The organism is Pseudomonas palmensis (genome assembly GCF_017848315.1).
GTDB classification, from domain to species: Bacteria; Pseudomonadota; Gammaproteobacteria; order Pseudomonadales; family Pseudomonadaceae; genus Aquipseudomonas; species Aquipseudomonas palmensis.
The window spans coordinates 1-57,671 of sequence record NZ_JAFKEC010000013.1; the positions used below are offsets into that span (position 1 = coordinate 1).

Annotated in this window: 39 protein-coding genes and 1 pseudogene (1 of these 40 running past the window's edge); 20 read left to right on the top strand and 20 right to left on the bottom strand. The window is 62.5% G+C overall.

Annotated elements, in window-relative coordinates; genetic code table 11:
* A partial coding sequence (locus tag JZZ72_RS09980) for a pyridoxal-phosphate dependent enzyme (protein WP_210014409.1) occupies window positions 1-412 on the top strand: 412 nt, incomplete at its 5' end.
* Between the two features lie 6 nt (window positions 413-418).
* Here JZZ72_RS09980 and JZZ72_RS09985 read toward each other — a convergent pair.
* Entirely contained in the window at window positions 419-1,126 is a 708-nt protein-coding gene (locus JZZ72_RS09985; RefSeq protein WP_043862787.1) for an MgtC/SapB family protein, read from the bottom strand.
* A gap of 558 nt (window positions 1,127-1,684) precedes the next feature.
* Here JZZ72_RS09985 and JZZ72_RS09990 point away from each other — a divergent pair.
* The 3 genes from JZZ72_RS09990 to JZZ72_RS10000 are packed head-to-tail and all read left to right on the top strand — an operon-like array spanning window position 1,685 to window position 9,325.
* A complete protein-coding gene (locus JZZ72_RS09990) occupies window positions 1,685-2,173 on the top strand; it encodes a hypothetical protein (RefSeq protein WP_210014410.1) in 489 nt (162 codons plus the stop codon).
* A 47-nt stretch (window positions 2,174-2,220) separates the two neighbouring features.
* Window positions 2,221-4,266 carry a hypothetical protein gene (locus JZZ72_RS09995; protein WP_123752682.1) on the top strand — a complete coding sequence of 682 codons (2,046 nt, stop codon included), beginning with the start codon at window positions 2,221-2,223 and terminating at the stop codon, window positions 4,264-4,266.
* Window positions 4,253-9,325, top strand: a complete 5,073-nt coding sequence (locus JZZ72_RS10000; RefSeq protein ID WP_210014411.1) for an RHS repeat-associated core domain-containing protein — start codon at window positions 4,253-4,255, stop codon at window positions 9,323-9,325. The genes JZZ72_RS09995 and JZZ72_RS10000 overlap by 14 nt, the downstream gene beginning before the upstream one ends.
* Window positions 9,326-9,343: 18 nt before the next feature.
* On the opposite strand, the gene JZZ72_RS10005 is transcribed toward JZZ72_RS10000, so the two are convergent.
* The 3 genes from JZZ72_RS10005 to JZZ72_RS10015 all read right to left on the bottom strand — a co-directional run bounded on the left by JZZ72_RS10005 (window position 9,344) and on the right by JZZ72_RS10015 (window position 19,792).
* Entirely contained in the window at window positions 9,344-10,066 is a 723-nt protein-coding gene (locus JZZ72_RS10005) for a Crp/Fnr family transcriptional regulator (RefSeq protein WP_043862791.1), read from the bottom strand.
* Between the two features lie 26 nt (window positions 10,067-10,092).
* Window positions 10,093-18,684: a glycoside hydrolase family 94 protein gene (locus JZZ72_RS10010; RefSeq protein WP_210014412.1), complete on the bottom strand. Its 8,592-nt coding sequence runs from the start codon at window positions 18,682-18,684 to the stop codon at window positions 10,093-10,095.
* Window positions 18,685-18,895: 211 nt separating this feature from the next.
* Window positions 18,896-19,792 carry a LysR substrate-binding domain-containing protein gene (locus JZZ72_RS10015; protein WP_078480977.1) on the bottom strand — a complete coding sequence of 299 codons (897 nt, stop codon included), beginning with the start codon at window positions 19,790-19,792 and terminating at the stop codon, window positions 18,896-18,898.
* A 159-nt stretch (window positions 19,793-19,951) separates the two neighbouring features.
* Between JZZ72_RS10015 and ydiJ the strand changes: the two genes are divergently transcribed.
* The 3 genes from ydiJ (at window position 19,952) to JZZ72_RS10030 (ending at window position 24,230) form a co-directional block, all read left to right on the top strand.
* Entirely contained in the window at window positions 19,952-22,990 is a 3,039-nt protein-coding gene (gene ydiJ / locus JZZ72_RS10020; RefSeq protein ID WP_210014413.1) for a D-2-hydroxyglutarate dehydrogenase YdiJ, read from the top strand.
* A gap of 37 nt (window positions 22,991-23,027) precedes the next feature.
* Window positions 23,028-23,747 (top strand): TraX family protein, encoded by a 720-nt coding sequence (locus JZZ72_RS10025; protein ID WP_043862795.1) that lies wholly within the window; start codon window positions 23,028-23,030, stop codon window positions 23,745-23,747.
* Between the two features lie 78 nt (window positions 23,748-23,825).
* A complete protein-coding gene (locus tag JZZ72_RS10030) occupies window positions 23,826-24,230 on the top strand; it encodes a DUF2251 domain-containing protein (RefSeq protein WP_043862796.1) in 405 nt (134 codons plus the stop codon).
* A gap of 174 nt (window positions 24,231-24,404) precedes the next feature.
* Here the strand turns inward: JZZ72_RS10030 and JZZ72_RS10035 are convergent, their stop codons facing one another.
* Window positions 24,405-24,905, bottom strand: a complete 501-nt coding sequence (locus JZZ72_RS10035; RefSeq protein WP_058540192.1) for a DUF4019 domain-containing protein — start codon at window positions 24,903-24,905, stop codon at window positions 24,405-24,407.
* Between the two features lie 53 nt (window positions 24,906-24,958).
* Entirely contained in the window at window positions 24,959-25,390 is a 432-nt protein-coding gene (locus JZZ72_RS10040; protein WP_210014428.1) for an N-acetyltransferase, read from the bottom strand.
* 564 nt (window positions 25,391-25,954) lie between these two features.
* Between JZZ72_RS10040 and JZZ72_RS27800 the strand changes: the two genes are divergently transcribed.
* The gene (locus JZZ72_RS27800) at window positions 25,955-26,413 is read left to right on the top strand and encodes a hypothetical protein (RefSeq protein WP_231390589.1); all 459 of its coding nucleotides are present in this window, start codon (window positions 25,955-25,957) and stop codon (window positions 26,411-26,413) included.
* A gap of 471 nt (window positions 26,414-26,884) precedes the next feature.
* Here the strand turns inward: JZZ72_RS27800 and JZZ72_RS10050 are convergent, their stop codons facing one another.
* Complete coding sequence (locus tag JZZ72_RS10050; protein WP_210014414.1) at window positions 26,885-30,832, bottom strand: YobI family P-loop NTPase; 3,948 nt, start codon at window positions 30,830-30,832, stop codon at window positions 26,885-26,887.
* Window positions 30,833-31,482: 650 nt separating this feature from the next.
* Between JZZ72_RS10050 and JZZ72_RS10055 the strand changes: the two genes are divergently transcribed.
* The 3 genes from JZZ72_RS10055 to JZZ72_RS10065 all read left to right on the top strand — a co-directional run bounded on the left by JZZ72_RS10055 (window position 31,483) and on the right by JZZ72_RS10065 (window position 36,215).
* A complete protein-coding gene (locus JZZ72_RS10055; protein ID WP_054914501.1) occupies window positions 31,483-31,800 on the top strand; it encodes a hypothetical protein in 318 nt (105 codons plus the stop codon).
* 78 nt (window positions 31,801-31,878) lie between these two features.
* Complete coding sequence (locus JZZ72_RS10060) at window positions 31,879-35,406, top strand: hypothetical protein (protein WP_210014415.1); 3,528 nt, start codon at window positions 31,879-31,881, stop codon at window positions 35,404-35,406.
* Window positions 35,407-35,489: 83 nt separating this feature from the next.
* Window positions 35,490-36,215 (top strand): hypothetical protein, encoded by a 726-nt coding sequence (locus JZZ72_RS10065; RefSeq protein WP_054914499.1) that lies wholly within the window; start codon window positions 35,490-35,492, stop codon window positions 36,213-36,215.
* 43 nt (window positions 36,216-36,258) lie between these two features.
* On the opposite strand, the gene JZZ72_RS10070 is transcribed toward JZZ72_RS10065, so the two are convergent.
* The 3 genes and pseudogenes from JZZ72_RS10070 to JZZ72_RS10080 form a co-directional block, all read right to left on the bottom strand.
* Window positions 36,259-37,701, bottom strand: coding sequence for a tetratricopeptide repeat protein (locus JZZ72_RS10070; protein ID WP_058540195.1), 1,443 nt, complete (start codon window positions 37,699-37,701; stop codon window positions 36,259-36,261).
* On the bottom strand, window positions 37,698-37,922 hold the full coding sequence (locus JZZ72_RS10075; protein WP_058540196.1) for a hypothetical protein: 225 nt from the start codon (window positions 37,920-37,922) through the stop codon (window positions 37,698-37,700). Before JZZ72_RS10075 ends, JZZ72_RS10070 begins: the two co-directional genes overlap by 4 nt.
* 97 nt (window positions 37,923-38,019) lie before the next feature.
* Window positions 38,020-38,983 (bottom strand): annotated as a pseudogene (locus JZZ72_RS10080) (GNAT family N-acetyltransferase).
* Window positions 38,984-39,244: 261 nt separating this feature from the next.
* On the opposite strand from JZZ72_RS10080, the gene JZZ72_RS10085 reads away from it, so the two are divergent.
* Together JZZ72_RS10085 and JZZ72_RS10090 are read left to right on the top strand one after the other, a co-directional pair.
* Window positions 39,245-40,555: an MFS transporter gene (locus tag JZZ72_RS10085; RefSeq protein WP_058540197.1), complete on the top strand. Its 1,311-nt coding sequence runs from the start codon at window positions 39,245-39,247 to the stop codon at window positions 40,553-40,555.
* A 133-nt stretch (window positions 40,556-40,688) separates the two neighbouring features.
* The gene (locus JZZ72_RS10090) at window positions 40,689-40,904 is read left to right on the top strand and encodes a TIGR02450 family Trp-rich protein (protein ID WP_054914496.1); all 216 of its coding nucleotides are present in this window, start codon (window positions 40,689-40,691) and stop codon (window positions 40,902-40,904) included.
* Window positions 40,905-40,929: 25 nt separating this feature from the next.
* Here JZZ72_RS10090 and JZZ72_RS10095 read toward each other — a convergent pair whose 3' ends face one another.
* The gene (locus tag JZZ72_RS10095; RefSeq protein WP_058540198.1) at window positions 40,930-41,562 is read right to left on the bottom strand and encodes a dTMP kinase; all 633 of its coding nucleotides are present in this window, start codon (window positions 41,560-41,562) and stop codon (window positions 40,930-40,932) included.
* Between the two features lie 88 nt (window positions 41,563-41,650).
* Between JZZ72_RS10095 and JZZ72_RS10100 the strand changes: the two genes are divergently transcribed.
* The 3 genes from JZZ72_RS10100 to JZZ72_RS10110 all read left to right on the top strand — a co-directional run bounded on the left by JZZ72_RS10100 (window position 41,651) and on the right by JZZ72_RS10110 (window position 43,438).
* Window positions 41,651-42,373 carry a hypothetical protein gene (locus JZZ72_RS10100; protein ID WP_210014417.1) on the top strand — a complete coding sequence of 241 codons (723 nt, stop codon included), beginning with the start codon at window positions 41,651-41,653 and terminating at the stop codon, window positions 42,371-42,373.
* 67 nt (window positions 42,374-42,440) lie between these two features.
* The gene (locus JZZ72_RS10105) at window positions 42,441-43,127 is read left to right on the top strand and encodes a hypothetical protein (RefSeq protein WP_058540200.1); all 687 of its coding nucleotides are present in this window, start codon (window positions 42,441-42,443) and stop codon (window positions 43,125-43,127) included.
* Window positions 43,128-43,267: 140 nt separating this feature from the next.
* Window positions 43,268-43,438: a hypothetical protein gene (locus JZZ72_RS10110; protein WP_167400189.1), complete on the top strand. Its 171-nt coding sequence runs from the start codon at window positions 43,268-43,270 to the stop codon at window positions 43,436-43,438.
* Between the two features lie 4 nt (window positions 43,439-43,442).
* Here JZZ72_RS10110 and betI read toward each other — a convergent pair whose 3' ends face one another.
* From betI to JZZ72_RS10150, 8 genes are all read right to left on the bottom strand, one after another.
* Entirely contained in the window at window positions 43,443-44,090 is a 648-nt protein-coding gene (betI, locus tag JZZ72_RS10115) for a transcriptional regulator BetI (RefSeq protein ID WP_058540201.1), read from the bottom strand.
* Between the two features lie 166 nt (window positions 44,091-44,256).
* A complete protein-coding gene (locus tag JZZ72_RS10120; RefSeq protein ID WP_043861246.1) occupies window positions 44,257-45,699 on the bottom strand; it encodes a purine-cytosine permease family protein in 1,443 nt (480 codons plus the stop codon).
* Window positions 45,700-45,759: 60 nt separating this feature from the next.
* The gene (locus JZZ72_RS10125) at window positions 45,760-46,944 is read right to left on the bottom strand and encodes an iron-containing alcohol dehydrogenase (protein ID WP_054914492.1); all 1,185 of its coding nucleotides are present in this window, start codon (window positions 46,942-46,944) and stop codon (window positions 45,760-45,762) included.
* A 10-nt stretch (window positions 46,945-46,954) separates the two neighbouring features.
* The gene (locus JZZ72_RS10130) at window positions 46,955-48,451 is read right to left on the bottom strand and encodes an aldehyde dehydrogenase family protein (RefSeq protein ID WP_058540202.1); all 1,497 of its coding nucleotides are present in this window, start codon (window positions 48,449-48,451) and stop codon (window positions 46,955-46,957) included.
* 158 nt (window positions 48,452-48,609) lie between these two features.
* A complete protein-coding gene (locus tag JZZ72_RS10135) occupies window positions 48,610-49,977 on the bottom strand; it encodes an APC family permease (RefSeq protein ID WP_058540203.1) in 1,368 nt (455 codons plus the stop codon).
* A gap of 269 nt (window positions 49,978-50,246) precedes the next feature.
* On the bottom strand, window positions 50,247-51,146 hold the full coding sequence (locus JZZ72_RS10140) for a proline iminopeptidase-family hydrolase (protein ID WP_054914489.1): 900 nt from the start codon (window positions 51,144-51,146) through the stop codon (window positions 50,247-50,249).
* 188 nt (window positions 51,147-51,334) lie between these two features.
* Window positions 51,335-52,411, bottom strand: coding sequence for a hypothetical protein (locus JZZ72_RS10145; protein WP_201023426.1), 1,077 nt, complete (start codon window positions 52,409-52,411; stop codon window positions 51,335-51,337).
* Between the two features lie 58 nt (window positions 52,412-52,469).
* Complete coding sequence (locus JZZ72_RS10150; protein ID WP_173925049.1) at window positions 52,470-53,810, bottom strand: diguanylate cyclase; 1,341 nt, start codon at window positions 53,808-53,810, stop codon at window positions 52,470-52,472.
* A gap of 259 nt (window positions 53,811-54,069) precedes the next feature.
* On the opposite strand from JZZ72_RS10150, the gene JZZ72_RS10155 reads away from it, so the two are divergent.
* Window positions 54,070-54,996 (top strand): class I SAM-dependent methyltransferase, encoded by a 927-nt coding sequence (locus JZZ72_RS10155; protein WP_229590118.1) that lies wholly within the window; start codon window positions 54,070-54,072, stop codon window positions 54,994-54,996.
* A gap of 30 nt (window positions 54,997-55,026) precedes the next feature.
* Here the strand turns inward: JZZ72_RS10155 and JZZ72_RS10160 are convergent, their stop codons facing one another.
* Window positions 55,027-55,800, bottom strand: coding sequence for an ABC transporter ATP-binding protein (locus tag JZZ72_RS10160; protein ID WP_043861240.1), 774 nt, complete (start codon window positions 55,798-55,800; stop codon window positions 55,027-55,029).
* 433 nt (window positions 55,801-56,233) lie between these two features.
* Between JZZ72_RS10160 and JZZ72_RS10165 the strand changes: the two genes are divergently transcribed.
* The 3 genes in view from JZZ72_RS10165 to JZZ72_RS10175 are tightly spaced (at most 35 nt apart) and all read left to right on the top strand, a layout consistent with a single transcriptional unit that may run on beyond the window.
* On the top strand, window positions 56,234-56,788 hold the full coding sequence (locus tag JZZ72_RS10165; RefSeq protein WP_054914486.1) for a phage tail protein: 555 nt from the start codon (window positions 56,234-56,236) through the stop codon (window positions 56,786-56,788).
* A 29-nt stretch (window positions 56,789-56,817) separates the two neighbouring features.
* On the top strand, window positions 56,818-57,375 hold the full coding sequence (locus JZZ72_RS10170; protein WP_058540206.1) for a phage tail protein: 558 nt from the start codon (window positions 56,818-56,820) through the stop codon (window positions 57,373-57,375).
* Window positions 57,376-57,410: 35 nt separating this feature from the next.
* Window positions 57,411-57,671, top strand: the 5' end (the start) of a protein-coding gene (locus JZZ72_RS10175) for a phage tail protein (RefSeq protein ID WP_043861237.1). The gene runs 279 nt beyond the window's last position; 261 of the gene's 540 nt are visible here — the first part of the coding sequence; its start codon is at window positions 57,411-57,413; its stop codon lies off the right edge, out of view.

A 57,671-nucleotide genomic window follows, 5' to 3' on the forward strand; every position in this document is an offset into this window, starting at 1 on the left:
GTGCGAGGGGTTGGCGCGTAACGACTGGGCTGACGTGCCGGTATTTGCCGTGGAGACCGACGGCGCCGCCTCGCTGGCTGCCGCGATGGCCAGCAAGGCCCCGACGGCCCTGCCCGCAGTGACCAGCGTGGCGACCTCGCTGGGGGCCAAGCAGGTATGCCAGCAGGCCTTCGAACTCAGCCAGCAACGGCCGATTCACAGCCATGTGGTGACTGACGCTCAGGCGCTGGATGCCTGCGAACGTTTTCTGCTCGACCACCGTATCCTGGTGGAGCCGGCCTGTGGTGCAGCGCTGGCGCTGGCCTATGCACCGAGTGAGGCACTCAAGGCATATCAGTCGGTGCTGGTGGTGGTGTGCGGCGGGGTGACGGCCACCCACGAACAGATCCGCGAGTGGCGCGCCAGTTGCTGAAGCGGGTCAGTCCGACGCCAGCTCGAATACCTGCCAGCGTACCGAACTGACGCCTTTCTCAAGGCTCACCCGGCTGGCCAGGTGCTCGAGCTGCGAGGGCGCCTGCGGGTCGCCCATCAACTCGGCCCGCACCTCCAGCTTGGCCGGGTTGGGCAGGTCTTCACTGTGCAGTGATTGCAGGCGCAGGCCGCTGCTACCAAAGCTGTGCAGCATCAGGCTGCGTACCTGGATCTCGTCTTCGGCGCGGCATACGATGCGCACCTCGTAACGCTGCTCGGCCTCGCTGGCCGGTAACACATCCTGCTGGTTCAGCCGCTGGGCGATGTCACGCAGCAGGATGTTGGCGCATAGAACCATCAGGCTGCCCAGGCTCGCCTCAAGCAGTAACCCCAGGCTGCACAGCACACCGACGGCGGCGGTACACCACAGCGTGGCAGCGGTGTTCAGGCCGCGCACGTTCATGCCGTCGCGCATGATTACGCCGCCGCCCAGAAAACCGATGCCCGACACCACATAGGCCGCCACCCGCGAAGCGTCGGCCGGGAGCATGCCCGGTACGGCCTGGGTCACCAGCACGAACAGGCAGGCGCCGGTGCTCACCAGCGCATTGGTGCGCAGCCCGGTGAGGCGCTGACGCAGTTGACGTTCAGCGCCGATCAGCGCCCCCAGTACCAGCGCGACAGCCACGCGCAGCAAGAATACTTTCCAATCCATGAACCACCTCAAGGCACCGGCAGACAGCCGGCGTCAGCGCACTTGTGCGCGTAAAGATTTCGGGGATGGCAACGGGTACGAGCAGCCGACACACCTCGTCACGATGAGGGGGCGTCAAGCGGGGAGGGGAAATGAAGATGCGTCATCCCGCCAGGGATGCGGATCGCCACTGACCACCGTGTTCGGCGAGCAGTGGCAGAAGGGTCTGCTGGACTAGCTCGCCGGCTGTACCTGTCGCAATCGACTAGGGCAACTGTCCAATGCAGGACTCCTGTGCAGGCTTGCAAAAATGCGGGCGAGAACGTAACGCCATGGTGCGGGCCGGTCAAGGCTTTTGTTGCAAGTGAATGAGTGTGCCAGCCTGGGCAGAGGGTTCAGCACGCGTAACTTTCAATCGATGTGCCCAGTGTTGCCATACACGTTTCATGCCTTGCAACTGGCAATATTACCAGTCTGAAAACACAGGTGCTCAGCATGAACTTGTTTAACTAGCAACTTGACCGGGAGGGCAGTGATCTTACACTCTGAATGCCACGCTGCCAGATAAAGGGCATCCTCATGAACCTCCATTTTTCGCGCACCCTTATTGCTTTCACGCTTTTCGTGATAATGATTGTGCTCTCGCTGGTCATCATCCTTTTCATGAATAAGTCCACAACGCCTCCTCCTGCACCACAGGGTATTTCAGTGTTGCATTTGTACAAGAAAAACAGCGGGGGATGCACTATCCAGATGACCGTCGGCATGCATCGCTTTGCCAACAATGATTGCGACAATGAAGAGATGTATAACTTCGCCGTTGAAAACCCTCGGGATGGCGTAAGGTTCGGCATTTACAATGCCGGGCACTGCAATTCGGATGAGTCCTATTCGCACTATAAAATCGTCAATCCGATCTATGGTCAGATGACTGCAAAAATAAGTGTTTCAAAGGCCCATTATGTCGCTATTGGCCAGGAGGTAACCCGGGGCATCATCTCCGAGGGCTTCAAGGATGGGAAGCTGGAGGGCAAGGTGTCCTGCGTCTATGTATCAGCCGATGGATAAAGCACACTCCCGGCAACCCGTTCCACTCAACCGCAGGAAGCGACATCATGGCCCACGTTACAGACACTGCAGTTGCAACCTTGAGTTATTTTCTGATCGAGGCAGATGCGTTCAGAGGACAACAGAATGCCAAAGCACATCTGTTCGCGAATGGTCGTCAAAAATCAAAAGTGATCATAACCTTACAAGCCCGTAACTCGTATGGCGAAGTGGTACTGTTACCAGTTGGCGGCCTCGAGATAATTCCGTACATCACCGCGCCCGGGGGGTGGGTTTCTGGGACGCAGCCGCCCGAAACCGGGATACTGCCTTATGATGAAGGCACCGTCAGAAGTGGCAAGACTTCAAAAAAAAAACATACTGACAGCAATGACTATCAGACCTTTGTACGCTACCTGCATTTGGACCCCAGTGTTGATGCGCGCACGGTGTTCAAGTTTGCAGCCAGGATCAGAGTGCAAAGCAGAGTCTGGACGACCAACAATCTTGATGTCCCGTATGGTGGCCAAGGCGAAGGAGGGCGTTTCAATAGCAGCGTTCAGATAGAGGCTGTAGAACCAACGCAATACAGGGTAGGGCACGGGTTGGTCGTATCCAGGCCTGTGGTGGTGTTCCAGGGCGCCTCCTCAGAGGCCGGAGGGCGTGCGGCACGTGTCGAAAATACCTACGTTACATTGCAGAACCCACGAACCGCCAATGTCGTGAAGATCCACAGCATGCAACAACCCGCCTATGGATCGTCGCTCCACTTGAACAAGGCAACCTGCATCGGAGCCCCCAACAGCACGGCATCGACCCCCACGATCGTGGGCTCAACCGAAATGATGATGGCCTACTACGACCTTCTCAGCCCCCTGAGATCACCGCGTGACGCAATCTGTATTGCGGTGGGCATGATCGCCTACTTCAACGTCGTTCTGAAGAGACTCCAGCAAAGCTACACCTACGGCATGGATGTCTATGGCAACCGCTTCGATCTGTCGGTGCACCTGCATTCCGAAGACCCGAATGCAAGCAACCAGGCACCGTGGGGGTATACCTTGACCGTTGAAGGGGTGCCTCCCCGATCATTCGAGGCGCTTGCATCTTCGCGAGCTGCGCCACCATTGGGGAGTTGGCTGTCGCAGATACGTATGAGACTAGGCTCGCCAACGGGACACCTTTACCCGAATCTGCGCCAGCAGGTGGAAGTTGTAGTGGAAATACAGCCACGCACCAATCAGGACGTCTCCCAGCAAGAGCTCGACAGCGTGTGCCTGCTGCTACGCAACGATGACGGTACCTACACTGCGCTGCAGTGCGAGGATAACGGGCAAGCCCAATGGTTCTACAGGACGGTACGCAACGCCTACGACTACTACCCAGCCACGTCAGCACAGGCCAGCGCGCATGCAGTTTCAGAGGGCGAAGCACTTGCCGTCTACACCCGCCGGTTCTACGTGCATTCCCGTGCCCTTGCGGGCACCAATGTCACCCTTTGGGCGGGCATCACCCGCATACAGGGCGCTGAAGAGTACTTCTACGTCACGGACGGCAGCGAAACCAGTTTCGACGAGCACGTCGATATCAGCACAAAGCCCATCCCTGTGTTCGGCCTTGACGACTACAGCTTTGAGCGGGAACTGGTAGGCGGTGAGGGAAATTCCGATCTTTTCATCTGGGAATATGTGCTGAGCACCTGGGTGGCCTTGCGTGCCGTGGAACCTACGGGTTTCGGGATGATCCAGTGGGCCGTGCGTTCGCCCAGTGACACCCGGGCCTCCCACGTCGGCTACGCCGCCCCGGGCCACAGCGAGGTGTCCTACAACCCTCTGATCGAGCTGGGCGTCGACTTCAGGCCAGTGCCCAGCGTGTCAAGGATACGCCCGCAGAGCGTCGTCGTGGTACTTCAGGGGGGCAACAACATACCGTTTCATAGCCAGTCCTCCCGAGAGCAAGGTGGCCCGCGCCCGCTGTTGTTCGTTGACGCGTATGGCAACGACCACACCTTGATGATCCATTACGCCGATACCTCTGCGTCCGGCTCACGCAGCCTGCGGCTGTCGCTGGCAACGGGTGCCGAAAGCCGGAGCGCCACGGATGACGAGGCCTGACGACGTTACTCGGCGCCTGCGCGCCGGCGCGCTCTACACCCAGGCGAGTAATTTTCTGAGCCATGTAAGCACCGGCGTGGACCCCAGAACCAGCCAGTTCACGCTGGCTTGCGGGCTGCCGGCACTGCACGCCAACCACCTTGCCGGGCCGGTCATTCAACCTGCGCTGCATTTCAGCCCACTGGGCTCGCACACCGACAGCGGGTATGGCCTCGGCTGGACGCTCGGGTTGTCCATGCTCGATTTCAACACCGGTCAGCTACGGATCAATTCGGGCGACACGTTCAAGTTCGATAGCGACCGTTCGGATTTGAGCAAGGGCGGGCAACTGGTGTTCGAAGACCAGAAGCTGTGTTCGTTCGAGGTGTTCACCGTTGACGACAGGGCTCGCTGCTTTCGCATCGACTACAAGGATGGCGTCTGCGAGTACCTCGAGGTCCAGGACAACAGCGGCATGGCCATGCTCAAGCAGATCGTTTCTGCCCAGGGGCGCCGCGCGTACCTTGAATGGCTTGCAGGCAGTGGCCCCTACCTGCTGTGGACCATCCGCGACGAGCAACGTCTGTTGCTGGACGTCCAGCATGATAGGGCTGAAACCCGCTTCGTGATGTTTCCGGGTTCTGACAGCACCACAGTCGTCACGCTGCTGCGAAGTGACCGGCTCAATGAGCTGATCCTGCCTGATGGCGGCAACCGCTGGGCCTTCACTTATTGGCAGGATCCGCAAAGCCGATTGCTGTTCCCGAGCAAGGTGCTGGGGCCGCTGGGCAGCACGGACGAAGTCGATTACGCCACGGGGAACAATGGGCTTCGGCTGCCACAGGGCGCGCCGCTGACCGCTTTGCCCAGGGTGTCCACACATCGGCACGACCCCGGTGCGGCCCAGCCGGTGGCCTACACCACCTACGCCCTGATCGGCTCCAACAACTGCTTTGGCTACGGGGGTGTCTCGGCAGGTGAATGGGCAGACGGCAAGGACAACCTCTATCTTCTGCCACGTTATGACTATGGATGCCTGCAAACCCTGCACGACGAACAGGGGCGCAAGGTGCAAAGTGTCGAATACACCTGGAATCACTATCACCTGCAGACGCAGAAGTTGACCGTGCGCGGCGAGTGCAGGGTTTGCCAGCAGAGCGTGTACGCAGACGACCCTGCAGTGGGTTGGGACGACCAGCCGGCCTGGTGTCAGCTGCCGATTGCCCGCATTACCCGCTATGAAACCGGCAACCGGTTCAGGGAGGAACGCGACACGTGCGAATACGATGCCTATGGCAATGTACTGAACCAGCGATTCGCCGATGGGCGCAGCGAAAGCCGCGAATACTATCCGCTGGGTGGCGCGCAGGGCTGCCCGGATGACGGGGGAAGGTTCGTGCGCTGGCTCAAGCGCTTCACCACTACTGCCCCGGCACCCGATGCACGGTCAGCGGGTCATGTGGCGCACACCGACTATGCCTACGTCAGGCTGCACAAGCGCCAGGCAGAGGATCGACAGCACCTGGTGCTGGACAGCGAAGTGGCTCGGGAAGCGATTGATAGCGGGGAAGTTGAAACGGCCAGAATCCTGCAGCGTGTCGAGCAGGCAGCCGACAGCCCGTTCCATGGCCTACCGATATCCAGTGTCACGCTCTACAACGGCTACGCCGCCACCACGAATTTCCTGCGCACCTTCGAAGGCCCGTTGCTGTGCGAAACCCAGCAACGGATCAGCCATGACCACCTGGTAATCAGCTCATCGACCCTGCGCCACGTGCTGACGGGCCTGACCATCGAAGAACGCAACGAACACGGTACCGTGACCCGTTTTGACCACGACGCACTGGGCCGCACCATACGCCGCATAGAAAGCGCGAACACGCCGTATGCGACCAGCACCCGCTGTACCTACCAGCTGGTTGGCCTGCAGCGTGATCGAACGGTGTACGTCGAGCAGACCGACAGCAACGGCCAGCGCCTGCGTGTGGAGCTGGATGGCCAGGGACGCCCGGTGCGCGAACTGCTCGAGTTTCTGGACAGCCCCGGTGCCCCCCTGCGTGAAGTGCGCCGAGTGACCTACGACGTACAGGGCAATGTCACCAGTGAGACCTCGCAGGACTGGGCTGCCGCCCAGAACACCCCGTTTTGTAGCAGTACGGTGCTCACCGCCTACGATGACTGGGGCTCCGCATGCCGGGTGCAGCATGCAGACGGCACGGTGGACCATACAAAGCACGACCCCATCCAGCGTACCCAAGTGTCCTGGCAACAGAGCGCCACCGGGGAGCAAGGGCCTCGCACCACGCTGTACCTGAATGCAAGCGGCAGTGTCGAACGTGTGGAGCTGCATGAGCCTGGGGGTGGCCCGTTGTTGCGCCGGGAGCGCTGGACACTCGACGCGCTTCAGCGTCCGGTAGCCCATACGATAGAAACGCCCGATGGCGAGCAGCGCACCACGTCCACCGTCTACGACCGTGACGGCCGGGTCGCGCAGCGTACCCTGCAAGACCACAGCCGCGTGAAATGGCGCTTCGCCCCCCACAGCGATGGCGATGCCATTGCAACCCTTTCACTATGCACCGCAACCCGAGAGACGCTGCTGCTCAAGCAGACGTTCGATGGCCTGGATCGCCCCCTGACGCGCGATTGCGGCGGGCAGCAGGAAACCCTGGCGTATGTGTCGGGGCAGATTCCTCCCGAAGCACTCACACGCTCCAACGGCAGTGTCACGCACTTCGGCTATGAACCCGAGCTGGATTATCAGCTCAAGCGCATCGCGCGGCCGAGCGAAAACAGTGAAAGTACCTTCACCTACAGCCCGCCCCACGGTCGCCTTACCCGGGCCACCGGCGGGCTGGGGCAGATAGCTTGGGATTTCACCGCCTCGGGTGTGACCAGTGCCGAGCACTGGCACCATGCAGGACAGCCCCATACCTGCGGCTGGCAGTATTCGTTGAACGGTCGCGTGCTGTCGTTTGCCGATGTACACGGCCAGATGACTTACTGCACCTACGATGCCGTGGGGCGTATCAGTGGCCAGCACTGCGGCCCGCTGGCCTTGCAACTGGGCTACGACGCATTCGGTCGGTTGGCGCAGACCCTCACCACCGACGGCCAGCACGGCCAGTCACAGCAGCAGACCCTGACCTACGACCTCCTGGGCCGTGAGTACACCCGGACATGGGTGTGCCATGGTATCTCGGGTATGCAGCGCTTTCGCCAGCGCTTGAGCTGGACCCAGCAGGATCAGTTAGCGACACGCACGTGGGAATCGCTGGAGGCGGAGCAGGCTACCTTGTTGAGCGAAGAGCACTACCGCTACGACGTGCGCAATCGCCTGGTCGAAGCCACCACGCAAGGGCCTCATCTGGTCACCGACCCCCGCACCGGGCAGCGCATTCGTCGCCAGACGTTCTGTTTCAATGCGCTCGACGGTTATGAACAGATCGACACCGAGTACGAGAATGGTCAATGCAACCACATGAGGTTCGCCTACGACAGCGATGTGGCTGCAGATCGTCCGGTTCAGATCACCCACAGCTGGCCGCAGGCTCTGATCATCGACCTTGAATACGACGCCGCTGGTCAACTGACAAGGGAGCGGCATGACGGACAACTGTGGCGGGCATTGTCCTGGGACAGCCAGGGGCACCTGACGCGCCGGGAGGACGGCACCAGTACCTGCGACTATGCGTATGACCCGCTGGGCCGTCTGATCGAGACCCGCGTCAATGGCACCACGAGCCACCGTTTTTATGACGGCCAGCGTATGGTCAACGAGAAGAGCGACCAGGGCTGGTTGACCTTGATGCGTGCCGGCAGCACCGTGTTCGCCCAGACCCTGCTGAGCCAGGCGGTACGCACGGTTGTGATCGGCGCCAGCGATGGGCAAGGCAGCGTGCAGATTGAAACCGGCGACAGCAATTGCTTTGTGGGTTACAGCGCACATGGCCTGGACAACGGCACCGCGCAAAGCCGGGTGGGCTACGCCGGTGAAGTGCGCGAAACCGACAGTCTGTTGTACATGCCCGGCAGCAACCGCCCTTACGACCCGTGCCTGTTCATGTTCCTCAGCCCCGACAGTGCAAGCCCCGATGGTGCGGGCGGCTTGAACCGCTATGCGTATTGCAGCGGCGACCCGGTCAACCGCGTTGACCCGGACGGGCATGCGTGGTGGAACTGGGTCGTGGCTGGTATCGGGCTGGTGATGGGGGCGATTGCAGTGGTCGTGACTGCCGGCACCGCAGCGCCTGCGGTAGGTGCGGCGTACACAGCTTTGCTCGGTGCCGGTGCGAGTACTGCAGGTGCTGCGGCAGGCGCTGTCGCGGCGGTGGCCACCACATCCATTGCAGGAGCCGTATCGGTGGCAGCGGTAGCGGTGGAAGCCATTGCCCTGGGTAGCGGAGCTGCGTCGATGGCGCTTGAGGCCAGTGGCAACGAAAAGGCTGCGGGCATTCTGGGCTGGATATCGTTCGGAACAGGCCTGGCTTCGTTAGGTATGTCGATTGGGTCGTCTGCGCCAAAAGTTGCCGCGAAGGCCAATCGCCTAGTGGGTGGCCTGCGCAATGGTCAACTGCTGAAAAGAAGCGCTTCGAAGTTTTCCAGCCTGCCGACTGTGACCACGCAACCCCTGAGTTCGGCACCGAAGGGGGCCTGGAAAAGCTTTTCGACGGGGCAGGATAAAATCATCTTCGGTAGCAACCGCCCCGTTGCAGGAAAAAACTTCAATACGCCCCTGAATTATTTCCGCCGTAGAACGAGTGTGAATGCCGTTCCACGGGAGATCTTGATTTTTTCGGGCTCTCACGGCGCACCCGATGGAGCCAACTGGGCCAGTAATGGCATCCGCAGATCAACCTTGATCAATTCAGATTTTTTCCTATCGGATACGGCGACCCATGGTGGCGCAGTGGGAGGAAGAGTGAGGGTAGTCGACCTCAAGGGAATGACGGAGGTGGAGTTTGGCCGCTACCTGAACAATAACGACAGCCATGTGATTCTCGGCTTTTGCTTTGGAATAAATGATCAGGCATTGAGGTTCTACAAGAACCTGGCACCGGTGACGAGTTACGTACCGTAGGGTGCTGGGTATGGAAAACTAGGTACGTAACGGCAAATAGGGCAACAGGCGTTGGGTTTCACTGCGCACCACCGCATAGCATTCACAACTCAGCCGTTCCAGCTGCGGCCGATCGAGCACCTTGATGTGCCCGCGGCTGTACTCGATCACCCCCAGGCGCTGCAACTTGCCGGCCGCATCGGTGACGCCTTCGCGGCGCACGCCCAGCATGTTGGCGATCAGCTCCTGGGTCATGTTCAGCTCGTTACCGGTCAGGCGGTCCAGCGACAGCAGCAGCCAGCGGCACAACTGCTGATCGATCGAGTGGTGGCGATTGCACACGGCGGTCTGTGCCATCTGGGTGATCAGCGACTGGGTGTAGCGCAACATCAGCAGCAACAGCTCGCCATGGCGGTCGAACTCGTCCTTGAGCCGCTGGCCCGGCAAGCGCCAGGCAAGCCCGGCACTTTGCACCACGGCACGGTTGGAGGTGCTTTCGCCGCCCATGAACACCGCAATGCCCACCAGCCCCTCATTGCCCACCACGCAGATCTCCGCCGAGGCGCCGTTTTCCATGACATACAGCAGCGAAACGATGGCATCGGTGGGAAAGTACACATGCGTCAGCCTGTCGCCCGGCTCGTAGATCACCTTGCCCAGCGGCAAGGCAACCTGCTCAAGGTGCGGCAGCAGCCGCTCGCGTACCGGGTCGGGCAGGGCGGCGAGCAGATGGTTCTGCCCGCTGGCTGGATCATGGGACATGGGGCCGGCATCCATAGGGTAAGGCCCTAGGGTACTCCCTTTAGCAAGGGTAACGTCGCGGTTGCCGATGCAGCGCACAGCAAGTTGACCTGATGCTCGGCGCCATCATCGACCAGCGACAGGCTTGTGCCGTCGATCACCCCGCCATCCAGGCTCAGCACCTGTACGGCCTGTGTGCCCCGGTGCACATCGATGTGATAAACGCTGGCGCCATACCGGTACTGCAGGCTGAAGCCCGACCATTCTGGCGGCAGCAGCGGTTGCAGCAGCAGAGTGTTGCCCTGGCGCTCCACCCCCAGCAGCGATTCGACGATCAGCCGGTACATCCATCCGGCCGCACCGGTGTACCAGCTCCAGCCGCCGCGCCCGGCAAGGGGCGCCACACCGTAGACATCCGCCGCCATCACGTAGGGCTCCACCTTGTAGGTGTCGATGCGGGTGGCATGGCCCTGGCTCTGGGGGCTGATCATGCGCATCAGTTCCCAGGCGCGGGCGCCGTCGCCCAGGCGGGCGAACGCCATGCTCGCCCACACGGCGGCGTGGGTGTACTGGCCACCGTTTTCACGAACCCCCGGTACATAGCCCTTGATGTAGCCGGGGTCGAGCGTGCCCTTGTCGAACGGCGGGTCCAGCAGCAGCACGATGCCGATATCACGCCGCACCAGGTGGCGGTCCAGCGACGCCATGGCACTGCGGCAGTGATCCAGGGGCGCGGCGCCCGACAGTACCGACCAGCTCTGGGCGATGGAATCGATGCGGCACTCCTGGTTGCTGGCCGACCCCAGGGGCTGGCCATTATCGAAATACGCACGCCGGTACCAGGCGCCGTCCCAGGCATGGGCCTGCAGGTTGCTGCGCAGCCGCCGCGCCTGCTCGCCGCAGCGCTGGGCAAAGCGGGCATCGCCATGCAACTGCGCCGTTTCGGCGAACCGACGCAGCACCTCGTGGGCGAAAAAGCCCAGCCATACGCTTTCGCCTATGCCGTGCTCGCCCACCTTGTTCATGCCGTCGTTCCAGTCGCCGCTGCCCATCAACGGCAAGCCGTGGGCCCCGATGGAAAGGCCGTGCTCCAGCGCGCGCTGGCAATGCTGGTAGAGGGGCTCTTGCAGGGGCGAATGACCGGGCAGGTCGTAGTAGGACTCCTCGCCGTTGTTGAGTGCGCGACCGTCCAGATAGCCGACGGGCTCGTTCAGCACCGCAGTGTCGCCAGTGATCTGCACATAGCGGCTGGTGGCCAGGGCCAGCCAGAGCATGTCGTCGCTGCAACGGGTTCGCACGCCGCGATCCATCGGCGGGTGCCACCAGTGCTGCACGTCGCCCTGCACGTACTGGTGGCGGGCACACAGCAGCAGGTGGGCGCGGCTGCTGGCAGGGTCGGCGTGCACCATGGCCATGCTGTCCTGCAACTGGTCCCTGAAGCCAAATGCACCGCCGGACTGGTAATAGCCGCTGCGGGCATGGAAGCGACAGGCAATCACCTGGTACATCAGCCAGCCGTTGACCAGCACGTCCAGCGCAGGCTCCGGGGTGTGGATGCGCAGGCTGCCCAGGGTGGTGCGCCAGTGCTGCGTGACCCGCGCCAGTTCGACGTTGGCGGCGCGTACGCCGCGGTACTGCTGCACCCGCCGGGTGGCGTCCTTGGCGTCCTGCTCGGCGCCCAGGCGGAACACCACTTCGCGGCTTTCACCAGGCGCCAGCTCGACGCTTACCTGCAGCGCACCACAGGGGTCCATGCCGCCGCCGAGGCGCCCCGAAAGGCGCGCCCGGCGCAGGGCTGCCGGGTCGGCCAGGGTACCGTTGCGCCCCAGAAACTCGACCCGGTCGCCACTGAGGCCGGCCTGGGGCCAGTCGCAGTCCAGAAACCCCACGCGGCCCGAGAATTCGATGGAGTAGGCGTTGCGCGCAAACAGCGCGCCACTGAACGGGTCGGCTTCGGTGACGACGTGCATGGCCGACTTGCTGCGCAAGTCCCCCAGCACCCATTCCACGTAGCAGGTCGCTGACAGGCGTCGCGCACGATCGCCGGTGTTGCGCAGCACCAGGCGCGAGAATTTGACCGGCGCATCCAGCGCCACGAACACCCACAGCTCACTGTGTATGGCGTCCTGCACATGCTCGAACACGCTGTAGCCAAAGCCGTGGCGGGTTCGGTAGGCGCCGCTGCCCGGGCAGGGCGCCGGGGTCGGCGACCAGACCTGCCCGGAATCTTCGTCGCGCAGGTACAGCACTTCGCCGCTGGGGTCGCTGACCGGGTCATTGTGCCAGGGGCTCAAACGGTACTCGTGGGCGTTTTCGTACCAGCTGTAGGCACCGCCGGTTTCCGAGACGATGCTGCCGAACCCGGGGTTGGCCAGCACGTTGACCCAGGGCGCCGGGGTCGGCTGGCCCGGGCGATGATTGATGATGTATTCGCTGCCGTCGGCGCTGAAGCCGCCGTAGGCGTTGCCCAGCGTGGGCGCCATGGCCAGCGGCTGCAGCGTGTAGCCGGCACTCTGCGGCCCTTGCAGCAGGCTGGGGGTGAACGGCGCCAGGGCCGGCTCGATGCGCCGCCGGTGGACCTGCTCGGCCAGGCTGCCATGGCTGTCGTTGAGTATCAGGCGTGCCACCGAGCGCATCAGCGTGCGGTCTTCGCTGGACAGCTGCTGCGCAGGACGCACGAAGATGCCGCCGGGGCGGTCCAGCAGGGCCGCTTCGACCCCGGAGGTCACCAGGCCCATGATCAGGTCCTGCAGTTGCTGGCGGTAGCCGGCCTGGTCTTCGTTCCAGATCACCAGGTCCACCACCAGGCCTTTCTGGCGCCAGTAGGCATGGGCCTGGACCATCTGCTGCACCAGCTCGATGTTGGCCGGGTCGGCGATCTGCACCAGCACGATGGGCAGGTCCCCGGAGATCGCCTGGCCCCACAGCCCCGACTGGCTGCGCCGGTTGCTGGCCAGCACGGCGCTTTCGGCGCGCAATGCAGGGTTGGCATACAGCACCGAGGCCGCCATCTGCTCGAACAGCCGGGCATCGGCCATCGAGGTGTTGAGCTGGCGCAACAGCACCTGGCTGTGGGTCCAGGCCAGGTCGAACACCCGGTCGGCCAGGTGCCGGTCGCGGTATTTGTCGATCAGGTGCAGGCAGGCCTCGCGGCTGTCGGCCACCCCGGTGACCAGGTCGATGGTGGCGCTCTGGCCAGGCTCCAGGCTGATACGGCAGCGGATGGCCACGACCGGGTCGAGCACCGCACCGGCAGTGCCGGACAGCTGCTCGCAGGTGTCAGTCAGCGCGGCCGGCGCCTGCAGGGTGCGGCCGCGGCCGATGAAGCGCGCACGGTCGGTTTCGTAGGAGATCTGCTCGATGTCCGCCCCGTGGGCTGCCAGCAGGTGGCACATCCACGGCACGGCTTCGTCACTGGCACGCGGACGCCGGCTGCACAGGATCGCCTGCAGCGGTCGCACCAGCTCGGTTTGCACGAACAGCTTGCTGAACGCCGGGTGCAGCGCATCGCTGATGGCCGAGGCCAGCACCACTTCGGCGTAGCTGGTCAGCTCCAGGGTGCGCCGGGTACGGGCGCGGTTGGTCAGGTGCAGGCGACGCAGCTCGATATCGTCCTCGGGGGACACCACGATCTCGGTGTGGCAGTCGAAGTTGAACTCGCGCACGCGAAACTCGGCGCGGGCATCGGTGAACACGGTTTCCTGGCTGTGCGCGCGATGCTGGGTGGGCTGGTAGGTCGTGGACCAGAAATGCCCGCTGGCCACGTCGCGCAGGTAACAGAAGGTGCCAAGGCTGTCGCTGGCGATGTCTTCGCGCCAGCGCGTCACCGCCATGTCGTTGCAGCGGCTGTAGCCGCCACCGGCATTGCTGACCATGACGTGGTAGCGCCCGTTGGACAGCAGTTGCACGGCCGGCCGACGACGGTCCGGGTCGGTGAACACGCGCAGCTTGGTTTCATTGCCCTGGCTGGCATCGTCGACGGTAGGCGCCTGGGCTGCATGCAGGTATTGCGTGGCGCGTTTGGGCACGCGCTCCTGCAGCAGCAGGGCACAGGCCTGGAAGGCCGGCTCGGCGGCAAAGCGCCGCTGCATGGGCTGACCCAGCAGCAGCGAGGTCAGGGCCAGCAGGCTCATGCCCTGGTGGTGTGCCATGAACGAGCGCACCACGGCAGCATCGGAGCCAGGGGGCAGGCGTGCCGGGGTGTAGTCGACCGCCTCGTACAGCCCGAACCGCCCGGCCACCCCCTGCCTGGCCAGGCGCCGCAGGTTGTGGCAGGCGGCCGCGGGCGCGACCATCAGTGCCAGGGCACTGGCGTAGGGCGCGACCACGTTGTCCTCGCCCAGGCCACGCTTGAGGCCCAGCCCCGGCACGCCGAAGGCGCGGTACTGGTAGTTCAAGTGCGCATCGACGGTGTTGTAGCCGGACTCCGAAACGCCCCAGGGCGTGCCCAGCTGGCTGGCATGCTCGATCTGGCGGGTGACGGCCGCCTGGCAGGTCTGGTCGAGCAGTGTGCCTTCGTAGCTGGGCATCACCAGCATCGGCATCAGGTACTCGAACATCGAGCCGGACCACGACAGCAGCACCGGCACCCCGGCATTGCTGGTCAGCAGGCGCCCCAGGGCAAACCAGCTTTCCTGAGGCACCTGGCCCTGGGCGACGACCACGAAACTGGTCAGGCGAACTTCGGATGCCAGCAGGTCGTAGAAGGCGCTGTCCAGGCGTCGCTCATCGACGTTGTAGCCGATCACGAACAACTCGCGGCGGGCATCGTAGAGAAAGCCGAAGTCCATGTCGGCCATGGCCTCGACGCGCTGGGCAAGCTGCGCCGCCTGCTGCATGCGCTGGCGGGCCAGGGCCTGTACCTGCAGCACCTGCGGGCGATCGGCAGCGCACCACTGCTCGGCGTCCAGCCGCGCCAGGTCGCGCCAGCAACCGGTCGGCGGCCGCTTGCCCGGTTCGTTGGTGGCAGGCAGGGCAAAACGCAGCAGTTCGTCGCGCTGCTCGGTGCACTGACGTTGCAGGCTGTCGAACCAGAAGCGCGCATCCGGATCGTCGGCGGGCGCCGGCAGGTCGAGTGCGTCCTGCAGCAGTTGCAGCAGATCGTGCGGCTGAGGTGCCAGCAGACGCCGGCATAACGCCTGTACCTCGGTGGCGGGCAGGCCGGCACTGGTCAAGGCCTGGCCGAAGACTTCCAGGGTATCGAGCAGCCCCTGGGCCTGGCGCGGGTCATCCAGCGGTGTGTCGGCCAGGCCCAGCAGGCCGGGCTTCAAGGTCAGCAGCAGACCGGCAAGATTGCCGCTGTCCACCGTGGAGACGTACAGCGGTGGCAGGGGTTTCAGGGTGAGGGTGTCGTACCAGTTGTAGAAGTGGCGCTGGTGACGCTCCAGCCCGTCCATGCTGTCGAGCATGGACTGCAGGCGCTCGAGCAGCCGCCCGCCGCCCAGGTAACCGAAATCGTGGGCGGCCAGGTGGGCCAGCAAGGCCATGCCCATGTTGGTGGGCGAGGTGCGGTGGGCAATGCGGGCAACCGGCAGTTCCTGCACGTTGTCGGGGGGCAGCCAGTGGTCGTCGGGGCCGACGTATTGCTCGAAAAACGCCCATGTCTGGCGCGCAAGGTTGCGCAGAAAGCGCAGGTCTTCGGCAGTGGGGTCGAAGTGCGCGCGCGGGGAGGGGCGGCTGATCCACCAGGCCAGTGCCGGGCTGGCCAGCCATGCCAGCAGCAAGGGCGCCGCCAGGGCCAGGGTCATGGGGCTTGGCAGCAGGCACAGGCCCACGACCAGGGCCAGTATCGGGGCGCTGCACATGCTGCGGTACAAGGCCCCCAGGCGATTGACACTGGTGCGTTCGACTTCCCGTGACGGGCTCCATTGCAACAGGCGCTGCTTGCTGACCAGCATGCGCCACAGCGTGCGCACGATGGCGTCAAGGCTGTAGTAGGCCTCGTACGGCAGCCAGGCCAGGTGCAGGCCGGCGCGCGCAAAGTGCAGGGCGCAGCCGCGCAGCGCCGCCCACAGGTGCTGCGCTAGGGGTACGTCGACAGGCTTGCGCAGCATCTCCAGCAGGGTGGCGAGCACCGCGTGGGTCAATACCAGCAACAGCGCGGCAAGGGTCCACAGCCCGGGCCGGCCCGAGGCCAGCCAGCCCCACAGCAACAGGCACAGCAATGCACCGGGCTCCAGGCTGCGGCGCAGGTTGTCGAACAGCTTCCAGCGGGCCAGGGCATCCAGCCGGTTGCGCGCATAGGTGCCGCCAGCGGTGGGCGCCCAGGGCAACACCCACGGCAGCAGTTGCCAGTCCCCGCGAATCCAGCGGTGGCGGCGCTTGACGTCGGCGCTGTAGCGGGCCGGGTACTCTTCGAACACCTGAACATCGCTGAGCAACCCGCTGCGGGCGTAGCAGCCCTCGATCAGGTCGTGGCTGAGGATGCGGTTGTCCGGCAGGCAGCCTTGCAGCGCCTGCTCGAACGCATCCACGTCGTAGATACCCTTGCCGATGAACGAGCCTTGTTCGAACAGGTCCTGGTACACGTCCGACACTGCGCGGGTGTACGGGTCGACGCCGGCGTCGCTGCCGAACAGTCGCGCATACAGCGAGCGCGCCGCGCTGGGCAGGCTGATGCCGACCCGCGGTTGCAGGATGGCGTAGCCGCGGCCAGCCTGGGCGCGGTTGAGCGGGTGCTGCATGGCCCCGACGAACTGGCGGGCCGCATTGCGCGGCAGCTGGGTGTCGGTGTCCAGGGTGATGACGTAACGTACCGCCTCCAGCACCTGGACATCCCCCACCTGCAACATGAAGCGCCCCTCACCGTGCCCGCGCAGCAGTGCATTGAGATCGGCCAGCTTGCCGCGCTTGCGTTCCACGCCCATCCACACCTGCTCGGCGGGATTCCAGCGCCGCGGACGGTGCAGCAGCACGAAGCGCGCATCGTTCGGGTACTTGTGGTTCAGGCCCTCGATCAGGCTGGCGGCCAGGGCCATCAGCGCGGCGTCTTCAGGCAGGGTTTCGCTGGGCGCATCGAGAAAATCGGTCAGCAGGGCAAAGTGCAGGTACTCGTCACGATTGGCCAGAAAGCGCACTTCCAGCCCCTCTGCCAACTCCTCGATATCGGCGGCATTGGCCATCAGCGTGGGCACCACCACCAAAGTACGCGCCTCAGCGGGCAGGCCCTCGCTGAAATCCAGGCGCGGCAGCAGGCGGGGCGTCACGCTCAGGGTCACCAGCCAGTTGACCAGGTCGATGGCCAGGCGGCTGGTCATCACCAGCGTGGGCAGGGCCAGCGCAAGCAGCACTGGCAGTGACCAGCCATCGCGCAGCGTGGTGTACAGCAGCGGTGCGCTCAGGCCCAGCGTGAGCAGCGCCACCGGGCCGAGGAAGAACGTGAGTGGCGCGCGATGCAGCAGGCGCCGCCAACGCTCGCCCAGCGCCACGCCGGCGTGCACGCGGCGCTCGAGCTGCGCTCGCCCGGCGCCGACCAGGTAGAACCCCACATGGGTGGTGGCGCTGGCGTGTGGCAGCGGGCTGGGTGCACCGGCGGCCAGTTCGACGGCGGCGCGGGCGATTGCCGCCTGCGACTGTGCGCTGTGCCGGGACAGGCGTTCGATGACATGCCGGTAATGATCGCGGCTGGCGAAGTCCATGGCTGGGTAGATGCCGGCAGGATCGCTGCGCAGCACCCGTTCGACGTGGCTCATGTGCTCGACGAATTCGCGCCAGTCGCTGGTGGCGAGCAGCCGCAGGCTGGCAATGCTGTTGCTGACCGAGACCTGGTCGGCTGCCTGCTGCTGGGCATCGAGCTGCACCTGACGCTCGATGCTCAGGCCGGATTCGGCGAGCATCTGCTCCACCCAGGTCAGCGGCTGGATCAGCGCGGCGCTCTGGCCTTGCAGGCGGCGTGCGAGCTCGGCGACGAAGGCGGCGGTCATCGGCGGCTGCGAGCGCGCCATGTCGGCCAGTACCAGCACCACGCTCTTGGCGTCGCGCCCGGCGGTCTCGCGCAGGCGGTCGGCCCAGTCGTTGGCCAGGTTGCGGTCGGCCCAGCTGGCCATGACCCGCGAGGCAACCCGGCGCAGGTTTTCGATCAGCGCCAGGCGCAGCATGATCGGAATGGCCCACAGCTCGCCCAGCGCCAGGGAGGTGACGCTCTGGTAGGCCTCGACGAAGTGGCTCAGGCTGTCCACGTCGACGCGTCCATCGCCATGGGCGATGGTTTCGAGGGCGATGTCATACACCCGCGGCAGCCCGCTGGACACGCCGTTGGCCAGGCGTGGCAGCTCCCGGCTGTAGCCTTTGGGCAGGTGGGTCTTGGCGATGCGGATGTGTTCTTCGACCAGGTAGTAGTTGTCCAGCAGCCATTCGGCCGCCGGCGTGACCCGTCGTGCGGTGGGCTGTTCGGCGATCAGCACCGCGCAGCTGCTGGCCAGGGTCCGTTCGTTGTCGGCCAGCCGTGCCAGCAGGGTGTCCTTGCCGCTGCGGGGGCTGAGGGCGTGATGCTGGGCCAGAAAGGTGCCGTGGGCGGCCATCTGCTCGGCGCTGAACAGTTCGGAGCGCAGGATGGCTTCGTATTCGAACTTGCGGGGTGTGGTGCGCCAAAGGCCTGCGTTGCGCAGGCTGGCGCGTGCACGGCTCCAGTAATTATCCATAAAGGCCTGTAGGTGCTCGCGTCGCGGGGTCTGGCCCCCAGTGTGGCGACACATGGCGCAGGCGTCTGTTCGCTAGCGAACACAGTGGGCTTTGTGCCCTGCAACCCGGTAGGCGCAGGCCATGCCAGCGAAGGGCAGCGCGCACCTTGCGGCGACGGCGTCGGTGCCTTCGCCGGCAAGGCCGGCTCCTACAGGGCGCCGGTAACGCCGCTCAGCTGTCGGGAAACTCGACCGACAGCAGCCACTGGGTGAACGCCTGCAGCGCTGGCAACTGCTGATAGCGCGTGGCGTAGGTGAGGTAGTAGCCACGCCCGCTGTCCACCGGCTCGAACAAGGCCACCAGCTCACCGCTGGCGATCTCGTCCTGCACCAGGATGCGTGGCACCAGCCCGATGCCGATACCGGCCACCGCCGCCTGGATCAGGTGGGCAGTCAGCTCGAAGCCCGGCCCCATGCGCATGGCCCGGTGCTGCAGGCCGTTCTGTTCGAACCAGTCGGCCCAGGCATGGGGGCGTGACACCACGCTTAGCAGAGCCTGCTGCGAGATGTCCGCCGGCGTCAGGCTGGCGTAGCCGGGCAGGGCGCCAGGGCTGGCCACCACCACCAGCGTCTCGGACAGCAGCCGATGCGCCACATGACCGGGCCAATGCCCGGTGCCGACACTGATGAAGGCGTGCATCTGATCCTTGTCCTGCTCGGCCGGGGCAATGCGCGAATGCATGTGCACCAGCACGCCGGGGTGGCGGCGGTAGAAGTCATTCATGCGCGGCAGCAGCCACTTGGAGCCGAACGTGGGCAGCACCGCCAGGTGCAGCGGCCCGTCGCCGGCCTTGTGGGCGATGGTCTGCAGCGTCGCGTTGCGAATGCGGGCCAGGGCCGCGGCCAGCTCGTGGTGATACAGGGCGCCGGCGGCGGTGAGCTCGATATGCCGGCCCACGCGGCTGAACAACGCCACCTCCAGTTGCGCCTCCAGCGCCTGCACCTGGCGACTGACCGCACTCTGGGTCAGTGCCAGTTCTTCGGCCGCCTTGGTGAAGCTGCCATGGCGCGCCGAGGCCTCAAACGCGATAAGCACCGACATGGAAGGGGTGAGTCGTCTTGGATTCATTCATAAAGCTCATGCAAAAGTCACACGAAATTCAGTTGTAGGCCCGCGCCGCACACGGGAACATAGCCCCATAAAGCATGCGGCAGACCTTGCCTGGCTGCCAAGCATACGTGTTTTGAATGTGACGCTGCGTCATATATCGCCTCAGGATCCCTTGTCATGATTGCTCTGCTTGCCCCCGACCGTGTCCCCGCCAGCCATTACCAGCGTTTTCTCGATGCACTGCAGAGCGAGGGCTTCAGGGGCGAGGTCGCGCGCGACATGGGCCTGCGTACCGTGCTGGCCACCGACAACTCCATCTACCAGCGCCTGCCCCAGGCGGCCGTGTTCCCCCGTGACGCGCAGGATGTCGAGTTGCTGGCACGCCTGGTCGCCCAGCCGCAGCATCGCTCGGTGGTGCTCACGCCGCGTGGCGGCGGTACCGGTACCAATGGCCAGTCGTTGACCGACGGGATCATCGTCGACCTGTCGCGGCACATGAACAACATCCTCGAGATCAACGTCGAGCAGCGCTGGGTGCGGGTGCAGAGCGGGGTGGTCAAGGACCAGCTGAACGCCGCGCTCAAGCCCCACGGCCTGTTCTTCGCACCGGAACTGTCCACCTCCAACCGTGCCACCGTGGGCGGCATGATCAACACCGATGCCAGCGGGCAGGGCAGTTGCACCTATGGCAAGACCCGCGACCACGTGCTCGAACTGAGCACCGTGCTGCTGGGCGGCGCTCGCCTGGACACCGCACCGATCGACAACCCGCAGTTGCAGGCCTGTACCGCCCGTACCGACAAGGTCGGCGAAGTCTATCGCTGCGCCCAGGCCATTGCCGACGGCAAGGCGGCGCTGATCGAGGCGATCTTTCCCAAGCTCAACCGCTGCCTGACCGGCTACGACCTGGCGCACCTGCGCGAAACCCCCGACACCTTCAACCTCAACAGCGTGCTGTGCGGTTCGGAAGGCTCGCTGGGCTTCATCGTCGAAGCCAGGCTCAATGTGCTGCCGATTCCCAAACACTCGATCCTGGTCAACGTGCAGTACGCCGCGTTCATGGATGCACTGCGCGACGCCAAGGCGCTGATGGCGCACAGCCCGCTGTCGATCGAGACGGTGGACTCCAAGGTATTGATGCTGGCGATGAAGGACATCGTGTGGCACGGCGTGGCCCAGTACTTCCCGCCGCACCCCGACACCCAGACCCTGGGCATCAACCTGATCGAGTTCAGCGGCGACGACCTGGATGCCCTTGAACAGACCGTCGACGCCTTCATCCAGCACCTGCAGCGCGACACCTCGGTGGTGCGCCTGGGCCATACCCTGGCGGTGGGTGCCCAGGCGGTGAACCAGGTGTACACCATGCGCAAGCGCTCGGTCGGTCTGCTGGGCAACGTGCAGGGCGAGGCACGCCCGCAGCCCTTTGTGGAAGACACCGCTGTGCCGCCGGAGAATCTTGCCGACTACATCTTCGAGTTTCGCGCCTTGCTCGACAGCCACGGCCTGCAGTACGGCATGTTCGGCCATGTGGATGCCGGCGTGCTGCACGTGCGGCCGATCCTGGACATGAAGGACCCGGCCCAGGCCCAGCTGATCCGGCCGATTTCCGACGCGGTCGCGGCGCTTACGTACAAGTACGGGGGCCTGCTGTGGGGCGAGCACGGCAAGGGCCTGCGCTCGCAGTACGTGCCGGACTTCTTCGGTGAGCTGTACCCGGCGCTGCAGGACCTCAAGGCCGCGTTCGACCCGTTCAACCAGCTCAACCCCGGCAAGATCGCCACCCCGTCGAGCGTGCCGGCGGCGCGCCTGACCGAGGTGGACGCGGTTACCTTGCGCGGCGACCTGGACCGCACCATCGACGAGCGCGTGTGGCAACACTATGAAAGCGCCGTGCACTGCAACGGCAACGGCGCGTGCTACAACTTCGACCCCAACGACGCCATGTGCCCGTCGTGGAAGGCCACGCGCAACCGCATCCACTCGCCCAAGGGCCGTGCCTCGCTGATTCGCGAATGGCTGCGCCGCCAGGGCGAGGCGGGGGTGGACGTGCTGAACCTGGCGGGAGCGGGCAGGGTAACCGGTGTAGCGCAGCGCACCTGGAACTCCCTGGCACGCCTGGCAGGGCGCAAGGACTTCTCCCATGAGGTGTACGAGGCGATGTCCGGTTGCCTGGCGTGCAAGTCGTGCGCAGGGCAATGCCCGATCAAGGTCAACGTACCGGAGTTTCGCTCGCGCTTTCTGGAGCTGTACCACAGTCGTTACCTGCGCCCGATGAAGGACTACCTGATCGGCTCGCTGGAGTTCAGCATCCCGCACCTGGCGCGCTTGCCGCGACTGTACAACGCGATCATGGCCGCCACACCGGTGCGCTACGCGCTGCAGCACATGGCCGGCATGGTCGACAGCCCGCTGCTGAGCACCCATGACTTCGAAGCCGAGTGCAAGCGCTGGAACGTCAAGCAGGCAAGTGTGGGCGCCCTGGCCGCGTTGTCCGACGAACAGCGCAAGCGCAGCGTGATCCTGGTGCAGGACGCGTTCACCCGTTTCTTCGAAACGCCTCTGGCAGCCCAGTGGCTGGAGCTGATCAGCCGCCTCGGCTATCAGGTGTACCTGGCACCGTTTGCACCCAATGGCAAGCCGTTGCAGGTGCAGGGCTTTCTGGGGGCGTTCGCCAAGGCTGCGCAGTTCAACGCCAAGTCGCTGCTGCTGTTGCAGGCCTCGGGCGTACCCCTGGTGGGCCTGGACCCGGCGATGACCCTGGTGTATCGCCAGGAATACCGCAAGACCCTGGGCAACGACGGTGCCCCGACCGTGGCCTTGCCGCAGGAGTGGCTGGCGTCGGTGCTGCCAGAATCGGCAGCGGTGGTCGACGAAGAGGTCTACCAGTTCCTGCCGCACTGCACCGAAAAGACCAACGAGCCGGCGGCGATCGCGCTGTGGCAGAAGGTGTTCGAACGCATGGGGCTCAAGCTTCAGGTGCTTGCGAGCGGTTGCTGCGGGATGTCCGGTACCTATGGTCACGAGACCCGCAACGTGGCCACCTCCGCGATCATCTACCAGCAGTCCTGGCAACCGATCGTGGCCCGGCATGGGCAGGGTGGCCGGCTGCTGGCCGATGGTTATTCGTGCCGCAGCCAGGTCAAGCGCCAGGAGGGGCAGGGGTTGCAGCACCCGCTTGAGGTGTTGCTGGCGCGGGTAGCCCGGCAAGTGTGATGATGGCCTGGCCTTCCATTGACCCAAACGAGGAGCCATGACTGTAGCGACACGGCGCGATATCCCGCTGGACCTGATCAAGTGGCTGGCCATGCTGACCATGCTGTTGGATCATCTGCGCCTGTTGTGGCCCGACGCCCACGCCCTGTTCATACCCGGACGGCTGGCGTTCCCGCTGTTCTGCCTGGCGATCGCCGCCAACGTCGCGCGTTCGCGCCCTGGCCAGTTGCTCAGCCAAAGCAACACGCGCTACCTGGGCTGGATGCTGGTGTTCAGCGTGATATCCGAAGGGGTGTACCGCCCCATCAGTGCGCTGGGCACCCTCAATGTGATGTTCACCCTGACCCTAGGGCTGCTGATTGCCTGGGGCTTTCAGCATCGCAACACGCTCAGTGCTGCCTTGGCCGTGGGCGCCGCTGTCGCGGCCGCCTGGCTGGACGAGAGGCTGATGTACGGATTTCTCGGCTGCCTGCTGCCGGCGGCCCTGCTGTTGGCCATCAAGCGGCCGGGGCCGATATGGCTGGTGCCGGCCTTGCTCAGCGTGGCAGTCAATACCCGCAGCAGTTTGTGGGCGAGGGCGATGGAAGTGGACGCCTACTCACTGGCCGTACTCGGCACCGCGTTCCTTGCACCGCTGTTCGGCCTGTGGCTGTTACGCATGCCTCTCACCACCGGCATCTGGCCGGTACGCCATTGGGCGTACTGGTTCTACCCGGTGCATCTTGGCGCGCTGCAGGTCATACGCAAACTTATGTGAGCGCCGGGCCTTGCGAGCACTACGCAAGGCTAGGCATCATTCGCGCCTTCTTTTTATTCGGTGACAAGGACCGTTCGCATGCCCATCTACCTCGCAGCAGAGCAGGAACTCATCGTAGGCCAAGCCACTGTAATCGAGGCGCCCGCACAGGAGGGGGCCTTTGTTGTGGTGTTCGAGGACGACGAGGAGACCGGCTACTTCTATGCACTTGACACCACCGCTACCGATAACCCGATTCAGGATGCGTTGCACATCTACAACGTGGACGAGGTAACTGATCGGCAAAAGCCTTCGACAGTGAAGGTCGGCTGGTCCATGGACCATAGCAAGGCGGTATTGCTGATCAACGATCGCCCTCATGCGGTGTTTGATTTCACGGGCAAGCAGGGCTATTGCCATACGGCATTTCCACCACCTGTGGGTAACGGCTGGTCGGAGCAGGGCCATGAGTGGAATGACGATGCGCTGAAATTGTTTGCCTGATGAGGCAGCAAATTGACCAGGAGGGGGCAGGGTACAGGTAGGCGTGACCAGCTGCTTTCCACATTTCAATATAACTCAACTAAATAGTCCTTTAGTTGAGTTATAAGAAAAGGCTAGTTTAGCGGGGAGCAGGGGCATCCTTGATCCGCTGCGAATCCAACCTCACCAACGCAACTAGAAGAGCCGCATTTTTGCAGCAACTTCGACGGTTTTACTGAGGTTGTAGCCGACAACGCGCCACTGTTCGTTTTCTTCAGCCAGCAGCACAGCCTCGGTGACGGTGAGGTTCGAAAAGGCCGATTGGGTCTGAACTGCAGCGTAATGCCCAGGCGGCGCATCAGGCAGCTGTTTGGTGAAGGTGATCTGTGCTCGATCACGTTGCTTCAGCTCGCCCAGGCCCATGCGCAACGTCCCGATGCCTTTTACCCAGTTCGACTCGGTCGTGGTTGCCTTGAGCGCGGAGCCCGCTGTGGCCCAGGTCATGTCGGTTCTTCCGGCATCGAGCAACATCAGGAACTGCACAGCGGTATCGACCACCAGGCGTTGCTGTTGCGCAGAGCCTGGATCGGATACTACGACTGCGGACGCCTGTGTACCGCTGGCGTTTGTGTTGAATGAAACATCGCAACCGGCAATCAGTAACAGGCTGCTTAGAACGGCGAAACATTGCTTCATGCAAAAACCTCGAAGGTTGAGGGGTCCAACGGACGAATGTGGCGTCCAGACGTTTAAAGGTGGCTCTTGTAGCTCATCAGGTACTCGGCATGGCCTGTCTGCGGATCGATCTGCTCTTTGACCACTGTAAAACCCTGGGACTGGTAAAAAGCGATGCTGCGTGAATTCTCCTTGTAAACCCCCAGGCTCAATTCGGTGCGCAACGATTTGACGTGTTCGAGCAATTGACGACCCAGCCCACGGCCTTGCTGGTCAGGGTCCACGAACAGTGCCGCCAGTTGGTTGTCCAGCAACGAGCAAAATCCCTGAACCGCCGATTTGTCTTCGATGACAATTGTCTGTGATGCAGGGATGTAGAGTTCGCGCATTGCCACGACATTGGATTGCCAATACGACGCGTCGATAAAGTCATGGGCCTTGATCGAAGCGCGCAACCAGATGTCGAGGACGCGTTCCATGTCTTGCGGTTCAAATGTTCTTACCATGTCGTCCCTTGAAGTGCGTGCAAGCGGTACAAAGCTTGTGAGTATGCCGCAAAGCGATTCGTGGTGGGAAAGCACGGGGGGCTCAGGGTTGAAATCTGGCCTGGCGTAGTCTTGAGCGGATGATACGATAGTACGCATAATGTATATTATGTTAAATCATGTGTAGCGTTGGTAAGTTCACGTTGTCCAATCCCACATACCTCCGGTCAAATCCCCACAAACCCCCGTTTCCCAGAAATTCAAAAGCTTGGGCTCCATTCATAATCCTATCTGCGCATGGCCCTTCACTAACCTCCGATTGATCCCATCCGATCCTCAACCCACTCGACCATGACACCCACCATGGCGATGCTGCAGCTTTCTGCTACAGGTTAAAGGAGCCATTACTCATTCTAGCCCCCTGGTTCTGTCATGACTCGGCCGGATTTTCCCTCCCTACGTTTACTGGAGGCCAAATCAGCTTCAATCTTTTCCTACGAATCTAGCTGTGGCTGATCGGCTAGCCCAGATAGACCCGGCAGCCCATCCCTTCATCAACATCTGGTACGTCGACAGGTATGTGAATTGGATTGCTCACAATTGGGCACAGAAAATCCTCACCGCCAGTACCACAGCTGCATTATGGGTCTGGAGAAAATGCTCAATTGGAGCTTTGCTCATGACCTGTCACTCGTTGACTGGCGCCGCAACGATTTTGAGAACTACGCAGAGTTTGTGCTCAACCCGCCAAAAGCTTGGACTGTGTACGGCAAACAGGCTCGCTTCGTGCAGGAACCCGGCGTCGCATTTGAGGGCTGGTCTATAAACCCAATCTGGCGCCCGTTCCTTGATTCCAGATCAATTGGTGATGACGGCGAAATCGAGAAAAATGTCTGGAAGCGAGAGATTCGCTGCGCGACGCAGTTTCTGGATTTTTACCTCAAGGATACTTCAGCCTCACGTGAAAACGTTGCCGCACAGCCCCTTGCTGATCTTGCTTTCAAGCAACCCGAAGTCACTCCCAAATTTCTTGGGCGTGCATGAATTCCGAATAATTGAGATGTACCTGATCATGGGTAGGTACTCGGGCCGCCGGCTCTGGAGCGTCATGGGAAACGCCAGGTCGCCCAGCCATCTCGATCAGTTCAATCGTAGGTCGGACGGACGCTCGGTTGAGCTTCGCTCAGCCAAGGATGGCTGGCTGCCGCTGTCACCTCATTTCGATGAAGTCTTTGGTCGTTACCTGCGTTACCTGAATATTGATCCGCTCCACCCTCTCCCATCGATTCCAACTTTCCCCAAAATTGGTTTGTATCCACGCTACAGCTCCAGCATCGCCCGCCTGCTGGCACAAGAACAGCCCCATGCTTCACGTCTGCACTCCCCTCGCCCATGCTGCTCTTACGAGCAGCTAGAGAAGCCATGTGCGAGGGTCAGGTTACCGCCATGCGGTCAGCATCAAGCCCTATCTGGCGCTCTACGGTGGTCGCTAAGCTGCTACCTTCGGCGCTCAGGCTAGAGCCATCCGTTCTCAGATGCCATTGACGAGGGCCTGGTGGTTGCGATGATGACGTCGTCCTCAGTGGTCACCGTTGCCAAGTACCCTTCATACTTCATCGCGTTGACCAACCTCCGATTTGACTCGGTGTTTCTCACCTTGATCTTCTTGACCTTCGCGCTCACGGTTTTGAAGTCCTCATCGTCGAGCAACCCTAGAGCTGCAGCAATGTCCGGCCACTTCATCCCGAGAAGACATTGTGTCAGCATTTCAGAGCGCTGCTCCGGGGTGAGGCTCGCGTTGCGAACCAGATGTCGCAGCACAGGCATCAGCGAATCAGCAAACCTTTCGCCAGCTTGATTGGCCAGCATCGATACACGGCCGAGCTCTGGAACCGCTTCCGGTTTGCTTTCAATCGTCTCCAGGCTAAGCCCTGACCACATCTGAATTTTCTGTGTGAGTGACAGCGCTTTGCTTCTGCTGAGCGTGAGCATCGTGTCAAGCTGGAGCGAGCTCATATCAATCTCTGCTTTTGCTAGATCCCAGCGTTCAACCAGGTACTTGCCTTCGAAGTGTGGGCAAGTATTCAGTACGATCTCCCTGACTTCCGAGCTGTATGGCAAAAATGATGAGGCTACCAGCATGCCCCAGCGACCCTCAGGTAGCGTTGTTTTTATCATTGCTAGGTCTTGAAGCACGACGCCATCGAGCAATACCTGGAGCACGTCATTACTGATACCGGTGGAGCCCAGAAGATACTGTTGCAGCGACCAGTCTGCGCTCGTTGACTGCCACAGCGTGCCTTTGAGAGGCGAAGCATTCCGAGCGATGAAGCCGGTGAATACGGCTGTGGGTTCCGATCCGATTTCTTCGTCCGAGACGTTGCCGTCTGGCCCAACGACTTTCTCAAAAAAAATCCACACTGCGTCAGCTTTGGCCACCAGGCGATCACTCTCAAGTGCCTTTGCCCAAAGATATCTCGGGGCGTCAGTGAGTGTGTGTAGGTCACAGGTCGTGTGATCGAAGAGTCTATTTGTCAGATCGTGATCTGCGTCCACTTCTGCTAGTAAGCTGGTCAAGGAGTCGCTTGATTCATCCAGGACAGCGGACTGATCTAGCAATGCGCTACCGAGCTCATCGGCGTGAGAGAGCAGATAATTACCGAGCCCATTGATGCCCAAAGCCTGCAGCCTACGCAAGGACACGATGCCCACATCTGCAGGTTCGGATTTGGCGTCTTTAGAATCCTGCCCAGCTTCTGACTTCGCGCATATCAGCGATAGCATAGGCAGGTTGATCTTGATGCAGCCCCAGTCGATCAGCCTTTCGAGGTCTGCGAGACTCATCGTATGGCCCAGTGAGGCAAACTGGACTGGGTACGCCCTGAGCCACGCCCATGCTCCCACATTGCTCTCTAGTCCTGGCATCAGCCGTGAAGCATCTTCCAGCCCATCGATTGTAGGCACCAGATCCGTCGAGGAATCACCGGCCAGGGTCTTGAAGTCGGATTCCGGCAGGTTGTCGACGATTGCTTTGACGAAGGACTGACGGGCCTCGCTTCCTTCAAAAACGCCACCAGCGTCCCCCGTTTCCCTAGCGTTGAAAAGGCTATTAAACAGTTTGGGTTCGAGGCGGTACACGGCGCGAATAAATCCAGCCGCGTCTGTTCGACTCAAAAGCTCGCGCACTGCGATGGCCATTCGTTCGGTGTGCTCGTTCAGACCGCTCCTCAGTATATGGCCTAGCTGTGTGTCTGCTGAGCCAGCCGCGAGCGAGGTTGGTCGGGCGCTGAGACAGGCGATCAAATCGACGATGATCCCCCTACCCTCGTCGAGCTCGTCGCTCTTGAGCTTCTCCAGCACGGTACTCGGGCTGTCGACAGGCGTGGATACTTTAGGCAGCACGCCACGTCTCAATGAAAGGATCAGATCTTTGTCACCAGGCGTCAGCGATCCCTGATAGAAATAACCTAGGTAGTCGGTGTAGTCGGCATCGAGAAAGCCATGCTGCATTAGATAGCTCACGACATCCAAGCCTGGAAGATTGCTCCTTACGACCTCTCCATACCCTTTCTTGACGGCGGTCGTGAACGACATCCTGATGACCTGATCCGATTGTCTCTGCACCGCTGCGATTTCGTCCGCGATGGTGCTAAGTCGCCGCCCAAGCAAAGCATGGCGCCGCTCATAGGATGTGGCGGTGAGCAGCTCAGTCATTGAGATGTTCCGAGAGGCGTAACTAGTCGCCCGCCCATATTGCTCCACGGCATCCGTTGTGAGGGTCGTGGCATTAGTCTTCAGTAAGTCGAATACTTCGTCGGTTACGAATTCCTGCGGCGTGTACCGGGTACCACCGCCTCGCACATGAGTCGCGAGGCTGGAATCGGTCAATCGAAGAAGCGTGAACCAAACGTAGGCCCTCAGCTCAGTGACATTGTTGGCCAGCTCGGCGACTCGCTCATCCCGCTCAAGCCGCAAGTCATCAAGTCGCTTGGCATTGGCGCTGTTCTGCTGGATTTTCCAGGTATCGAGGCCCTTGATAACGCCATAGATCGCCCCCCTCCGTTTGACCAGGTCGGCATACGCGCCGGGATGGAGATTTCGGATGGCGACAATCGCAAACAGCTTGTCTGGCTCCAGGCGTAGGCCGCTGGCAAGGATATTTGAAAACATATCGAATTCATTGACGATATTTTTCACCAGCCGGAGGTCATCGATGTAGTAGCAGACCGTCTCCACCAGTCGACGGTCGAGGTGTTCGCCCAAGGGTTTCGATTTGAAGGTTCGAAGGTTCAGAAGCTCCATCATCTTTTCCTGGGAGTTTTCCGAGTTGATGACGGGGATCACAGGGACGATGAGGTCAAAAAATTTGGTTTTCTCGCCGACGACGAACATCTCATCGCGCAGCGCGTAGACGAAATAGACAGGTCGTTTCACCTGAGGTGATTGCTTGATGATGAAATTGATTTCCCGCAATCGGGTGAACACGTCATGAATGCCGAATCGGTCGAGATCCTCAATGATCACCACGTCAATGCTGCTTCGCTCAAAGCAGTAAATGATCTCATCGATATTTTTGTGCAGGACGGAACCATGGTGAGTGGTCTCCAGTTTGCCGCCTTTGAGCGTCAACCCATCGATACTAAACAGCGAACCCAGCCTCAGACACGTGTGTAGCAGGTGTATGCATCCTAACGCGGCGATCCCGACGGCTAGAGGGCTCGGGATCAACAGCAGCCATTCCATGAGCCAATTCGGCTCGATCCTTGGCAGCTTTTCCGCCACAGGAACGTAAAGTCTCAGCGCTGCCAAAATGAGGGCGCCATAGCAGAGCGTTTTCCACCAGATCTTCAGGCCGGAAGCCTGATCGATTCTCTTAAGGCGGGTCTTGGGAAGCGTCTTTGCTGGGACGGCGTACAGGAGCTGCTGGACGATCGTCTCCTCGATCCTAGCAACGAGATCGGATTCAGCCTTGTTTGCCTCGGATTTAGATTCCTGCCCTGCTTTGGTGGAGGGTTCGGAGGGCCGCGAAGAATCCGAGGCCACGTCGGTATCGCTAACAAGATCAGACGCCCCGGAGATTTCGTTATCCTTGCCGAAGGTAGCCAACGAAACAAACGCGTAGACAAACTCCGGGTGGCGGTGGACGAAGGTGCGAAGCACGCTGCTCTTCCCTGCCCCGTACTCCCCCGTAATAGCGATGTTCCTGACTTGATCGTTCCTCAGACCGTTTAATAACTCACGCTCATACCGCTGTATCTTCTCAGGCTCAATGAGCACAGGGGTTAGCGGCTGGAACAGATTTTCATGAGTAGGCGTGGCCAAGAACGCATAAGCGGCCTTGTAAGCAGCGACGACCGCGCAAGGGTATCGTTGTAGGGCGGCCAGCTTGCGGCGAGTCTCGTTGTTCCAGACGAGATAGGCATGTACTGCCCGGTGATAGATGGCGCGCAAGCGAATGAACATCCGTGTCTCCAAGCAGGCTGGTGGCTACCAGGCATTCATCTGCCGAAGACTGAATGATCGATCTTGGGTCTAGCGGGAAGGTGAACTTCCGGTGAGCCTGATATGAGGATTGGGATGATAGCTCACGGCCATCTTCGCCTGCGAACCCTTTGTTCACCAGGCAAGAGCTAGGCGCTAGCTTACCTCTGCACGATCCGCTGCATGAACAGGCCGGGAGAGGATTAATCAGGCTGAGAAGAACGCTATTTGGGCCGGCCTAGCCGGTGCTGCCGGATCGAGAATCTTGGGAGCTTGGACTTTATGTGCATACGGAGTATCGGTCAGCCGCTAGCCGCCAACAAAAATTACCATCACCATGCGCGGGGCCGCGCATACCCTCGCCTGCAAAATATGTGAGTTCATCTTGGAGGCTTACGACTGATGTCTGAATCGCCCCGGACTTTATAGACACATTCTTTGCTTCGTGGCCGCCCCCGGAAGTCCACAAGCGAAGCAATGCCGCGCCCGCAACGCACCTGCAGCGAGGCAAAAAAAGATCGTGGCCATTTGCTATATCGTCGAGTGCCTACTACTTTTCCAAGCGCCACCGTCGCGTCACCAGGAAGGTGGCCACCTCCCCCCCCCAGTCCATGCAGCAAGGAGCTCTCAGAATGGGTATCAGTGCCAAAGTAAATGCTGAGTTTTTGATCGACAACAAGACCTACAAAGCTTCGCTCAACATCCCCAACTCCGCACCGACTGCCGATAAGCCGTTCATCTTCACTGTCACCTCCAAAGGCGAAGCCGCAGACGCGGTACTGCAGACACTTCTCGAAGTCGCTGTCGGCGCTACCGACCAGGTATACGTTGCAGTTGCACCCCCCATGGACCTGATCTCCGACGCCATTGGTGGTGACGCCAAGGTCGTCCAGGCGCTCAACGTTGAAGTCTCCGAAGGCAAATACAAAGACGGGAAATTCGAAGTCTAGGCCTGACTCCTCCACGGTGGGGCATGTCACTATGCCCCACCGCATTGATGTACCTGCCTGCGGGAGGGCCCCTCGCCCATGGATATCCGCGTTACGGCGCACTTTGCCTGGTCGGAGATTTTTGGTCGCAAGATCGCCGCCCGAAGCAAGTGCCAGCTGGACCTGTCACGCCAGTACAGCCTGATCTATGCAGACCTGGGAGCAGAGGATGCACAGGGGTGGAATGTTCTCGCTGAACTCAACAAAGCCTTCGATATCAAGCTTCCGGCCGAATATCTGAGGGTGATGGATGCCGGGTTCTTCACATTCAGTCATTTCGGCAACGGGGCGGTCCCCCCGAACACCTCTTTGCACAAGATTTTTCCGCAATCGCCGGTTCCACTCAGTGTCTCCAGTGCCACCGAGCCGATGACCAATACAGCGGGGTTTTGGCTGACGGTAAGCCTCGACGATATCAAGCTGTTCGGCAGCCTGATCGAAATAGGGTACGCCTCGCCCTCTGGCGACGGTGACAAGCTCTCACTCTCCGCGGTGCTGGCTAGAGGGACTGTCGCCGGCAAGGCGGTGAGTGACGCGATCTACTTGGCCAGCTTGCCGAACATCCGCTTGTTCAAGCTGTTCGGCTTTGAAGAGGTCGAGGTTCGATATCGCTTCAAGGAAGCCAGACAGCTCAATGTCAAAGGCAAGCTGCGTGTGTCCCTTTTTGATGAGAAGCAGTATCTGTTCGAAGGGGTACTGAACTCGGACGAGGTCAACAGAACCTTCTCAGCCTGCTTGAAAAGTGCCGAACCCGATCAAAGCGTTACCAGGCTCTTCGGCGACCAGATGCGTGGCATTACCTTCCAGCGCCTGGTGTTCGGGATATTCGCTCGCTATGGCGACAACGAAGATCAACGAACATTCCAGGTCCAGGGTACGGTCAGAGTCGGCTCAGCCCAGCTGACCGGGTACATCTACCTGCACAACGGCAAACCCCAGGTGGCCAGCATAAAAGTCGACAAGGCACTGTCGATCGGTGATGTGTTCAACCAATGCATCCCGGGGGCCCCGTGGCCGACCTCGCTCATCGACATCACCTTCAAGGCAGGCAGCGAGCTGTATTACCGCTCGGCCGCTGGAAGCCAACTCGCAAGACTGGAGACATTCTCATGCCCTGCCGAGGGGGACCTGCCCGATCGTCAACTTAGCGCCAGCATCGACTACCAGAATGGGTTCAACATAAGGGCGCTGTTCGACCTGACACTCGTCAAGACCCTGGAAGTGGTCGGCACGATCCAGATTGCCGAGGATGGCGTCACTGCCGATATCAGCCTGGGCAAGCCCATCGACCTCTTCATCGTGACCATCGCGGCATCACGCGCCTCACAGCCCATCGGCGGGCCTGCGTTCGAGCTGTCTACCGTCGAGAAGAAATCCTCTATGGGTTTCGTTGGCAGCCTATGGTTCATGCAGGAACAATTTGGCGTCGACGTCCGCGTGAAAGCCACCAGAAACGCGAAGGGAAACACCCAGGTCGACGGTACGCTCACGGCGCTATCGAACTACCCACCGTTCCTGCCCGCTGGCACATCCCTGGGGCTTCGGTACAGCAAGGACGGTGGCTTCCAGGTGACGAACTGGCCAAGTTTCGAGTATCTGACCAACGCCATCGATTTCATCAAGACACTGCAGAAACTCTCCGACCAGGGCAGCGCCGGGTGCGGCAAACTCGTCGGGTTCGCCTTCGAGAAGCTTCTACAGTCGAAATTCCGCGTGAGTGTCTCGTTTGGTACCCAGGAAAACGATGAGGGGGTAACGCTGGTCCTCGATGGGTCCTATACGCTCTGCGTCGCGCAGACCTCCCTCACCGCGGTAGCGATTCCATTTCCAGGGTTGGTGTCGATCCCCCTACCCAACTCGATCAGCTTTTCCGAGTTGGGCAACTACATCGAACGTGCTCTGGCTGCAGCAGCTGAGTCATTTGTCAAAGCCCTGGTGAAAAACCGAGAGGCCATTGCTGCCGTCATTGGCCTCACCGCGGGAAAAGCCGCGGCCTCCTATGCCGCTACTCTTGCCTGCCAGGCCTTGATCGACGGTGTAGCAGCAGATGCTGTTGTTGCGACAGCTGCAGAGACCCTTGCCGCAGCCACGGCCGCAGAGGCGGGGGCCGGCGCTGCTGGGGCCCTGGTCGCCGGGGCCGTAGTCGCGGTTGCAGATTTCTTTTCTGGCACAGGCACAGGGACTGGCACTGGCACTGGCGGCACAGGAACAGGAACAGGAACAGGAACAGGAACCGCGACACAGAGCCCGCCTGTTGATCCGCGAGTCACCATCACCAACCGTGTGGTCACTCTGACCTGGGGGGGTGGCCAGGGCAATGCGCGCTATCACGCGCAATTGCTCGACAGTGCCGCGACCATCCTGCTGAACAACCCGGACCTGGCGGGTGCGGCCCGGCAGACCCAGTTCGAGTTTGGCCCAGAGTGGCCTTCAGGCCCTTACACGGCCCAGGTCCAGGGTGTTCATGAACAATCGGCCACCCGCTGGGCGGCGGCTCCCTTCAACCGGCTGACAGCGCCGGCCCAACCCAGCGCTCAAGCAGACACCACGGTCCCGGCGCCAGCATATGGAGTGCAGCTGAGTTGGGCACCGATTGCCGGGGCCTCCTCGTACGAGCTCTCTACCCGCCTGCCGGGGAGTGCGACCGATAGGGTCCAGATCGAGCCCGGCGCAGATCAGTCGCTCCCACCTGCGACATACGCATTCATTTTCGAAGAGGCTTCCCCAGCGGGAGATTATCGCTTCAGCGTAACGGCCAAGGGTGGGCATGCATCCGTAGCGAGTCCAGACAGCGAGCCGCTGACGCTTGTACGTCCAGGCCAGCCCCAGGACTTCCAGGCCAGCAGTATCGGCAGCAATGTTGCGTTGCGCTGGCGTTCGGTTGCTGGTGCATTGCGCTACCAGGCATTGGCGCAGAAGAAAGGGGCTGCCCCTCTGGTTATTGAGCTGCACGCCCGGGAGGAAAGCGGCGTCGAGCATGCAGACTTCGCTCTACCCTGCCCTTCGCATTCGCCTTCCGTTTACCAGGTGCAGGTCTGGGCGCTGCCTGGCGCCGACCAGGTGAACTACGTAGCGGGCGTGCCGTCGGCCGTCGTCGAGGTGACGATTACGCCCTATGCAACCGCATTAGAAATGGCCACCGCGCTGCATGCCCTCACTATCGAGGGGAGCGCGTGCGGTACACAGTTGATAGCGGCATTCCCGAACCTGACACCGGACACTTTGGCCATCGCCATGGCGCAAGGCGGCTACCCGGCCATTGAGACCAGCAATGGCCTGCTTGCTGTGTGGCCTGATACCCCACCTCTTGAGCTGGCGACCGTACTTGCCCTGGCGTATCCCGATCCGTTGCAGTTTGCCGCCTCCCAGCGTGACCAGGGCGTGCCTGGAGAGCTGTGCGCAGTCAATCTGTTGAAGGCATTCCCACAGCTTGGCGTATCAGAGATGGCGCGCGCCATGGCAAAGGCAGGTTACCCCGCAACGGACACCGCGACAGGCCTCAAGGTGGCGTACCCCGCCATCTCGCCTGTGGAGCTATCAACTGCGCTGGTGCTCGCTTATCAGTGACGCCGCCATGCCGAGCAAGAAGGTCCACCGTTCAACTGCGTCATTCACCCCATTACAAACAGCGACTACGAGAGGTAAACAGCATGAGCACCGAAACCCTGATCAGCATCCTGCAGTCTCTTAAGCAACAAGGGCTGAGCCCCCTTGAGGCGGTCAAAGAGGCACTGGCCCAGCTCCAGTCACGTGCCCGAGGGGCTACCACCGACAACACCGCAGTGGCCGAAGCCGTGATCGAGGTTTTCTCGCCCCTGACCGCGACCCAACTCGCAATCATCCTGCACACCACCTATCCGGACCTGACTGCGCTTGACGTCGGGAAAACCATTCTCAACCCGAAAGTGCTGCCAGCCACACCGGCCACCGAGATGAATGAAGCCCTTGGCAAAGCGGGTTTCGACGCCTCCAGCGTCAGTGATGCAGTGAACATCCTGTATCCGGTTACCGTGACCATTCAGGCCAATCAAGCCTGGCAGCAAAGCGGCCTGACAGTGACTGGCCGCCAGGTCACCCTGATTGCAGCGCAAGGCTCCTGGACTTCCAACCCGGCAACAGGGAAAACAGGCCCGGCCGGCAACACGAACTATCGCGCCAAGCAAGGCTATACCCTGCCAGGCCAGTTCGAGGGGGCCCTGATCGGCCGCATTGGCGACAACGCACCGTTTCTGGTTGGGCCTCAGGTCAAGGTGCCGGCAGGACAGTCGGGGGCCCTGCAACTGTGCATCAACGATGACCTCAACGGGATTTATGGTGCGGGCCTGACGGACAACGTCGGTAGCATGCAGGTAGACATCCGCACGCAAGGCGAATAGCCGATGCTGCCAGCCCGGTGGCTACCTCACCGGGCTGGCAGCCTCATTGCCCCGGCGCGCTGCCACGCTCCCCGAAGAGCAGCGTCACATTGACCCGTTGATTGAGGTAGCCCGGCCGGAAAGCCAGTGGCGCGGTGGCATGGAACAGATCTGAGTTGAAAATCACAGCGCGATTGCACCTGTAAGGGATGACTGTGCGCCGGGCTCCAGCCTCCTTCAGAAAGGCAGCAATTCGATCACCTTGGCGATTGTAGGTTTCGAAATCCCAGTCAGAGGGTGCCTCGACGTCGTAGACCACAAGCCCTCCCGAGTCGCGGTCAAGGTTTGCCTCGTCCGGCGTGATCCAGAAGTTCACGTTCACAGCGGCAAAGTCTGCATGGGGGTGTGTCGCAGGCTGGTCATGCTGGTACTTGAACCCCCACATCTGAAGCAATGGGTGATGCTTGCCGATAAGCTGGGGGAAGCAACGCCGAATCTCATCGGCAACCTGCAGCAGAAGCGGGCAATTGAAACCCTCCCTGAAGAACGCGCCGAGCCGACCATGAGCATATCGGTCGGTATGCCAGATGGTGGACTGCAAACAGAACGCCTGCACAAGCGCCAGTGCATCAGCAGACAGGAAGTCGTCGATCACGACCAGGCCCAGGGGGCTCTCCAGGTAATCGCGTTCAGCTCGCAGCAGCGCCTGGCTCATCTTCAAGGCCCCCTCTTGCAGTCGCGGAGCCTGCAACTGGTGCACATTACGCCCGTAGCTCGGGGGCAGCGCAGCGACGTTGGCCGGGGGTGTTGCCAAACTGTTGGGCTGTTCGAATGGTTGGAGAGCTGCCTCATAGCTAGCAATCTCCGCCTCAAGACGCGGACCAATCAGCTGGTGGTCTCGCAAATAGCGTAACTGCTCCAGGTCGTGGGCCAGCTTGGCCCGCGAAGCCCTCGGTACAGCGCCACGCCCTTCGCAGGCACCGGGTTGAGACAGGCTGCGCTCGTCACCACGAACTACAGAGGCATAGTGCGCAGCCCACAGGCCCGCAGCGTCAAGGTCGTGAGTACGCAATGAAGTGCTGACGAGTTGCTCCAGGATCTCTGGATCGCGCGGGTACAGTTCGCCGAGGACCTCCCACATGCCACGGGCCGAATCGTGCTGGCCCATGTGGCCATACAGCGTGGCCAGCAAAAAGGCCAGGTTGGCCCTGGCCAGGTCGAAGGCAGGCTGCAGGCTGATCGCAGCCTTGTAGCTCGAAATTGCGTCCTCATTGCGCCCCGATTGCTGCAAGGCCCAACCCAGGTTGTTATGGCCAACAGCCCAGTCAGGACACTGCTGCACAACGGCACGAAAGCATGCCTGTGCGGCATCGAACTCGCCCTGATCGCACAGGGTACAGCCTTCCTCCAGCAGCACCGATACGGTCTGCTGCGCGCAGCCATTGCCTGCAGCCTCTGGCGTGGTGCGCAGGGCACCATATTTCGCCATCCAGACTTGCGCACTCACGCAAAGCCTCTGAACGGGTCAAGGGCAGCCTTCATCTTCATGGCGCGGCCGAAAGCGTCCTTGTCGGTACTTTCAGCAGCCTCATTCCCGTCATCGCCAATCGCGGCGCTCGCACCGCCAGTGTCATTCAACGCAGCCCAGGCTGGCTCGGTCTCAAGAGACCTTGCGCCGTAGGCTCGAATCACACCGGTTATGTTTGTGCCATCCCTTTCAGCGTGCATGGTCCGTCCTTGGAGTCGAGCATCAGGTGGCTCGTGGAGTCGGGTTGCGAAACGCCAAGCATAGCCACTGTATCGCCACCATCCACTGAAAGTGCAGCTACAGGTGGAAATGCCCCGCAGCCTCGGGCTGATAGAGCACCTTCCGGATCTCGATCCGGCGGGTTCGATCAGCGATTCGCCAGTCGATGGCGTCCCCCTCCTGATAGCCGAGGATGGCGGCGCCGATGTCGGAACACACCGAATGCTTGCCGGTGCTGCTGTCCGCGTCTTCGGGGTAGACCAACGCCACTTCGATCTCCTCGTCGTCCAGCTGCAACAAGGCCCTGGAGTTCATCGTGACGACATTGCGCGCCACCTGCTGCGGCTTCACGACGATGGCCCGCTCGAGCTCATGCTCGAGTTCAACCACGGTCGGGCCTTCCTCTAGCGCGATCAGGCCCTCGAGCCTGGCCTTGTCGATTTCTGTGATGTAGATCCCGGTGGAGTCGCCCACGGCACCTTCGCGCAAGAGCCTGAGGTAGCGCCCCATCGTCATGGCAAATGACTTCAATGTCGGCGTTTCGCTCTCCAGCACAAAGCCGCTGCGTACAAAGGCTTTCAGCGAGCGCGTGTTGTCCGGGTGGATCTTGGCGATGAGCTTCTTGGCCCGCATGTCGAGGAAGGCCAGTTTCATGCCTTCGCGAATCGTACGGGCGCCAAGGTTTCGGCCCCACTTGTCGCTGTCTCCGATGACCAGGACGATCTCGCAGTTGGAGCCAGTCTTGACGAGGCGGACAAAGCCGACGGGGGCGTCATGTCGGTCATAGGCCATGAAGAATCGGCCGCCCCGATTGAATAGATGGGTCAGGATCGGCAATTGAGTCCGATCGATGGCTTGTTCGATGGAGCGAGAAACATCACGCGAATCACTCAGATAGCAGGTAACACGTTCGTCTTCCAACCAGTCCATCAACGTCAGCGCATGTGCCCGGGTAATTTCAGGGCACAGCGAAATGAAAGGCCTGTTCATCTTCACCACACTTGATATGCAAAGGATGAAAGCCCTTCATGGCGATTGCCATGACGGTTCTTTCGGCAACCGGCCATCTTAAGACATAACGCCAGAATGGCGAACAGGTTGCGCACTTTCCTCCCCCCCACACCGCCTGCGTCCGAACGTCGCAGCAAAGTGACTTGGCAAATGCCGCGCAATGCTTAAAATCTCGCCTCCTTTTCTACAGTCTGCAGGTGGCATCGCCCTGCCCTGGCTGGCCCTTTCCTGCCGTTCGATACATCGCGCGTACTGCCCGAAGGCGCCGTGCAGCAGGTCACTCGAGGTTTTTATGTCTCCGCGTTTGCTGGCCATGGCGCTGGCGCCCCTGCTGGGCCTGTTCATCATCGCCCTGGGCAATGGTGCCTTGTCGTCCTTGACCACATTGCGCCTGGGCGAAGCCGGGGAATCGGCCACGATGATCGGTATCGTCGCCTCGGCCTACTTCATCGGCCTTACGCTAGGCGCCCTGTTCAACGACCGGCTGATCCTGCGGATCGGCCATATCCGTGCCTACAGCAGCTTCGCCTCGCTGATTGGCGTCACCATCCTGCTGCAGGGCATGTTCTATGACACCTGGGGCTGGTTCGTGCTGCGCCTGATCAACGGCTGGGCCACCGTCGGCGTGTTTCTGGTCATTGAAAGCTGGCTGCTGCTGGCCGGTGACGCAAAGATCCGCGGGCGCCTGCTAGCGCTCTACATGATCGCCCTGTACGGCGCTGGCGTGCTGGGCCAGGCAACCCTGGGCGAGATCACCGGTTGGGGCGACACGGCGCCATTCATGGTCGCCGGCATGCTCGCGTCCTTGTCGGTGCTGCCGATCGTGATCCTGCCGCGGGTGTCGCCGCTGCTCGACCAGGTCGAGCCGCTCAAACCACGACAGCTGCTGGGGGTGACGCCTACCGGTTTGGTGGGGTGCTTTGGCTCAGGGGTGGCCATTGCCGCCGTGTATTCGTTGCTTCCGCTGTACCTGCAGCGTATCGGCCACGATATCGGCGAAGTCGGCAGCCTGATGGCCTGGACGATTCTCGGGGCAATGCTGCTGCAGTATCCCGTAGGGCGCTGGTCTGACCGCAGGGACCGCCTGGAAGTACTGACCGTGCTTGCGGCGGTATGCAGCGTGCTTTCGCTGGCAGTGGTACTGCTGCCGCTGTCCGCGACGCTGCTGGCCGCACTGCTGTTCCTGCTGGGCGGCGGCGTGTTCGCGCTCTACCCGGTAGCGGTCAGCCATGCAGCAGACCGCGCGTCGCCCGAGGCGCTGGTACCCATGATTCAGGGCCTGCTGCTGATCAACTCGCTGGGCTCTGCCATGAGCCCGCTGATGATCTCGCCGGTCATGACATCGCTGGGCGAAAACGGGCTGTTCTGGGCCTTCGCGGTGGTCAACCTGAGCATGGTGACGTTTTTCGTCTGGCGTCGCGGCAAGCGCCCGGTACCGGTCAATCCTGCGCCGTTCACGGCCTCGGCAACCTTTTCGCCTACCGGTGCCGAGTTGCGCCTGACAGAAGACCTGATGCAGGCCGTGCAGGATCACCCGCCGATGCCCGATGCGGTCAACGGCCAGGCCGCCCCCAAGCCCGCGCCACACTGCGAGCCTGGTTGAAAGAGGCTACAGTGGAGCGTCCCGAGACCCCGAACGCGTTGATCGAGCGTTCACCTTGGGTCGAGAGGCACTGCTTCAGCAGTCGACAGCCTCTTGGGCAACTCGCAATCTGCTCGAAACTGCCGGAGGACGCATGAACCGTTTCAATCCACGAAAGCTTGGGCTGTCAAAGTGGACCGCCTGCCAGCCGGTCAACCGTGAAAAGCACTTCCTGGTCACCGAGTTGATTTGCGATGAGCACGGCACACCCCTGCAGATCGAACTGCAGGCCGTGCACAGCGGGCGAAAACAACTGCTCGACTGGCAGGAACTCAGGGATAGCCAGCGCTGGAAAATCGGATGGTGCTGAACGGCACATTCTGGGTATGGGACGATCAACCGATCGCCTTGTGAATCCTTTGACTGGCAGCATGGATCTCGCAAACCAGTTGCCCCACCGCCTCCTCAACCGTGCCTTCATTACGGCACAGCACCCACCCGTTATCCGCAACCGCCTGCTCGAATGCCTGCGTGGCAGCAACCTGCTCCTCCAGGCTGAACATCACGGTACTGCCCAGCCCTCGCGTTCTGGCCGCCGCCCTCGCCCACGAAATCTGCGGGCTGGTAACCACCCCTACGTGCAGGTCCGGCACACTCACCTCGCGCTCGAGGTTCAACCGCAGAATCTCGGCAAACGGCACTATCCGGCGAAACGCCGCATCCGATGGATACCAGCGGTCGATCAGGATGATGCTGTTGGGCGGCTGCCTGGTCAGCACCTGGCGGGAAATCCAGGCCCGGCTCTCGGCAAGGCGTTCGCAAACCGCCCACTCCAGCGACCGGCTGGGGTTTCTGACCAGTGCGTTGACGAGCGCCATCGTCTCGCCCCGGCCGGGGTCGCTGTTTTTCTCGGACAGCCGGACCACCTTTCTGCCGTCAGCCCGCAGTGCCTGGGTCACAGCTTCCAGCAGCGTGGTCTTGCCGGTTCCCTTGGGGCCATCCAGCGAAACGAAAAGCGGACGGTTCATTGTTGTTGCGCCTCTGGTTGTGTCCATCAGTCATGAGCCGGCATTCTTGCACACCCGCTCCCCAGCAGACACCGAGGCACCTCCGTCAATGGACCCGACACTCACCCAGGCCCTTGCGCAACTGCGCAGCGCCCTGCCCATCGGCCTGCGTCACGCCCGGGCCCTGCTGCAACGCTGCGCCGGCAACCCGCAGCAGGCCGCCGAGCTGTACAAGGCCGAACTGCTGCAGGTGCTGATGGAAAAATCCGGTCTTCCACACCACCAGGCCCGCCAGTACCTGCACAGTGCGGGCTACGACCTGAGCCGCGCCTTGACCGCCCTGGACGAAGCGCGTTTCACCCTGACCCAGCGCATTCTGCGCCACCATCACCAGGACAAACCACGCGCCCTGGACCTGATCGCCCAGGCCATCGAAACCGCCGAACAGCTGCCCCGCCAGTACGGGCTGGATTTCGAGCGCCTGGATCAACTGCCCCCGGCGCTGCGCTGCTTCATGGTGATCCACGAATGGCTGGCCTTCGAGCAATGGGAAGGCTTTGACAGTGCCCTGCACTTTCACCTGCCCCAGGCCATCGCCCAACTCAGGCACCTGCAGCTCGATGCCCTGGCGAACACACTGGAGCAGGCCGATCAGCGCCAGCAGCACCTGCGCCAGGCCCATGCCGATGAACGCCACGTCGAGCTGGCCGTACGGGTCCAGCAGGACCTGCTCTTCGACGCCTGCCAAACCCGCTTCAACCAGCAGCGCACGCAGCTCGACGAGCAGCTGTACGCGTGGGTGGAGCGGCACATGGCGCAGTTTCCCGCCTGAGCCGCGCCCCTGCAGCGCGCAAGCCGGTAGACTGCCGCCCTCCCCGACGGACCTCGGATTCCCCCTCATGGAACTGCACTACCGCATCACCCCCGACCACCTCCAGTCCTTGATCGCCGAAGCGCTGAAGCAGGAACTGCTCAAGCAGGACGCGCAACAGGCCCGCGCCCTGGTCACCTTCGCCAGGTGGCAGAGCCGCCTGATCGGCCCGCTGATGTTCGCCCTGTGCCTGATCGGCGCCCTGCTGGCGGTGTATCTCCCGGAGCGACGCATCACCCCGGAGAAAGCCATCGCCCTGCTGCTGTTCGCACTGGTGTTCATCCCGCTGTGGTGGCGCTTTTCCGGGCGCTGGGTCGGCCACCTGCAAGCGCGGATCGCCGCCAACCACGCCAAGCCCCGGGCACCGGTACGCGGGCTCAACCAGCGCCTGATCGAGGCCAGGCTTCGGGCACCCCTGAAATCGGCCCAGGACACGTACAAGCTGAGCTTCGATGATCAGGGCTTCACGCTGGACAAGGCCCGGGGCGGCAAGACGGTCCTGGCCTGGGAGCAAGTCGTACACCTGCTGGAAACGCCGGATTTCTACCACGTGGCGAGCGCAGACATGCGCGCCAAGGGCATGGCCTGCCTGATTGCCAGGCACAGCGAGCTGATGCCGGCGCAGGACTATCAGCAAGGTCTGCAGGCGTTTCTGAGCCACTGCCCAGTCACGGCTAGCGCCCCGGCCACGTCTTGCCCCTCAACCCCGAAGTAGCCCTCGGCCGGCCTGGGCGCAGGTGGTAATTCGGCCAAAGCACAGGGAAGCAATGCCATGGCAACGCGCCGGTGCTGCATGCAGCCACGGCGAACGTATAAGGTAGGCCGCACAACAATCCAACTGCCAAGGAGACAGCCATGACCCTGTTCTGCCGGCTTAGCCTGCTGTTGCTGATCGTGGGAATGCTGCTGGGCGAGATCGTGCTCGCCAGCGTGGGGCTGGTGGGCGTGTGCGGCGCGGCGCTGTACATCAGCATCCGCGAGGACACCCCGCAGGCGCCCCCCGCCGAGCCGGAGTTTCTCGCCTAGCCGTTCAAAGCTGCAGCGGTTCGGCGCCCTTGACGAACATCTGCGCCGTGACAATGCAGCACTTCTCGGCCTTCTTCGAACTGAAGGCCTTGTGGTCGAGCGCCCATTCCAGCCAGAAGCCGTCGATCAGCGCGGTGATGGTCAACGCCGCGCTTTTGGCGTCTATCTGCGTGCCCTGTGCCTTGCCGATGGCCTTGAACACCGACTCCAGTTCCTTGCGATAGTCGGCATAGAGCTTCTTGTTCAAGGCGCGCAGTTGCTCCGACGATACCGCCGCCCCCCAGAACCCCAGCCAGGTGGTGAGGATGAACTCGTTGAAGATCTGCCCGCGAAACGAGGAGCGGATGATCGCCAGCAGACGGTCCTCGGGGGTGCCGCCCTGCACCGCCAGGTACTTGCGGGTTTCTTCGCGCAGCTGGTCGGTGAGTTCCTGGTAGGTCGACAGCATCAGCTCTTCCTTGCTGGAAAAGTGATGGCCGATCAGCCCGATGGACACCCCGGCCTGCGCGCAGATGCGCTCCAGGGTACTGCCACTGTGGCCATAGCGGGTGATGCACTGCATCGTCGCCTCGATGATGGCCTTGCGGCGCGTCTCGGGGTCGATGCGGGTTCGACGCTTCCTGGGTTGGGTTACTTCGGGCTCACTGCTCATACGTCAACAACCTGTGCACTGCGGGGCATGGCCCCGGTCTCCGGACAGCGGCTACATCTCAGTCGCCAAGCGAGGCGACAATTTAGCAACTTTTGCCCGGGCAAGTGACAGGAAATGGCGATTGCCCCGGCGTGCGTTGCGCACGCCGGGGCAATCGTCGACAGGCTCAGTTGGCGCTCAGGCCGCGCTCCAGGTCCTTGTCCAGTTCATCGATGCGCGACAGCTCCGCCGCGATGTCCTGGGTGCGGCACAGCCACCCGTAGACCAGCGCCGACACCACCAGACCCACCAGCATGCTGATGTCGGCGCCATCGAGCAGCGTGGTCACGTAGCCGGTATACAGCCCGGTGCTGGAGAACGGCAGCATGGCCACGAAGCCTGCCACGTAGGCGCCGATGCCGCGCCAGTTCCAGCGCCCGTAGATCCCGTTGGGCTTGAAGATCTCGGTAATCGAAAACTTGCCGTGGCGTACCTTGTAGAAGTCCACCAGGTTGATCGCCGTCCACGGGGTGAACAGGTACAGCAGGATGGCCAGGAAGTCGCCGAAGTCCTTCACGAAGTTGTCCGAGGCGGTCATCGCGATGGCGATCGCGGTCCCGCCCACCAGCAACATCGAAACGATGCGCTTGAACAAGGTGGAGGTCTGGGTCTTCACCGTGTCGGCGATACTCAGCAAGGTGATCGAGGCGCCGTAGAAGTTCTGCGCCGCGCTGGTCACCAGGCTCAGCACCGCCAGGATCAGCAGGCATTCGCCGAAGCCGCCGAACAGTGTGTTGCCCAGCATCACCAGGCCCTTGGCCAGGTTCTGCCCCGGGCTCAGTGCCGCGGCCAGGGCGCCGATCAGCATCATCCACACCCCGCCGATCATCGCGCCCATGTAGGTCCACCAGAACGACGAGCGCACGCTGACATTGGCCGGCAGGTAGCGCGAGTAGTCCGACACGTAGATCGCCCAGCTCAGCTGATACGCGGCGGCCACGAAGAACTGCGCCAGGAACGGCGTTGCCTTGAAGTCCGAGACGCTCAGCTGATCGGCTGGCAGCTTGACGAAGAAGAACAGCCCCACGGTGAACACCAGCATCACCGCGATCAGCACGAACGCCAGCAGCCGCTGCACCTTGTGGAAGGTGTTGTAGCCGGCAATCGCCATGACGATCGCCAGCAGCGAGAAGGCGATGGCCGAGCCGTTTTCGGGAACGTCGAACAGTTCGTGCAGCGTCTGGCCCACCAGCAACTGGTTGAAGGCGTTGTAGCCCACGTAGGTGGCGATGGCCACCACATACACCAGCAACGCGCCCAGGTAGCCGAACTGCGGGCGCGACTGGATCAGTTGCGGCAGGCCCATCTGCGGGCCCTGGGTGGAATGGCCGGCCATGAACAGCGTGCCGAAGGCGCAGCCCAGGAAGATCGCCACCGCCGACCAGAACAGGTTGGCGCCCATGCCGACCCCGATGATGCCCACCGCCAGGGTGGTCAGGTGCGCTTCCCCGCAGAACCAGATGGGCCACAGGTGCCACGCCTTGCCGTGGCGCTCTGCGAGCGGGACGTAATCGATGGAGCGTGTTTCAAGGTTCAGGCGTCCCTTGGACGCCGAGTGGGAGGCAGACATGGCAGTTGCACCTTTTTTTATTGGTCTGGTTGCACGGCTAAGCGGAAAACAGCGGGTTCATCAATCGCGGGCGTGGTTGATCGCCTGGGTCAACAGCGCCTCCAGTTGCGCCTGGGTGCTGTCGCGCGGGTTGGTCAGCCGCGCCGGGTCGCCCATGGCCTTGCGTGCCACGGCGCCGACATCGGCCTGGCGGACCCCGAGCTCGGCCAGCGACCTGGGAATCTCCAGGCGGTCGAGCAAGGCGCACACGGCGTTGTAGAAGGTCTCGAACTCGGCGTCCGGCAAGCCCAGGGCCTGCGCCACCGGCATCAGGCGCGGGGTGATCTGCGCCTGGTTGTAGCGCAGCACCACCGGCAGGATGACCGCGTTGGTCAACCCATGGTGGGTGTTGTAGGTGGCGCCCACCATATGGCTCAGTGCGTGCACCAGCCCCAGGCCCTTGAGAAACGCCACGCCGGCCAGGCACGAGCCGATCAGCATGTTGCCCCGCGCCTCCAGGTCGTGACCGCGTTCGACGGCGGTGTCGATCGAGCCCCACAGCAGCGTCAATGCCTGCAACGCGGCGCCATCGCTGAGCGGGTTGAAGCTGGGCACGAAGTAGGCTTCCAGGGCATGGATGATCGCATCGCACCCGGTCCATGCGGTCAGGTTGGCCGGCAGGCTCTGGGTCAGCTCCGGGTCCAGGATCACCGCCGCCGGGCGCGCCCGTGGGTGCCACACGCAGCCCTTGATGCCGCGCCCGGTGTCAGTGAGCATCGCGGTGCTCTCGGTTTCGGCGCCGGTGCCGGCGGTGGTGGGAATCGCGATCACCGGCGCAAAGTCCGCCGCACTGAAACCTGCTGGCACCGGCTTGTCGAAGTCGAAGGCCCACAGCTCGCTGCGCTGCTGACGGGCGACCAGGGCCACCGCCTTGCCGCCGTCCAGGCCACTGCCGCCCCCCAGCGCGATGATGCCATCGGCGCCCCAGGCCCGATAGGCTGCGGCACCGGCCAGTACCGACTGGTCGGTGGGGTTGGGCTCGATGCCGCCGTACAGGCCGCAGGCAAGCCCCGCCTCGGTCAGGCTGCGCTGCAGTTCATCCACGAAGGGCAGGCGCAGCGAGCCCTGGTCGGTGATGATGATCGGTCGGCTGATGTTGAAGTCCCGGCACAGCCTGGCCAGGTGATGACGCGCACCCGGGCCGTACTCGATGGGCAGTGGCACGGTCCATTGTTGCGGGTTCAAGGCTGAAAGCGTGTTTTGCATGGGGTTGACCTCAACGGCAGCGCAGAATGGTGGATTTCAATTCGGTGTACTTGCCCAGCGCATGGGCCGAATTGTCCCGGCCATTGCCGGACTCCTTGAACCCGCCAAACGGGAAGTTCATGTCCACCAGTTCGTCATAGCAGTTGACCCACACCGTGCCGGCCCTGAGCTGGCGGGTGGCGCGGTGAATGGTCCCAAGGTCGGATGACCACACCGCCGCCGCCAGGCCGAACTCGGTCTGGTTGGCGATGGCGATGGCCTCATCGAGGGTGTCGAAGGGAATCACCACCAGCACCGGGCCGAAGATTTCCTCGTTGGCGATACGCGCGGTTGCATCCGGGGCAAGGAAGATCGTCGGCTCCAGGTAGGCGCCTGCCCCCACCGGCGAGAGCGCCTGGCCGCCCTTGAGCAACTGCGCCTCGTGCCGGCCTGTTTCGATGTAGCGCTGGACGCGCTCGAACTGCACCGCGTCGATGATCGCACCCGTGACGCTGGCCGGGTCCAGCGGGTGCCCCGGGTAGTAGCTGTCGGTGGCCACGAGCAGTTCGCGCAGCAGCGGCTCGATCACCGAGCGCTGCACCAGCAGACGCGACCCGGCGCTGCACACCTGGCCCATGTTGGCGAAGATCGCCGCCGCTGCCGATTGCGCGGCCTGGGTGATATCCGCGCAATCGGCCATGACGATGTTGGCCGACTTGCCGCCCAGCTCCAGCCATACACGCTTGAGATTGGAGGCGGCGGCGTTCTGCGCGATCTGCCGCCCCACCGCGCCGGAGCCGGTGAAGGCGATACAGTCGACGTCGCCATGCAGGCTCAGCTCGCGCCCCACCGCGCCATCACCGGGGAGCACGTTGAATACCCCCGCCGGCACACCCGCTTCCATCGCCAGGGCAGCGATGCGCAAGGCGCTCAACGGGGTTTTCTCCGACGGCTTGAGCAGCACGCTGTTGCCGGCTGCCAGGGCCGGGGCGAACTTCCAGGCGGCCATCAGCAGCGGGTAGTTCCAGGGCACCACCGCCGCCACCACGCCCAGCGGCTGCTGGGTCACGGTGCCGAAGAACTGCGGGTCGGTGGCCGGCACCTCGCCGTGCACCTTGTCGATCAGTTCGGCAAACCAGCGCAGGCAGTAGATCGTGCCCGGCAGGTCGGCACCAATGGTATCGGCAATCGGCTTGCCGCTGTCCAGGGTCTCCAGCAGCGCCAGCTCGTCGGTATGCGCCTCGAGCAGTGCGGCCCACCTCAGCAGCACCGCCTTGCGCTCGCGGGCCGCCAGCTCGCTCCACACGCCGGCCTCGAAGCTGCGCCGCGCAGCAGCCACGGCCAGGTCCACATCGGCCTTCGCGCACTGGGCCACCGCCGCGAGCACGGCGTCGTCAACCGGGCTGCGGGTGCAGAAGGTCGCCCCGTCTTGCGCGTCCACATAGCGCCCGTCGATGAATGCCCTGCCCTCCAGCGGCAACGTTGCTGCCTTGTCGAGCCAATAGGCCCTGTCTTTGAGTCGTGTCACTGCAATACCCCGTCTTGTTCTTGTCAGGCTGGGGCAATCCTAGGCGATACTGAAAATATCTTCAATAACGATCAAGGCCGTTACTGAATTTATTTTCAATAAAAAATGCCCGCATGAGCGGGCATTGTTCCAGGCGATGCATGGGCAGCAGCGTGCAGTCAGTCAGTCCAGGTCAGCGAGGGCGCCCCCCGCCGGCGCATCACCCAGGCAATCAGCAGGCCGCCGAGCATCCAGGCGGCGCCCAGCACCTTGGCGTGCACGTTGGTGCTCCACAGCGCATAGCTCAACAGCAGCACGCCCAGCACCGGGGACACCCCATGGCTGAACAGCTGCGCCTGGCCGATCTTCCTGAAGTAGATCATCACCGACACGTGCAACAGGATGTAGGCGGTCAGCGCGCCGAACGTGACCAGGGTCACCATCACATCCAGATAGCCGGCCCCGGCGAACGCCACCACGAACGAAACCAGCGCAACCGTGACGATGGCGTTGGCAGGCACGTTGGTGCGGGCACTGATACGGCTCAGGTACGCGGGCAGGCGCTTGTCCCGCGACATGCTGAACAGCACCCGCGCCGTGGTCGCCTGGGACACCAGGGTGTTGGCCATCAGCGCGATGATGCCGCTGGTCAGGGTGATCACCGGCAGAAACCAGGCCCCGACGATCTCGGCACTGAGGGTATAGAACGCGGTGTCGGCAGCGGCGCCCTGGTACACCGTGCCCAGCGGCACGAACACTGCCGCCAGGTACACCTGCCCCACGAACAGCACCGTGACCAGCATCAGCAGCATCATCGTGGCTCTGGAGACCGTCTCCCCGCCCCCCTTGGCCTCTTCGTTCAGGGTCGACACCGCGTCGAATCCGATGTAGCTGAGAGCTGCAATCGGTACGGCGGCGAACACCATGGCCATGGAGAAGTCGGAGCGGTTGTAGAACGGCGCGATGAAGTGCTCCAGGGTCGGCTTGAGTTCGATGATGCGAGAGGTGGCAAAGGCGGCGAACAGAAACAGCACCACCAGTTGGATCAGCAGCAGCACCTTGCTCAACCTGGCATTCATCTCGATGCCCATCAGGTTGACCGCCGTGGGCACCGCTACGAAGGTGACCAGCCACACCGTGGTCGGCACCTGCGGGAACTGCGCCGACAGCGCCGCCGCCCCCAGCACCGCCAGCAGTGCCGGCAGCAGCAGGTAATCGAGCAGAATCGCCCAGCCGGCCACGAAGCCCAGGCTGCTGTTGGTGCCGTGGGTGACATAGGAATAGACCGAGCCGGCCAGGGGGATCTTCCTGGCCATCTGGCTGTAGCTGATGGCGCTGAAGATCATCGCGACGGCGGCCACCAGGTACACCAGCGCCACCATGCCGGCGGAGGTGTTGTAGATAAGCCCGAACACGCTGACCGGGGCGATGGGCACGAAATACAGCAGGCCGTAGGCGAGCACATCGGAAAAGCTCAGTACCCGTTTGAGCCCTGCCTGCTCCGGGTCTTGTGTACTGGGGGTGTCTGACGCATTGGCAATCGACATGGGCAATCTCCGAAGCAATAGATCGTCGAGGCGCAACCCCCTGCTTCGCCAGGGGCCTGGGTCGACTTGTTTTTTATAGTTTTATCCATGACTTCAAGGGTCGGTACAGCGCGCGCGGGGCTGCGTGCGCTGTACCGGGGCTGCTTCCTGCAAGGGGCAAGTATCAAAGTGGGCCACCAGGCGAACAAGCGACCATTGCGCATGCAATCAGTCGTCGGCGGAATGATCCCCAGCGGTGCCGCCATGGCTGTGCATCGACCCGACGGCATTCAGGTGCGCGGGGTCGCCTTGGCAATGAAGGCGCGCAGGTGCCTGAAGAAGGGTTCGGGGTTTTCGATATGCGGCATGTGGGAGGCCTCGGGTATGCAGCAGAACTCGGCGCCCCTGACCATCGCCGCGAAGGCCCGGCCCGATTCGGGGGTGCCTTCGTCGTGGGCCCCGCACATGAACAGCGTGGGCACCTCGATCGACGCCAGCTTCGGGGTCAGGTCCAGGTCCGCCAGTGTGCCGGTGCCGAAGAACTCGGTGGGGCCCCACATGTAGCCGTACAGTTCGGTCGCGCAATTGTCCATCGTGTCGACCACGATCTGCGGCCAGGGCTGCACGCGGCACAGGTGACGCACATAGAACGCGTTGACCGCCTCCAGGTACTCGGGGCTGGTGAAGTCGCGCTGCGCCTCGCACCGGCGCATCACCGCCTGCAGGTGGTCGGGCAACTGCGCCTTCAATCGCTCGCAGTCCGCCATCCAGCGCTTGGCATCGACCAACGGCCCCGACAGCGCCAGCGAGCACAGCCCGGCCGGCTGCCGGGCCGCATAGTTGATGGCGATGCTGCAGCCCCACGAGCTGGCAAACAGATGCACCTGGCCCAGGCCCAGGTGCTCGCGAACGGCATCTATCTCGTCGGTAAAACGCTCCAGCGTCCAGTTGCGTGTGTCGCCCACCCGCTGCGAGCGTCCGCAATCGAGCTGGTCGTACAGCACCACGCTGCGGTCAGGCACCAGTTCGAGCAGCGGCAGCAGGTAGTCATGGGAGTTGCCGGGGCCGCCATGCAGCACGATCAGCGGCACGGCACCGCTGTTGGCCGAGCGGTTGAGCCGGTACCAGACCTTCCCACCCGGTACATCGATATGGCCGCTTTCATCTGGCACAGCAGCGTAGTCACTCACGAGCACCTCCAACCTTGTGATTTTTATTCTGTTGGCGCACGCCCCCGAACCCGCAAGCCCGGTACTGACGCGGGAACAGGCGGTCGTCGCCCTGCTCGAGTCTTAGGGCACGAAGGGGCTGGCACAAGCGAAAAAAAATGGGCTGGTCCTGAATTATTTTCCTGACCTGCCGTGGCGCTGCGGCACGCTCAGGGCGGCGGCGCGAACAGCACGGGCCGCGCTGCATCGGCGCCCAGTACACAGGCCACGTCATGCGCGCAACCTGGCACGATGACCATGCGCCTGGGCGTGCGCGGCTTGAGCACGGCCTGTTCATAGGCGGCATACGCCAGCCCTCGCTGCAATCGGAAAGGCCCCTGCAACATGGCCGCGCAGGATTTGTCGAGAATCGGATAGAACGTGCCCTTGTCGGCACTGCTGTCGAGGGCACCTTCCAGGTAATCGACCTGGGCCGCCGCATAGTGTGCGCGGGCCTGTGCGCCGGTACGCGGCAGATAGCCAGGCAGCGACTGGGTGCCGTACTTCCAGTGGTCATAGGCACAGGCCGGAGACGTCGCCGGCACGTCGAAGCGCCAGGTGCAGCCCCCCGTACCACAGGCCTCCCACGGCACCGTTCGCTCGCCCCGCAGGGGCACGGGGCGAACCGGGTCGAAGTACAGCCAGCTGCCCGGGTCGGCGATCACATAGCGCAGCGCCACACCCGCCGGCGGGTCGGCGGCAAAACCGATGCTGTGCTGGAGCATCTGCGCACCGGCCGAAAACCCCACCAGGGTCACACTGCGCAGGCTCGGCCACTGCCGGGCCAGTTCGCCCAGCAAGGCGTCCAGTGCCGCAAAGGCGCCAAGCGGATGGCCGCCCAGCGAGGGAGCCCCCGCCAGCCAGCCGGCACAGCTCCACAGCGCGTCGCCCGGTTGAGCGCCGGGCGTGTCCGGCATGCTGCAACGCCCGGCCTGCGCCGGCGCCACCTGATACAGCGGCGCCACCACCAGGGTACGCGGCAACCGGCCCGCAGCACGTGCCGCCTGCAAGCCGGCCTCGAAGCTGCGCCCGACATCGCGCGGATGCCCGTGCAGTATCAGCAGTGCCGTCTGCGGGCCGTGGGGGTCGCCGGGCCTTGGCACGCGCGATGCGTAGTAATGCATCTGGCCTGCACCTGCCGGCAACGCGAAGCTGTGCAGGCACTGCGGGCCGGCCTGGCGCCCGCAGTGGCCGCGCTCGGCGGCGAGCGCGCCACTGGCCGTCAGCCACAGCACTGTCAACCACATAACGCTGCGCCAGAGGCGCCTTGGCGTGTGCATCGTCGCCTCCATCAGGCTTGGCCTGTCACTCCGGCGAGGTCAGCTCCCCGTACGCCACCACCCGGTTCCGGCCGCCCTGCTTGGCCTGGTACATGGCCTGGTCGGCCTGTCGCAGCAGGTGCTGGTAGTCGGGGTGGCCGTTGTAGGTGGCCATGCCGATGCTCACGGTGACCTGGTGCCTGCGGCCTTCGGTCAGTTGCAGCTTTTCCGCTTCGACCTTGCGCCGCAACTTCTGCGCCACCTTCATGGCGTTGGCGCTGTCGATGTCCACCAGGATCATCAGGAACTCCTCGCCCCCCATGCGGAACACGTAGTCCCCCGCGCGGCTGTGGCTGCTGAGGATCTCGGCGATCTGCTGCAGAATCGCGTCGCCGGCTTCGTGACCGAAGTTGTCGTTGATCGACTTGAAGTTGTCGATATCCACCGAGAACACCGAAAACGTCTGCCCGGTCTTCTGCGCGATGGCGATCTCGTTGCCGATCACCACCGGCAGGAACTTGCGGTTGAGCATGCGTGTGAGCACGTCGCGGCCGCTTTCCAGCTCGTTGGCGGTGTTGAACAGGTTGTCGAGGTTGAACATCAGGCTCTTGGTCTGGTCGCGAATGTCGCGCAGCAGGCGCATGCGCGTCTCCTGCTCGTGCATCGAGGCAAGAAACATGGGCAGCAACACGTCATCCATGTGACGGATGATCTTCAGGATCTGATCGCTTTCGCTGGTGTTCTGGAAGGCGTAGGCGCCCTTGTGACGGAACCACAGGCCGAAATCAGAGGCCGCGAGCCTGGGCAGGTTCACGCCGTTGGAGCCCATGGCCAGGTCGAACATCAGGCTGTTTTCCCAGTCCAGCAAGGCGCCACGCTGACGCTCGCGCTCGGTGCTGATGTTCTGCAGCACCGAGAACAGCCGGTAGCCTTCCTCGTTGCGCGAGTTGCGGTCATGGGACCGCGAATAGGCGTGGCTCATGATTTCCATGGCCAGGTCCATGGTTTCGCTGGCCAGGCGCAATGCCTGCGCCTCGCTGGCCCACTGCTGTTCGAGAATCAGCTGGAACAGCAACTTCTTCAGGTGCCGCGCACCACTGAGCACCAGGTGCAGCGGCACGTCGATGCGCGCATGCACTTCCCCCACCTGCTTTTGCAGGGCAACCAGCGGCATGCAGTCATCGGTGGGCGACACCGAATAGACCCGCACCAGCCAGGCCTGCATCGAACTGCCCAGGCGGCTCTTGACCTCGTCGTGGGACAGGATCAGCGAAGCATTGGGGTCGGCCAGCATGTGTTCATAGAACCGCGCGGCCAGCATGACCTTGTTGCGCTCGACAAGGCCCTGCAACGATTGGGTCAGCGTGCATGGGTACTGGGAAACCATGCTGTGCCATTCTTTGGCTTGTACTTCCGGGGAAACGCTTGGCATGTGTGGCCTATTTTCAATTCAGCAAGAAGCCTGATGCCTACACGAATCACAAGAGGCTTCGGCACTGGACGAACCAACCGGGTTCGCCCGCCGGGTATTCTATTGCACGCTGCGCGGGAAGTCTTTGAACGCGAGCGCTGCGTACCCGGCTCAATACTTGCGCGGCCCTGCCGATAGCCTGCGCAAGGCATTTTTTCAGAGGAAGCAAGCGTCGATGAACCATAAAGGCATGGCCTTGGCCAGCAAATACTGTCAGGGCCGCGGCCTGGAGATCGGTGCCGCCGCGCATAATGCGTTCTACCTGCCGGACTGCATCAACCTGGCCCCCTGCGATGGCGAGGCATTCCTGTACCCGCAGGACCTGGAAGACTACACGCACTACAAGCAGGAACAGGCCAACTACCACGTCGAGCCCGCCAGGGTCGACGCGCTGGGCGACTTCCTGGATATCCCCTTTGCCGACCAGACCTTCGACTACCTGATCACTTCCCACGTCATCGAGCATGTGCCCAACCTGCTGGCGGCCTACGTGGAGTCATCCCGGGTGGTGAAGGACGGTGGCGTGTTCTTCTGCATCTTCCCCAACCGCAACGCCGAGCCCACCGACCGCATCCGCGCGCTGACCACCCTGGAACAGATGATCGACGCCTACGAAAAGCGCGTCGACATGAGCACGATCGACGCGCACCTGTGGCGTGGCCATCACCTGGTGTTCTCCCTGCAGAGCATGCTGCGGGCCGTCAACCTGATCAACAACGTCGGGCTGGGGCACTGGCTGGTCGAAAGCGTCGAGCAGACCGACTCCAAGGTCGGCAACGGCCATACGGTTGTACTGCGCAAGCAGGTCGGCCTGGCGAACCTGATGATCAAGGATGGCGCCCAGTTGAATCACGAGATCGGCACGCGCCTGCGGGCCCAGGACCTGACCGGCGCCCTGCACCTGGTGAAGGTGGCGCTGTCGTTCGACTTCTTCAACGCCTATCACCTGTACCTGGCCTTTGCCCTCAGCTGCCAACTGGACAACGCTCGCGAGGGGCTGGAGTTCCTGCGTCAGGCACTGATCATCGACCCGGAAAACGAAGAGTACCGCCAGCTGTTCGTGCAGTTCACCGGCGGCCCGTTCATCAACCCTGTGCCCTGACCCCGTCGAGCCGGCCGCACGCAGGCCGGTTCAGGCGTGCCAGCAGCGGTACCAGCCATCCTGTTCGCTGATGCGCAGCTGCGTCTGGTACAGCTGCGACAGTGCCGCGCTGGTCAGCACCTCGGCCTTGGGCCCGTCGGCCACGATGCGCCCCTGGCTAAGCAGCACCACACGCTCGATCTCCGGGATGATCTCGTCGATATGGTGGGTGGTGATGATCATGGCGTGCTCCTCGGCGCAGAAGCTGCGCAGCAACCTCAGCATGCCCAGGCTCGCCCCCATGTCCAGGCCGTTGGCCGGCTCGTCGAGAATCAGCGCACTGGGCCGGTGAACCAGCGCGCGGGCCAGCAGCAGGCGGCGCTTCTGCCCGGTGGACAGGCGCTGGAACATGGTGCTTTCGTACCCGGCCATTTCCACCTCGGCCAGCAGCGCACGCGCCTGCGCCAGTTGCTCGTCATCGGGCTGCAGATGGCCATGGGCACCGATGGCGCCGAAAAAGCCCGACGCCACCACATCCAGCGCCTGGGTGTGCGGGGTGTAGTCTTCCTGCAGGTCCTGGGACACGAACCCCAGGCGACTGCGCAGTGCCCACAGGTTGACGGTGTCGCTGCCGAACAGCTTCAGGTGGCTGCCTTCGCGCTCCACCGGGTACAGCTCGCGGGTGATCAGCTTGAGCAGGGTGCTTTTGCCGGCCCCGTTGGGGCCCAGGATGGCGACCTTCTCGCCGGCACCGATGTGCAGGGAGAAACCGTCCAGCACACGGTTGTGCTGCTGGTAGGCGGTGACATTGTGGAAATCGATCATGGCTTGCTCGTCAGTGCGGCACGGAAAAGAACCCGAATCTTTCCACAGCACGCAGCCACTGGCTACAGGGCACGGCCAGGTGCCCATGAATACCGGGCGCGACGTGTATCTGACGCCAGATTACCGACAGCCGCCCCGCGTCAAACAATCGTTTGAAAAAAATCGTCGAAATACCCATTTTCAGTGATGGCAATGCGTCACTACCTCGCCTAGCATCAACCCACCTCCCGAGGGCCGCTTCGCCGGACCCTCTGCCTGTTATCGCAACCATGGAAGGAACGCTCATGAAGAAGCGCAGATGGAAGCTGGAACGGCCACAAGCCGTGATCGATAACCGCCTTACCTAGCTAGTCAGCTCTGCCGTGATTGTCACTCACTTGCCTGCAAGTGGGTTTTTTTTGGTGCCTGAGAAACATGATGGAGGTTTGTTCATATGGAACCTTTCGTGGGTGAAATCCGCCTGTTCCCTTACAACTTCGTGCCCAAGGGTTGGCTGCCGTGCGACGGACGCCTGTTATCCACCCAAACCAACGCTGCACTGTTTTCCTTGCTCGGCACCCAGTTCGGCAGCTCCGGCAACAACCTGTTTGCCCTGCCTGACCTGCGCGGGCGCACCGCGCTGGCCCGGAACAGCACCGGCACCCCTGACCCCGGCCTGAGCAATCATACCCAGGGCCAGTCAGCCGGCACCGAGAAAGAAACACTGCCCGCCGCCGCACTCGCCCAGCATACCCATGAGGTCTATGTATCCGATGCCCTGGGCAACAGCGGGCCGGCCGGTGCGTTCCCGGCCACCAGTGCCAACCTGGCAACCCCACCGGTCGCTTCGCGCAGCACCTACGTCAAGTTCGACAGTAGCAAGCAGCAAGCGCTCAACCCGGCAACGATTCAGCCCACGCCACCCCAACAGCCCCTGGACAACATGCAGCCTTCGCTGGTGCTGCAGTACTGCATCGCCAGTGTTGGCGTTTACCCACCGCGCCCGTGAACACGCTCCTTCACATCAAGGAATGAACCATGTCTGAAGCCTTTATCGGGGAAATCCGTCTGTTCGCAGGCAACTACGAGCCACAGGACTGGGCACTGTGCAATGGCCAGCTGTTGTCGATCCAGCAGAACCAGGTGTTGTTCACGCTGTTGGGCACCACCTATGGCGGTGATGGGGTCAACACCTTCGCCCTGCCCGACCTGCGCGGCCGGGTACCGGTAGGCGCCGGCGCAGGCCCCGGCCTCACGCAGCGCAACCTGGGCCAGGCAATGGGCAGTGCACAGACCACCATTGGCGTGCAACACATGCCCGCTCACTCGCATACCTTTTACGCCAGCACGCAGTTGGCCGATGCCGCCTCGCCGGTCGACACCCAGGCACCGGCCTCGCGCACACTCGGGGTGTTCACCGCGCAAAGCTCGACCAAGGGGCTGTACAGCAACGGCGGCACCAACCCCAACGTCACACTGAACTCCGCGGCAGTGTCGGTGGCGCCAGGCGGCGGGCAACCACATGCCAACCTGATGGGCAGCATGGCGCTCAACTACATCATCGCGCTGGCCGGGATCTACCCGTCGCAGCAGTAAGCCCACCCCTCTCTGAATCAAGGAAAGAGCATTCCATGGACGCTTTCTATGGTGAAATCAGGCTTCTGCCCTACAGTTTCGTGCCGCAGAATTTTCTTCCCTGCGACGGGCGTTCGTTGTTGATCCAGCAGTACAGCGTGCTGTTTTCGGTGATCGGCAACCGATTCGGCGGCGATGGCAAGACCACGTTCATGCTGCCCAATCTCAATGGTCGTGTGGTGATGGGAGCCGGCCAGGGTACCGGGTTGCCAAACGCAGCCTTCGCCAGTACCGCTGGCGCCGACAAGGTAGCGCTC

Excerpts from the sequence above, each read along its gene's own strand:
- JZZ72_RS09985 (WP_043862787.1), bottom strand. The coding sequence starts at position 1,126 with ATGGATTGGAAAGTATTCTTGCTGCGCGTGGCTGTCGCGCTGGTACTG.
- JZZ72_RS09990 (WP_210014410.1), top strand. The coding sequence starts at position 1,685 with ATGAACCTCCATTTTTCGCGCACCCTTATTGCTTTCACGCTTTTCGTG.
- JZZ72_RS09995 (WP_123752682.1), top strand. The coding sequence starts at position 2,221 with ATGGCCCACGTTACAGACACTGCAGTTGCAACCTTGAGTTATTTTCTG.
- JZZ72_RS10000 (WP_210014411.1), top strand. The coding sequence starts at position 4,253 with ATGACGAGGCCTGACGACGTTACTCGGCGCCTGCGCGCCGGCGCGCTC.
- JZZ72_RS10005 (WP_043862791.1), bottom strand. The coding sequence starts at position 10,066 with ATGTCCCATGATCCAGCCAGCGGGCAGAACCATCTGCTCGCCGCCCTG.
- JZZ72_RS10010 (WP_210014412.1), bottom strand. The coding sequence starts at position 18,684 with ATGGATAATTACTGGAGCCGTGCACGCGCCAGCCTGCGCAACGCAGGC.
- JZZ72_RS10015 (WP_078480977.1), bottom strand. The coding sequence starts at position 19,792 with ATGAATCCAAGACGACTCACCCCTTCCATGTCGGTGCTTATCGCGTTT.
- ydiJ (WP_210014413.1), top strand. The coding sequence starts at position 19,952 with ATGATTGCTCTGCTTGCCCCCGACCGTGTCCCCGCCAGCCATTACCAG.
- JZZ72_RS10025 (WP_043862795.1), top strand. The coding sequence starts at position 23,028 with ATGACTGTAGCGACACGGCGCGATATCCCGCTGGACCTGATCAAGTGG.
- JZZ72_RS10030 (WP_043862796.1), top strand. The coding sequence starts at position 23,826 with ATGCCCATCTACCTCGCAGCAGAGCAGGAACTCATCGTAGGCCAAGCC.
- JZZ72_RS10035 (WP_058540192.1), bottom strand. The coding sequence starts at position 24,905 with ATGAAGCAATGTTTCGCCGTTCTAAGCAGCCTGTTACTGATTGCCGGT.
- JZZ72_RS10040 (WP_210014428.1), bottom strand. The coding sequence starts at position 25,390 with ATGGTAAGAACATTTGAACCGCAAGACATGGAACGCGTCCTCGACATC.
- JZZ72_RS10050 (WP_210014414.1), bottom strand. The coding sequence starts at position 30,832 with ATGTTCATTCGCTTGCGCGCCATCTATCACCGGGCAGTACATGCCTAT.
- JZZ72_RS10055 (WP_054914501.1), top strand. The coding sequence starts at position 31,483 with ATGGGTATCAGTGCCAAAGTAAATGCTGAGTTTTTGATCGACAACAAG.
- JZZ72_RS10060 (WP_210014415.1), top strand. The coding sequence starts at position 31,879 with ATGGATATCCGCGTTACGGCGCACTTTGCCTGGTCGGAGATTTTTGGT.
- JZZ72_RS10065 (WP_054914499.1), top strand. The coding sequence starts at position 35,490 with ATGAGCACCGAAACCCTGATCAGCATCCTGCAGTCTCTTAAGCAACAA.
- JZZ72_RS10075 (WP_058540196.1), bottom strand. The coding sequence starts at position 37,922 with ATGCACGCTGAAAGGGATGGCACAAACATAACCGGTGTGATTCGAGCC.
- JZZ72_RS10085 (WP_058540197.1), top strand. The coding sequence starts at position 39,245 with ATGTCTCCGCGTTTGCTGGCCATGGCGCTGGCGCCCCTGCTGGGCCTG.
- JZZ72_RS10090 (WP_054914496.1), top strand. The coding sequence starts at position 40,689 with ATGAACCGTTTCAATCCACGAAAGCTTGGGCTGTCAAAGTGGACCGCC.
- JZZ72_RS10095 (WP_058540198.1), bottom strand. The coding sequence starts at position 41,562 with ATGAACCGTCCGCTTTTCGTTTCGCTGGATGGCCCCAAGGGAACCGGC.
- JZZ72_RS10100 (WP_210014417.1), top strand. The coding sequence starts at position 41,651 with ATGGACCCGACACTCACCCAGGCCCTTGCGCAACTGCGCAGCGCCCTG.
- JZZ72_RS10105 (WP_058540200.1), top strand. The coding sequence starts at position 42,441 with ATGGAACTGCACTACCGCATCACCCCCGACCACCTCCAGTCCTTGATC.
- JZZ72_RS10110 (WP_167400189.1), top strand. The coding sequence starts at position 43,268 with ATGACCCTGTTCTGCCGGCTTAGCCTGCTGTTGCTGATCGTGGGAATG.
- betI (WP_058540201.1), bottom strand. The coding sequence starts at position 44,090 with ATGAGCAGTGAGCCCGAAGTAACCCAACCCAGGAAGCGTCGAACCCGC.
- JZZ72_RS10120 (WP_043861246.1), bottom strand. The coding sequence starts at position 45,699 with ATGTCTGCCTCCCACTCGGCGTCCAAGGGACGCCTGAACCTTGAAACA.
- JZZ72_RS10125 (WP_054914492.1), bottom strand. The coding sequence starts at position 46,944 with ATGCAAAACACGCTTTCAGCCTTGAACCCGCAACAATGGACCGTGCCA.
- JZZ72_RS10135 (WP_058540203.1), bottom strand. The coding sequence starts at position 49,977 with ATGTCGATTGCCAATGCGTCAGACACCCCCAGTACACAAGACCCGGAG.
- JZZ72_RS10145 (WP_201023426.1), bottom strand. The coding sequence starts at position 52,411 with ATGTGGTTGACAGTGCTGTGGCTGACGGCCAGTGGCGCGCTCGCCGCC.
- JZZ72_RS10150 (WP_173925049.1), bottom strand. The coding sequence starts at position 53,810 with ATGGTTTCCCAGTACCCATGCACGCTGACCCAATCGTTGCAGGGCCTT.
- JZZ72_RS10155 (WP_229590118.1), top strand. The coding sequence starts at position 54,070 with ATGAACCATAAAGGCATGGCCTTGGCCAGCAAATACTGTCAGGGCCGC.
- JZZ72_RS10160 (WP_043861240.1), bottom strand. The coding sequence starts at position 55,800 with ATGATCGATTTCCACAATGTCACCGCCTACCAGCAGCACAACCGTGTG.
- JZZ72_RS10165 (WP_054914486.1), top strand. The coding sequence starts at position 56,234 with ATGGAACCTTTCGTGGGTGAAATCCGCCTGTTCCCTTACAACTTCGTG.
- JZZ72_RS10170 (WP_058540206.1), top strand. The coding sequence starts at position 56,818 with ATGTCTGAAGCCTTTATCGGGGAAATCCGTCTGTTCGCAGGCAACTAC.